The organism is Arthrobacter sp. zg-Y916 (genome assembly GCF_020907385.1).
GTDB lineage: Bacteria > Actinomycetota > Actinomycetes > Actinomycetales > Micrococcaceae > Arthrobacter_B > Arthrobacter_B caoxuetaonis.
Genome location: NZ_JAJJOD010000002.1, coordinates 113,089 through 170,759 on the forward strand (window position 1 = coordinate 113,089; position 57,671 = coordinate 170,759).

The following is a 57,671-nucleotide window of genomic DNA, read 5'->3' on the forward strand; positions in this document are numbered from 1 at the left end:
GGGGTTCATGGGACGGACGTCATCGAGTGCATAGGTACCCGCGGCGTGTACCTCCACCTCACCGCCGATCCGCACGCCCGCGACGAGCCCCGGGCACCATCCCGAAGAAACCCTGGCTTCCAGGCTGTCCCACAGTCCATCGGTTAATCCAGGCATGGATCCACACTGTCCCAGCCTCCGGGACGGGTCAAGGCTGACCCGAAACCATGTTTCCCCCGCCAGCCGGGCAATACAAAAGGGTCCGCACTCTGCCTCCCGGCAGTGCGCGGACCCTTCAGTGGACCATCGCCGCTTTAGCGGCGGGACGTCCTAGACGCCGTAGTAGAGCTCGAACTCGTAGGGGTTCGGGCGCAGGGACAGCGGGAAGATTTCCTTCTCGCGCTTGTACTCGATCCAGGCATCGATCATGTCCTGGGTGAACACGCCGCCGGCCTGCAGGAACTCGTTGTCGGCTTCCAGCGCTTCCAGGGCTTCCTCAAGGGAGCCCGGAGCCTTCTGGATGTGCTTGGCCTCTTCGGCGGGGAGCTCGTAGAGGTCCTTGTCGATCGGGTCAGCCGGCTCAATCCGGTTCTTGATTCCGTCCAGGCCTGCCATCAGCTGCGCAGCAAACGCCAGGTACGGGTTGGACGAGGGATCCGGAGCGCGGAACTCGATGCGCTTGGCCTTCGGGTTGGAGCCCGTGATCGGAATACGGATACCGGCCGAGCGGTTGCCCTGCGAGTAAACCATGTTGACCGGGGCTTCGAAGCCCTTGACCAGCCGGCGGTAGGAGTTGACCGTCGGGTTGGTGAAAGCGAGGACGGCGGAAGCGTGCTTCAGCAGGCCGCCAATGTACCAGCGTGCGACGTCGGACAGGCCGGCGTAGCCCTTCTCGTCATAGAAGAGCGGCTCGCCGCCGTTCCACAGCGACTGGTGGCAGTGCATGCCCGAGCCGTTGTCGTTGAAGATCGGCTTCGGCATGAACGTCGCGGACTTGCCCCAGGCATCGGCAACGTTCTTGACGATGTACTTGAATTTCATCAAGTCATCGGCAGCGTGCGTGAGCGTGGTGAACTTGTAGTTGATTTCGGCCTGGCCGGCGCCGCCGACTTCGTGGTGGGAGCGCTCGACCTCGAGGCCGACGTTGTCCAGTTCGACGCAGATGGCGTCGCGCAGGTCAGCCTGCTTGTCCACGGGAGCGACCGGGAAGTAACCGCCCTTGTAGGGAGTCTTGTTGCCCAGGTTGCCGCCTTCTTCTTCACGGCCGCTGTTCCAGGGAGCTTCAATCGAGTCGACCTTGTAGAAGCTGCCCTGCGGAGCGGATTCGTACTGGACGTTGTCGAAGATGAAGAACTCGGCTTCGGGGGCGAAGAACGCCGTGTCGGCGATGCCGGTGGAAGCCAGGTAGGCTTCGGCGCGCTCGGCTACGCCGCGGGGATCGCGGTGGTACGGCTCACCGGTGCGCGGGTTGACGATGGAGAAGTTCAGGGCGAGGGTCTTCTCGATGCGGAACGGATCCAGGAACGCGGTGGTCACGTCCGGGATCAGCTGCATGTCGGACTCGGCAATGCCCTGGAAACCGCGGATGGAGGATCCGTCGAAGAGCTGGCCGTTGACGAAGAAATCGGCATCGACGGACTTTGCCGGCACGTTGAAGTGCTGCTGCACGCCGGGCAGGTCGGTGAATCGAATGTCGACGAATTTAACTTCTTCGTCAGCGATGAACTTGAGGACCTCGTCCGCATTCTTGAACATCGTTTTTATGCTCCTTTTACAAGTTTGAGTGGAAGGGCCTCGGGCGGTGGACCTGTCCATGCACCGGCGCCGGTTCCGCGACGGCCGGTAACAGCAGTAAGTCTAGGAGCACCCCGTTACCCGCCCATGTCACCAATGTTTCGGAAACGTTTCGTGCACCGGGGCCCCTGGCTCCACCCTAGCCTGTGACCACTCCCCGGGGCATAATTGGGCGTCGTCACAGTGGGGCGGAGCGCGCAGCCCCACCCGGTAGTCTTAAACGGTGGTTGACAGACGAAGCATTGGTTCATGGCTCGAAGGGCCGCCGTCCGACGAAGAGAACTGGCCGGGACGGAGGCTTGGACGCCCGCGTTCGGGTCCCGGCTCGATTGCGCGGGTGGGCCCGCGCCTGGGTGCAATCATCATTGACTGGGCGCTGGCCTCGGTCATTGCCTACGCGTTCTTCGGAGGGACGGAAATTTCCATCCTCCTCGTGTTCGCCGCGGAACAGATCGTCCTGGTGGGGCTGCTGGGGTACAGCATCGGCCACCGGGTCTTCAGCCTTCAGGTTCAGAAACTCGATGGGAGCGCCGCCGGGCCACTGGCCGGCGTCGTCCGTGCCCTGCTGCTCTGCCTGGTGATTCCAGCCCTGATCTTTGATGCGGATCAGCGCGGCCTGCACGACCGGGCGATGAGCACCGTTCTGGTGAAGGTCAAACACGGCCGGTAGCACCCGCCAAGAGCACAAAAGGGCCCCGGATCACTCCGGGGCCCTTTTCGTACGCGGAAACGGCGTGGCTGCGGCGGTTAGCGCCCGCGTGCGGCCTTGCGGTCCGGGCGCGCACGGTAAGGATCGATGCCCTTGGGGATTGGCAGGCGCTGGCCGAGGGCGGAGAGCCGCTTGTTGACTGCCTGGACTTCCTGCTTCGTCAGTGACTTCTTGAGCTTCCGGACCTTCTTGGCTACCTGCTGCAGGGGCACCTGGCCCTCGCCGCGGCCGGTCTGGATAACGTGGACCGGCACGTTGGGCACAATGCGGTTCATCTTCTTGCGCTCACCGTCCACGAGGACACGGACGCGGTTGGCAGGGCCTTCAGTCACCAGGACGATGCCCGGGCGGCCGATGGCGCGGAAGACTGCGTCCTGGGTGCGCGGGCTGACGGCTACGGGCTGCTCTTCGAGGATCCAGCCCCGGCGGAGGACGCTCAGTGCCGCGCCGGAGGCGCCGGGCTGCCCTTCAATCTGCGAGAACGCGGCCCGTTCGGCACGGCGCGAAAGGATGAAGACGGCGGCGAGCAGGCCCAGCGGGATCGCGATGATGAGCATCGTGACCCAGTTGTTGATCAGGAAACCGATGATCAGGCCGACGGCGATGATGCCCAGGAAGGCCCCCACCATCCACCAAACCACCATGGGATCGTTGCGCCGCGTCATCTTGAAGACGTCGGCGATCTGTTTCATGCGGCCTGGCTGCTTGTTCTTCTTTTCAGCCTTCGGCTTACGTGAGAAGAGGCCGCGGCGGGCGCCCTTGGATGCGTCGGAATCAGTGCTGTTGGCCATAATGCGTCAATTCTACGTGATGAAGTCCCCGCATCTTCTCCGCGTGACACGGCTGGCCGGAGCACCCGCCGGGATCATTCGCGCAGCGGGTCCCGCACCGTGGAAAACGCTTAGCTAACGGCGCGCCAGGACCGCTGATGCTTCCTGTGCGGCTGTCCCGGAATCCCCGATGTGTGCAAGGTTTGCCGGAACTTCGCGTCCCTTCTTCCGCATCGCTCCCGCCCACAGCCTGCCGGCCCGGTAGGAGGACCGCACCAGGGGTCCGCTCATGACGCCCAGGAACCCCAGTTCCTCCGCCTCGGTGCTGAGTTCGACGAACTCTTCCGGCTTGACCCAGCGGTCCACCGGGAGATGGCGATCGCTGGGACGCAGGTACTGCGTAATGGTGAGCAGGTCGCACCCGGCATCGCGCAGGTCCCGCATGGCATCCGTTACCTCCGCCCGCGTTTCGCCCATGCCCAGGATCAGGTTGGACTTGGTGACCATGCCCAGAGCCTGCCCCTGGGAAATTACGTCGAGGGAACGCTCATACCGGAAGGCGGGCCGGATCCGTTTGAACAGCCGGGGCACCGTCTCGACGTTGTGTGCGAACACTTCCGGCGCCGCGTCGCAGATCGCCTGGATGTACTCGGGTTTGCCGGAGAAATCAGGGATCAGGATTTCGACGCCGGTGCCGGGGTTAACCGCATGGATTTGGCGGATTGTCTCTGCGTACAGCCAGGTTCCTTCATCCTCCAGGTCATCCCGGGCCACACCGGTAACCGTGGCGTAGCGCAGTCCCATGGACTGCACTGAGCGTGCCACCTTCAGTGGTTCCATCCTGTCCAGCGCGGAGGGCTTGCCCGTATCGATCTGGCAGAAGTCGCAGCGCCGGGTGCATTCGGAACCGCCAATGAGGAACGTCGCTTCCTTGTCTTCCCAGCACTCGAAGATGTTGGGGCACCCGGCTTCCTCGCAGACGGTGTGCAGACCCTCCTTCTTCACCTGCCCCTTCAGCTGCACGTACTCGGGTCCGATGTTGACCTTGGCTCTGATCCAGTCCGGCTTGCGTTCCACCGGAACGGCCACATTGCGCTGCTCGATCCGCAGGAGGCGGCGGCCTTCGGGGGCAAGTGTCACTTCAGGACTCCTTCGTTGTAAGTGCCGGACTCTGCCCGGCGTTCCGGATCCGAGTGGGCAGCTGAGGCATGCAATGTGCCAAGGCTCTGCCGCAGCCGCGCTTCCACCGGCCCGACGACGTCGGCAGGTGTCACGGTCCTGCCGGTCTCAGCGCTGATCGAGGTGGTCCCGGCGTCGGTGATGCCGCACGCAATGATCTGGCTGTAGGGCGCCAGGTCGTTGCTGCAGTTCAGGGAGAATCCGTGCATGGTGACACCGTGGTCTACCCGGATTCCGATCGCGGCGATTTTCCGGTCCCGGCTCCCGCCGGTACCGCGGATCCAGACACCGGAGCGTCCCTCGATCCGTGCTCCGGCCAGTCCGTGGTCGGAGAGTACGCCGATGATTGCTTCTTCGAGGGCGGAGACATAGTCGACGATGAGGACCGGATCGGGAAGGCGGAGTACCGGGTAGCCGACCAGCTGCCCGGGGCCGTGCCAGGTGAGTTTGCCGCCCCGGTCCACGTTGATCACCGGAGTACCGTCAAAAGGCCGCTCATGCGGTTCGGTGCGGCGGCCGGCTGTATAGACGGGAAGATGCTCCAGCAGGAAGACGGTGTTTGCCCTGCTGCCTGCCCGAACCTCGCTGTGGGCAGTGCGCTGGAGTGCCCACCCGTCGTCGTAGTCAAGGAAGTCCGGAGCGAGCCCTGCGCGCACAAAGTGCAGATCCATAGGGGACAGCCTAGTGGCTGTTCTCCAGACCCGCCGGTGTGAATCACATCACGTTACCCCCTGTCTGTGGATAACTCCTGCAGCAGCGTCGCGGACCCGCTAGAACTGTCCCCATGAACGCTACGGAGGACCCGCACAGCCCGGGGCTGGCCGGGTCGGCGCCGGACGGCGGCGGACAGGGGGAGCAGACCGTGCGCCGTCCGGTCGTGCCCGGTTCCGGATGGCGCATCGGGCGGCTGCTCGGGGAAGGCTGCCACAGCACCGTCTGGCTTGCGCAGCGGTTGGCCGACGGCGCCTGCTTCGCCCTCAAGGTTCCGCACCGGCGGCAGGACCCTGCGGAAGAGTTTGAACGCAGGCGCGAGGTCACCATCCTCACCCGGCTGCAGCACGAGAACCTCCTTGGCATCCATGGGCTGCTGAACACGGAGGAAGGGCCGGGCCTCTTGCTGGAATACGCTGCCGGGGGCAGCCTGGCCGGGCTGCTGGCGCTCCGGGGAACACTTTCAGAGGGTGAAGTGGTCACCGTGCTGACGGCAGCGGCACGTGCCCTGGCCTGCCTGCACGCCGATGGTGCCGTTCATGGTGCTGTCACGCCGGGGAACATACTGTTCACGGCCAACGGCAAGCCGCTGGTGGCGGACTTTGGCACCGGCCGGATGTTTCCCGGGCAGCAGGATGTCCCGATGGGAAGCGCGGGTTCTGCGCCGGAGTTGCCCACAGGTGCCGGCTCCTCCGCACCAGGGCCGGAGGCCGACGTTTACTCGCTAGGAGCGCTGGGCTGGTTGATGCTGACCGGGCGGCCGCTCAAGCCGGGTCTGCGTCCGCCGCTGATTGTCGCGCTGGGCGGAGGAAACCCGCGTCTCTGCAGCCTCTTGGAAGCAGCCCTGGACGAGGATGCCGGAAGGCGGCCAACTGCGGAGGAATTCTCGGTCGGAGTCTTCCGGGCTGTTGACGCTGAACCGCTGCAGTTGCCGGCAACTGTCCCTCCCGGCATCCAGCCGGACACGCAGACCCGGCGTGCTGCCCGGGACGCCGCCCACCCCGGGCGCCGGCGAAGGCGCCGCCCGCGGTTCGGCTTGCAGAAAGCCTGGCCACAGGAAACCGGGCACCCCGGGTCCGTAAGGGTGCGCCGGGCAGCCGGGCAGCGATTCAGGAAGCTGTGGCTCGGCGCAGCAACAGGAATCGTGGCGGTGACGGCTGTCTGCGGAGCCGTAGCGGTGCTGGCGCCGGAATTGCTCGGTCCCTCGAAGGAACTCCTGCTGCCGGCGGCAACGGATGTTCCGGCTGCCGGGGCGGCCGGAGAGGCACCCTCCGGCACCAACGTGCCCGAAGAGGAGGCTGATCACATCCCCTCTGCGGGTGCCTCCAGCGACCCGGGACAGGCAGATCAGGACGTTCCTTCTGACTATGAGCTTTCCGTGCTGCAGGGCCAGGACCCCCTGGCGGCAGTGCATGTCCTGTCCACGCTGCGTGCCCGGTCCTTTGAACGCGGCGATCCGGCGCTGCTCGGCTGGGTAAACCTGGCCGGTTCCCCGGCGGAGGAGGCGGATTCGGCCGAGGTAGGGCGGCTGAAGGAGAAGGGTGAACGTCTTTCCGGGCTCCGCCTGGACGTCCTGCGGGCCGTCTCCGCGGGGGAAGGGGGCTCCGGGACCGAACGGGAGCTGGTTGCTGTTTCCATGGAGAGCTCGGGTTTCCAGCGCGTCCGGGCCGACGGGTCCCCGGCTGGCCCGCCTGGTGCCGCCTCCGGCCGGGATGTGGTGCTGGACCTGGTGCGGACGGACAGCGGATGGCGGATCGCTGCCGTTCTGCCTGGCGGGGAAACCGGGGGCGGGGGAGCGCAAAGATAGGATCGTTCTATGAGCTCAACTCCCTACCTCCGCTATCCCGACCTTCACGGCGACCGGGTCACGTTCGTGGCCGAGGATGATGTCTGGGTTGCCCCGCTGGACGGTGGCCGGGCCTGGCGTGTTTCCTCGCTGCAGATGCCCGCCCGCAACCCCAGGTTCTCACCTGACGGGTCCCGGATCGCCTGGACCGTTGTCCAGGGAGGGGCCCCGGAAGTAGTCACTGCCGACACGGAGGGTGGCGACTTCCGCCAGCTCACTTTTTGGGGCAATCCCCACACGCGGGTCCGCGGCTTCAGCTCGGCCGGGAGGATCATTGCGACGACCCCCCACGAGTTTGAAGATTTCCGTCTCCGCTGGGCCTATGAGGTGCCGCTGGACGGTTCAGCTCCGGTGCGCCTGCCCTACGGGCCGCTGGACACTCTCGCTGAGGGCCCGGCACTGGGGGACGAGCGTCCCATGGTCCTCGGCTCCGTCCTCAGCCGTGAACCGGCCCGCTGGAAGCGCTACCGGGGCGGCACGGCGGGCAAACTCTGGATCGATGCGGACGGCAACGGGGAGTTTACCCGCCTGGTGCCCGAGCTTGACGGAAACCTTGCCTACCCGATGTGGATACAGGGCAGGATCGCGTTCTTCTCGGACCACGAGGGCCACGGAAATATCTATTCCGTCACGCCCTCGGGCACGGACCTGCGCCGGCACACCGATTTCGAGGACTTCTACGTCAGGCATCCTTCCAGCGACGGCGCCCGGATCGTCTTCGAATCGGCAGGGGCACTGTGGCTCCTGGCAGACCTCGAGGCTGAGCCTGTCCGCCTCGACATCACCCTGGGATCCGCGGGCACCGGACGGCGTCCCCGTCCGCTCAACGTGGCACGCCACCTCAGCGCTGCCGCCCCGGACGCCACCGGGAAGTCCAGCGTGGTGGAAAGCCACGGCACGCTGCACTGGCTCACGCACAAGGACGGCCCGTCACGGGTGATCGAAGCTACCGCCGGCGTCCGTGCACGCCTGGGCCGGCCGCTGAGCGGCGGGCGGGCCGTCTTCGTTGCGGACCCGGGAAACGAGGAAGCACTGTTCATCAAGGACGTCTTCGGCTCCCTCCCTGCGGGAACCGAAAAGCGGGAGGTTTCTTCGTCAGCTCCGGCAGCACCGGCCGCGGTGCAGGAGCAGCCTGAGCTGCCCAAACCGGTTTCGGCGTCGGGCGCGGCTCTGCCGGTTCATGCTCCAGGGGGCAGCGACGCGGGGACGCAGCCGCAGGATCCTTCAGCGGCTTCGGGTACAGGCGCCTCGGAAGCAGTGCTGGCCTCCCAGGACACCGCTGCGGAATCCGGGCTCACCAGAATTGCCTTTCCCGCTCCCACGCGGACCTCTGAGCTGCTTCCCAGTCCGGACGGGCGGCTTGTGGCAGTGGCAACGGAATTCGGGCAGGTTTACCTCCTTGATGTTGAGGAGGCCGAGCTTTCCCTGGTGGCGGACAACGGCCACGGGGCGGTGGACGACCTCGCTTTCAGCCCTGATTCCCGCTGGCTGGCATGGGCGGAGCCCGTAGCCGGCGAAGGTGCACGCACCAGGATCCGGCTCCGCAAGACAGCTGGAACCACAGAGCAGATCCAGGACGTGACGGACGGCAGGTTCCACGACCACAGCCCCTCCTTCACCAGGGACGGCCGGTTCCTCGCCTTCCTCTCGGAGCGCAGCTTCGACCCGGTCTACGACACCCACGGTTTCGACCTGGGATTCCCGACGTCCACCAAGCCCTTCATGGTGGCGCTTGCCGCGGCCACGCCGTCTCCGTTCGGTCCGGCCGCCCACGTGGTGGAGCCGGCCGAACCCGCGGCACCGGTGGAATCGGATGATCCCCACCACGGCCCGGGACAGGCAGCTGATACGGCCGTTGACCTTGACCGGCTCGCCGAGCGCATCATCGCGGTACCCGTCCCGCAGGGGCGCTACTCCAAACTCCGTGCTGCCGACGGTGCCCTGCTGTGGCTCGCCGAGGACGTCTACGGCGTCACCGGCGACGGGCGGGCCACCTCCGCGGACCGTAACCCGGGCAAGCGGCTTGAACGCTTCGACCTGGGCAAAAAGGACGTGTCAGTCCTGGTCCCTGCGCTCGACGATTATGAGCTCAGCGGCGACTGCAGCACTGTGGTGCTGCGTCATGAGCACCGGCTGCGGGCCGTGCCCGCTGCGTCCCGGACGGAAGAGGACTCTGCCGAGAACACCACTGTGGACCTGTCCCGGATCCGCGTGCTGCTGGAACCGGTCAAAGTGTGGGGCCAGGCCTTTGACGAAGCATGGCGGCTGCAGCGGGACTTCTTCTGGGCCCCGGACATGGGCGGGCTGGACTGGGAAGCCGTGCACGGGCGCTACCGTCCGCTGGTGGCGAACCTTGGCTCGCATGACGACCTCGTGGACCTGCTGTGGGAACTGCACGGTGAACTGGGCACGTCGCATGCCTACGTGACGCCTCCGGCCGTGACCGAAGCCGGTGCCGGAGCTCAGGGCTTCCTGGGCGCGGACCTGCGGCCGGGAGCTGGAGGATGGGAAGTCACCCGGATCCTGGACGCGGAGTCCTCTGACCCGCAGGCCATCTCCCCGCTGAGCGCTCCGGGAGCTGACGTTCGGCCCGGAGACGTGATCGCTGCCGTGGACGGACTTCCGGTACCGGCGGACAAGGGTCCCGCGGCGCTGCTTGTGGGCGCGGGCGGCCGTGCCGTTGAACTGACCATCGTCCGCGGCGGTGAGGACCCGGCACCGCAGCACCGCCGAATCGCCGTCGTCCCGCTGCGCAGCGAAGAGAGGCTGCGCTACCAGAACTGGGTGAACGGCAACCGGCGGGCTGTCCGCAGCGCCTCCGAAGGAAGCTTCGGCTACCTGCACATACCGGACATGGTCGCGAGCGGCTGGGCCCAGCTGCACCGGGACCTGGACAGCGAAGCGGCTAAAGATGCCCTGATCATCGACGTCCGGCATAACCGCGGCGGGCACACTTCGCAGCTGGTAGCGGAACTGATCGGCCGTAAGGTCACCGCCTGGAGCCTGCCGCGCGGGGAACAGGCCGGGACCTACCCGGCGCAGTCCCCGCGGGGCCCGGTGGTCATCCTCTCGGATGAGTTCGCCGGATCCGACGGCGACATCGTCACCCAGGTAGCCAAGCTGCGTGGGATTGGGCCCGTTATCGGCACCCGGACGTGGGGCGGCGTCGTGGGCATCGACGGCCGGTTCCAGCTGGCGGACGGTACATCGGTCACCCAGCCGCGCTATGCCTTCTGGTTCACCGGGGGAGTCGGCTTCGGGGTAGAGAACCGCGGCGTCGAACCCGACATTGAGGTCCCGTACCCGCCGCATGCGTATGCGGCAGGTGAGGACCCGCAGCTGGAGCACGGGGTGGCGATCCTGAAGGAGATGCTCTCCGAACTGCCCACAGACCAGCCGCCGGCCCGGGAAGGCTATCCCACGCTCCGGCCCGCACCGCTGCCGCCGAGGCCCCAGGCCGGTGCGCACGCTCCCGGGTCAGCGGACCAGTCGGCAAAGTAGGAAACCGGCCGCAGTGAAGGAATTCTCCTGCCGGGAGGGTTCCTTCACTGCGGCCCGTGGGCGGCGGCAGGAATCCTGCTCACCGAGCTTTAGGCCGGTGGGGCAGCGTAGATAGAGGAGCGACGCAGGAGTAATCTCAGACGATGGGCACTTCCCCGGATTCCCCCCAGAAGCACCCGGTCGTCGTCGGCGTTTCTCCAGGCCAGCCGCCGCATGTGGTTTTGCAGGCTGCCCGCTTCGCCGAACGGTTTGGAACCGAGCTGATTTGCGCGCACGTGAACCCTGGCCGCTTCGGCACCGGCGAATCTCCAGACGGCTCCATGGACAGCTCCCCGATAGATCCCGATTTCGCCGACGAGCGCGAGGTCGGCTTCGACTCCCGGCTGGCCTCCGACCTTGCCGGGATTCTCGCTGATTCGGACGTTTCCTGGCGCACGCTGGCCATCCCCGGAGACATCGCTGCGGCCCTCGGCCACCTCGCCGACACCGTCGACGCCGCCATGATCGTTGTGGGCACCCACGAACGCTCCCTGGGCGGCAGCATCCAGGAGTTGTTCAACCGGTCCGTTGCCGTGAACCTTGCCCGCCGCCAGCTGCGCCCGGTCCTCGTGATCCCCGCCCGTGCCCTCGGTGCCGACACCGCGCAGGATCGGACGGGGGAATGAGCCCCGGCCTCCGCCCGCCGCACCTGCGCTGGGCGCCCATCGCGCTTGTTGCCCTCGGCGGTGCGGCCGGTGCGGCCAGCCGCGAGGGCCTCTCCCTGGTCATCCCGAATCTCGGCGAGGTGCCGGTCGCAATCCCGATTATCAACGTGATCGGCGCCTTCCTGCTCGGCTATCTCTACGAGGCAGTCACCCGTCTGGACAGCTCACGGCCTACCGGCAAAAACCTCAAGCTGCTGCTTGGCACCGGATTCTGCGGCGGTTTCACCACGTACAGTTCGCTGGCTACCGACACGGCCGTGCTGTTCCGCGACGCCCTGCCCTGGGCAGCAGTGATCTACGCGCTCGGCACGGTGATCGTGGGCGCCGTCGCCACCTGGGCCGGTATCGCCGCTGCCAGCGCGGTTAACGCCCGGGCGTCCGGACGGCAACGCCAGACCGGACGGAGGGCCGGCTCATGACTTTCTGGGTATTCCTTCTGCTCGCATTGGCCGGCGGGGTGGGCGCGGCGGTCCGGTTCCTGGTGGACGGACTCATCCGCTCCCGCCTTAAGACGACGTTCCAGTGGGCGACGACGATCATCAACGTCTCCGGCTCCCTTGTCCTGGGCCTGCTCACCGGGCTCACCATGGAGCGTGTTGTACCGACGGACCTCAGCATTGTGATCGGCACCGGATTCCTGGGCGGCTACACCACCTTCAGCACGGCCAGCTATGAGACCGTGCAGCTGATCAAACAGGGGCGCTACGGTGCATCGTTCATCAGCGGTGTCGTGATGCTGGTGTTCTCCGTAGCCGCTGCGGTGCTCGGCCTCTGGATCGGCGCTTCCCTGTAGCCTAGGGCCGTTTGGCAGCGGGAATGTAGTGGGCGATCACCAGGAACACCCACGTGGTGAGGATATACGGCCAGGTGTAGGTGGGTCCGGAGAGCTCGTGCATCAGCAGGGTCACCACGGCTGTGACGGCCGTTCCCACGACGGCGAGTATCCAGGACAGTGTGCTGCTGCGCAGGAAGACCACGGCCAGTGCAATGGCGGTGAGCACGCCCGAGTAGCCTGCCAGGCCGTTCGCGGTTTCCGTGAGGGACTCACCGAGCGCCAGTGCGCACAGGCTGCCCACCACGCTGCCGAGCAGCCCGGCCAGGCCCACTTTCCAGCTGGCAACGAACAGTCCGAGCAGGATCAGGGCCCCGGACCAGACGTTGTTGACCAGCACAACCTCGGACACATTCGTCAGCAGTGAGCGCGCAAAGGCCAGGGGCTCCGAATCAATGGTGGACGACGGCGCCGCGCTCACGTGCAGGGCCTGGGTGCTGAGCAGTATCCCGGTTGCCACGATGCAGAACGGTGCCGTCGTGGAAGGCAGCGCATAGATTTTCAGCGGTGTCTTCGTGAACAGGGTGACCACCAGCCACGTCACGGGGGCGCAGAGCAAACCGCCGACAAGCGCGATCGGATATGCCTGCCACTGACCTCCGACAGCAGAGAAGGTTGCAGCACCGGCGAGTGCGCCGCAGAAGCCCTGCAGGCCCGACGTCACCGAGGAGGCCTCTGCCCCGAGCAGACGCCCTCCCACCGTGTTTCCCGCACAGCCGGTCAGTACCAGCAGGGCCATGCGCCAGTCGGCTACGGCGAAGGCGGCCAGGATCAGGAGCGCCGTGTAGATGTTGCTCTGGAAGAAGATCTGCGACAGTCCCTGGCCCCAGCCGCTCACCCAGCCGGAGCCTGAGATGGCGGGACGTGACGCTGCTGCACCGGCGCTGCTCATGTTCTCTCCTCCCCGTGCTCGTTCTCCCGGGGCCTGTCCGCCGCTGCTGCACCGGGGCTGCCCCGTCCGTTGGGCACGGCCCAGCGCTCCTCCACCCTGCCGAACTTCCAGTAGGCGGTGGAGATGAGCCAGACCAGAATGAGCGTGCCCACGATGATGTAGCCCAGGTTCTCCAGGTCAAGGCCGGCTACCCATCCGGTGAGCGGGTCGCGCAGCCCGAGTTTCTCATTCAGCAGCCCGACCAGCTCGATCCCGCCGATCATGACAGCAATCATCACCGAGAGTCCGGTGATGGTGAGGTTGTAATAGACCTTGCGTACCGCGTTGACGCTCGCCCAGCCGTAGGCACGCACCATGACCGCGGAGTCCAGCGTGTCGAACAGGCTCATGCCGGCGGCGAAAATGAGCGGCAGGCAGAGAATGGCATACCACGGCAGCCCCGTTGCCGCTCCCGTTCCGGCCAGCACCAGCAGCGCAATCTCGCTGGCGGTGTCGAAGCCCAGCCCGAACAGGAACCCGACAAAGTACATCTTTCCCGGCCGGTCGATGGTGCGCATGAGCGGCCGCAGGACACGGCTGATGATGCCGCGTCCCTGCAGATGGCGCTCCAGTTCGAGCTCATCGAGGTCCCCGTTGCGCGATGCCCGCCAGACCTTGAGGATCCCCATGAACGCGACGGCGTTGATGAGCCCGATCACCAGCAGGAAGACGCCGGAGACAACAGTTCCAAACACCCCGAGGCCGCTGCGTACGCCGTTGCCGTCATCGCTCAGTCCCACTGCCCAGCTCACGCCGAGCGCCAGCAGCGCAGCCATCAGGAAGACGATGGTGGAGTGCCCCAGGGAGAAGAACAGGCCGACGCCGGCGGCCGGGCGGCGCAGGTCCACCAGCTTGCGGGTGGTGTTGTCGATGGCCGCGATGTGGTCGGCGTCGAACGCATGCCGTACGCCCAGCACATATGCCACCACGGCGATGCCCACCCCGAAGACGGAGGAACCCAGCTGCAGGTGCAGCGGCTCCACCAGGAAGAAGAAGAGTCCGAAGCCCGCGATGTGCAGTGCGATGACCGGAATGAACGCGAGCGTCACCTGCGCCCGGTAGGAGCGCTGCGGCGGCGCTGCTTCCGCCAGCGCGTTCGAGTGTTTGCGCAAGGTCAGAACCTTCCTAGGTTTTCCGGATCACGGGTGCCCGTTTCCCGGTCAGCAGCTCATGTACGGCAGCGGCCGCGGCCGTGTTCGCTGCCGCCACAGCCACGGTGTCGTTGCCCACCAGCCGCATCCAGACGCCGGCGTCACCGGGCAGCGTACTGACCCCGAAAATCAGGTCGCCGCCGCTTTCGCTGACCGCCAGGTTCACGGTCTCGGCCAGCTGGGCAGCCGGAACCAGGGGAGTGAAGACGTAGAGCATCGCCAGCACATCGTGGCCGGCGAGTACGCCAAGCCCGTTCACGCCTCCCGCTTCCCCAACCCCGGTATCGTCCTTGGGGCAGAGCCGTACCCGGTCCAGGGCCACCAGCCTGCCGTCCGGCCGCCGCACCTCGAGATCGGAGGCGTACACGTCGTAGGCATGACGCTCACCGCGGGCGAGCCGGCCGGCGTACACGGTCTCACCCAGCAGCAGAGTCGCGGACTCGTCGAGCACTACCGACGTCTGCTGGTAGAAGCGCGAATCGGCAAAGGGCACAACGGGGTCGGGCAGATACTCCACGTAGGAACCCTCGCCGGCCTCGATGTTCATGACGGCAGTGGCATAGCCGTGGTCCATGCGGTACACGCGGGTATGCGCCTGGGTGGTCACGTGCGCGGATGTTCCCGGACCGAAGCGCATGTCGGTGCGCTGCCGGTCGCCCTGCAGGATGCCTCCGCCGGATGACATGAGGTAGGTGTAGGGCAGGTCGGGGCGCAGCAGGTTGAAGTACAGCGGCCTCATGATCTGCAGCGGTGACTTCTGGTAATGCTGCACCAGCTCGGTGCGGCCTCGGTTGCGGTCGAAGCCAAGCTGCAGGATGCCCACTTTTCCGGGACTGCCGACGGGCAGGCCGGTTGGAGCGCCGGTATGCTGCAGTACTTCCTCTGGAACCCGGAGCGGTTCGTAGTACGCCGGTTCAAGCCGGTAACCGCCGGTGCTCGGCGACCGCCCTCCGGTCCGGGGTTCTGGTAGCGGGGGAACGGAAGTCAGCGGTGACGGTGAAGCGCTTCGCGGATCCGCAGCGTTGACCGTCATCCGATGAGCTCAGTCTTGGCGCCGTTCCACTGCGTCATGATTTGCTGGTGGAGTTCGTCCACCCCATGCCCTGTGAGGGAGTTCGTCAGCACTACCGGCCTGCCATCACGCACCCGGTGGGCATCGCTCTCCATCACGTCGAGGTTGGTGCGCACGTACTGTGCAATATCGATTTTATTGATCACCAGGATGTCACTGTCGGTGATTCCCGGCCCCCGCTTGCGGGGCATCTTCTCACCCTCCGCAGTGTCCAGCACAAACACGAACACGTCCGCCAGGGCCGGTGAAAACGTGAGGGTCAGGTTGTCTCCGCCCGACTCGTAGATGAGGGTATCGATTTCGGGAAACCGGTCCAGCATCTCCGCACCGGCAGCCAGGTTCATGGTCGGGTCATCACGTACTGCTGTGTGCGGGCAGGAACCGGTCTCCACCCCGATCACCCGCTCGGGATCGAGTATGCCGTCCAGTTCCCGGCGGACGTGGTGGGCGTCCTCCTGCGTATAGATGTCGTTTGTGATGACGCCGGGGGTCCGTCCGGCCGCGATGAGCCGGGGAACGAGGGCCTCCGTCAGCGCAGTCTTGCCGCTGCCCACGGGTCCGCCGATTCCGATCCTCAACACGTTCTCGCTCATATCTTCCTCATTTCCAAAGTACGTTCCATCTCTGGGTGTCCGCGCATCCGCCCGGTGCGCGCCGGTTGTTGCCGCCCTAGCTGGCGAAGAGCCGTGCGTCGGCTTTTTCATGCCGGGCGGACATGACATCCGCCATTGGCGCACAGCCGCCGAGGTCAGCCAGGTCCCGTTCCAGGGCGGCGTCGGTCGCCTGCTCTATCACGGGGGCCGTTTCCAGCAGGACCGCCTGGGCATGCCGGTGGTCCGTCAGCCGCAGCCGGAGCGCGGCACCGACGAAGCTGGCCGAGAAGGCGAACAGATCTGATGCCACGGCCTGCCGGGTCTGGACCCCGCCGGCTGCATACACCGCTGCCGTCACGACCGGCTGGCAGCCGGGCGTGGCCCGGCTGCGCACCCGTTCGGCGTATCGGGCGAGGATCGGCTGCTCCATCAGCTCGGCACCCAGATCGATCAGCTGGTGCCCGCTGCGCACGGACGCCTTGCGCATTTCCGCGTTCAGTTTGGAAGCGAAGAGGAGCTGGTCGATTTCCTGCACCAGGTCGACGTCGCCGTCGGACGCCGCGCGGTGCGCTGCGGCGAGGGCTGTTGCGTCCCCCGGACCGACCGAGTGCAGCAGCAGCCCGGCCAGCAGCGGCTGCACGTCGCCGCGCTTGACAAGCCGCGCCTGGCTGTAGCCCTCAAGCCCGTGCGACATCGTGTAGAAACCGCTCGGGAAGGCAGAGTCTGCGAACTGCAGGCTCGTGAGCAGCTGCGATATATCCGACATGCGCCGCCCCTAGGCCAGGAAGAACAGCTGGGTCAGCGGGAGGGACTGTGCCGGGGGTATGGAGGCCAGCGTGCCGTTGTACCTGACGTCGTAGGTCTCCGGGTCCACGGTGATGTCAGGCGTGGCATTGTTGCGGACCATGTGTTCCTTGCCGATGCCGCGGCAGCGGTGCACCGGGAAGACCTGGCTTTCCAGCCCGAGTTGTTCCGGCACGCCCTTGTCGATGGCGGCCTGGGACATGAAGGTTGCCCGGGTGCTCTGAAGTGCCTTGCCCTGCGCGCCGAACATGGGCCGGTAGAACACCGGCTGCGGGGTGGGCAGGGAAGCGTTCGGGTCTCCCATCAGCGCCCAGTTGATCAGCCCGCCCTTGACGATCAGCCTGGGCTTGGCTGCAAAGGACTGGATCGGCCAGAGGACGATGTCCGCCATCTTCCCCGCTTCCAGCGAACCGATGTAGTCAGACACGCCCTGGGTGATGGCCGGGTTGATGGTGATCTTGGCCAGATAGCGCAGCACCCGGAAGTTGTCGTTGTCCGCACTGTCTTCCGGCAGCTTGCCGCGCTGGTCCTTGCAGTGGTGGGCGATCTGGAAGGTGCGCATGAAGGACTCGCCGATCCGCCCCATAGCCTGGGAATCGGAGGACACCATCGAGATGATGCCTTCGTCGTGGAAGACGGTTTCGGCCGAGATCGTCTCGGCCCGTACCCGGGAGTCTGCGAAGGCAACGTCTTCGGGGATGTCGTGGGAGAGGTGGTGGCAGACCATCACCATGTCGAGGAGCTCGTCCACCGAGTTGGCAGTGTAGGGCAGCGTCGGGTTCGTGGACGAGGGCAGCACGTTGGGGTGGCCGGCCACCTTGATGATGTCCGGTGCGTGCCCGCCGCCGGCGCCCTCGGTGTGGAAGGTGTGGATGGTGCGGCCGTCGATCGCGTCGAGCGTGTTTTCCACGTAACCGGCCTCGTTGAGGCTGTCGGTGTGCACCGAGATCTGGATGTCGTAGTCGTCAGCCACGGAAAGCGCCATGCTCAGCGCAGCGGGTGTCGCACCGAAGTCTTCGTGGACCTTCAGTCCCGCCGCACCGCCCTCGATCTGCTCGATCAGGGCATCCGGCAGCGATCCGTTCCCCTTGCCGAGCACGCCCATGTTGACGGGCATCCCCTCGATCGACTGGAGCATCCTGCCGAGGTTCCATACACCGGGAGTGGTCGTGACGCCGTTGGTGCCGTCGGTGGGCCCCGTGCCGCCTCCAAAGAGCGTGGTGATGCCGTTGGACAAGGCCGCAAGGGCCTGCTCGGGGGAGATGTAGTGCACGTGGGAGTCGATGCCGCCGGCGGTGGCAATGAAGTGTTCGCCGGCCAGCAGTTCGGTGCCTGGTCCAACTACAAGACGGGGATCGACTCCGCTCTGGGTATGCGGGTTCCCGGATTTGCCGACCCCGGCGATCTTGCCGTCACGAATGCCGATGTCGCCCTTAACGACTCCGAGAATCGGGTCCAGGATGATGGCGTTTGTGATGACCAGGTCCAGGACTCCTTCAGCGGAAGTTGCCTGGGGGTCGGCGGCCATGCCGTCGCGGGCGGTCTTGCCGCCGCCGTAGACAACTTCGTCGCCGTAATGGCCCTCGTTGAAGTCCTTCTCGATCTCGATCACCAGATTGGTGTCGGCCAGACGGACCCGGTCGCCGGTGGTCGGACCGAAGAGGTCCGTATACTGTTTACGCGAAATTTTCGCCATCAGTTCTTCCCCTCGTTTGCGGAGCCGGCCTTCGCCGCACCGCCCTGGTTGTTCGCGCTGGGTTTGGCGGTCGGCTTGCCGTCCTGGAACCCGAGTTCCCTCATCCGTGCCATGGCGCGGATCTTGGTGTCAGCGGCGTCGAGGCCTCCGTCGACGAGGTTGTTGAAGCCGATCACCCGCCGACCGCCGGCATAGGCGGTGAGGGTCACCTCCCGGGTGTCGCCGGCCTCAATACGCACTCCGGTACCTGCCGGCAGGTCCAGGTGCATGCCGTACGCGAGTTCGCGTTCGAACAGGAGAGCCTTGTTGGTTTCGAAGAAGTGGAAGTGGGATCCAACCTGCACGGCCCGGTCGCCGGTGTTGCTTACCAGCAGGGTGACGCTTGGCCGTCCGGCGTTGATCTCAATGTCCTCTTGCTTGTGGTCATAGGTGGGGCTGCCCATCATGATGTGTCCTTCCCTAGCGCGCAGGGCGCTGCATGTGGTTGTGCGGTGGGGACCCGGTCAATTCCTGCCGATCGGGGCGGGGATGGCTGTGCGGATGGCCGGCGGCCATCCCGGAGCTGTGCGGATGGGAGTGCCCGCCGGACTCCTCAAAGGCGTGCGAGTGGGCGTATCCGTGGCCGTGGTCGGCCTGCAGGCCGGCTTCCACGCCGGTCCGGCCGTGGCTGAGGGCGTGCAGCGTGTCGCGGACACGCTCACTGATTACCCGGAGCACTGCTTTTTCGCTCATCAGCGCGCCGTAGAACTCGACACCGGAGAACCCTTCTTCGCCGTACGGCACCACGTCCGAGTACACGGTTGCTGCCCGGCGGAAACCGGCCGGAACCACGAAGGCGTGCGTGCTGCCGAGCAGCCGGAGCCGCTGAACAGCCTCCAGAAGTGCTTCCACGCTGCTGACCGCCGCCGTCTCAACGGGGATGCCCGCTCCATGGGTGCGGACCAGGTGGGAGATGCGGTAGAGATCGGCGTCATCGAAGGGGTTGGCGGCATCCGCGGTGATCAGCACTGCGGATGCCGCCTCCCGCCGCCGCACTTCGGTGGCTGCGGTTCTCAGCCAGGCCGTGAGATGGTCCGGGGTTCCGAAGGGCTCGGACAGGGCCAGCTGTGGCCCGGCGTTTGTGGTGCCGCCTGCCGCTGAGAGCCAGTGAAGTGTCTTCGCCGTGTCGGCAATGAGGGTGGGGTTGCGGCCAAAGGTCATCGGAAGCACCACTACCGGCTGGGGGTCGGAACCGGAAACGTCACCGCCCCGGTCGAGCAGTTGTGTGAGCAGATTGTGGAGGGGCCGGCCGGCCGGACTGACGAAGACACCGGGCATCAGGTCCGGCACGAAGGAAAGATCCGCGCCGTTCCCGCTCTCGTGTCCTCCAACCAGCACCACCGCCGCGCCCGGCTCCGGGCGCCGCGTCAACTCACACTCCGATGGGATCGTGGCAGGAGACAAGCTTGCTGCCGTCGACGAAGGTCGCCTCGATCTGCAGCAGGGGCAGCCGCTCACGGACGCCGTCCATGCACTGGCTCTCAGAGACGATGGTTTTGCCGAGCTCCATCACCTCCGCCACGGTCCGGCCGTCCCTGGCCCCTTCCAGGATTGCTTCGCAGATCAGGGCAGTGGCCTCGCTGACGTTGAGTTTGGTTCCCCGATCGCGTCGTTTGCGGGCCAGATCGGCCACTTGATACACGTACAGTTTGTCGATTTCCTTGGGCGTGAGGTTCATGTCTTCACCTTCAGAACGCAGTTGCGGCTGTCTCGAAACCGCTCCCTTGGCTCGCTGCCAAGCTCGCTTATAAGCGAGCGTACGCGCAGCGACTGACCGGCAATACCCTAAAGGACCTCTCCCGGGCGGGAGAGGTCCTTTTCGCCTGGGTGGCACCGGGCGGCGCTGGCGGGACGTGCGGGACTAGGCTTCCAGCGAGGCCTCCATGGTGATGGTGATGCCCGCCAGGGCCTGCGAGACGGGGCAGCCGGTTTTGGCTGATTCTGCGATGTCCGTGAATTCCTCCGCTGTCAGGCCGGGGACGACGGCGGAAACCGTAAGGTGGCTGCCCGTGATCCCGGTTCCGGGAACAAAGGTGACCTCGGCGGAAGTGTGGATGCGTTCAGCGGTTTTGCCGGCCTCGGCCAGCGCGTTGCTGAAGGCCATGGAGAAGCAGGCGGAGTGGGCCGCGGCAATCAGTTCTTCCGGGCTGGTACGCCCGTCGGCTTCCTCAGCGCGTGCCTTCCAGGTGACATCGAACGTACCGAGATGAGAGGAGTCGAGCGTGACTTCACCCCTTCCATGGAAGAGGTCCCCGTTCCAGACGGTATGGGCTGAGCGGACAGTAGCCATGAGTGCTCCTTCGAGGGGGTGGGCCGGGGCCGGTGTCCCCGGCTGCGGCCCATCCTTGCAGGTCATGCCTATTCCAGCCAGACCCCCGCACCACCAGCTCCGTGGGACTTCGGCATACAAAAAGAATGCCTCCCGTCCAGGAAAGGAGGGGAGGCATTCGGTGACCCCCGGGCGGGGCCTAGTCAGTTGTTACCACATGGTGGCGAGTGCGACGTTCACAACAGTCAGGATGCCGACGCCGTTAGCCAGTGCGCCGGGGACGGGCTGGTCCTTCTTGTACTTGCGCTGGCCGATGAACGCCATGACGGCAATGGCCAGGGCAATTGCAAGCTTGATTCCGACCTTCAGGTGGTTGACGTCGCCGTCGCCCATCTCATTCATGCCGACCAGCAGGATGCCGGTGACCAGCTGCAGCAGCGCCGCGTGGAACTGGCCGGGCATGACGGTCGGGTTCTTGATCCTGGCGACCCAGATGCCGACGATCAGTCCTGCGCCAAGGATGTGGAGGAAAACGAGGAAGCTATGAAGGAAGTCCATGCCTTCGATGTTACCGACACTATGTCAGCGGATAACAATTAAACGGTAACTATTCTACAACGAGTAGAAAATTGCAGGCCAGATGCCTTAAACGACGGTGGGCACCCCCAAGGGGGCGCCCACCGCGAATCTGGTGCTAGAGACCCAGATCGGCCTCGAAGTTGCCTTCTTCCAGCCGTGCCCGCAGCGTCTGCAGGAATCGGCCGGCGTCGGCGCCGTCCACCAGTCGGTGATCGTAGGTGAGGGAGAGGTACATCATCGAACGGATGGCAATGGTGTCATTGCCGTCCTCATCGGTGCGCACCACCGCGCGCTTGACGATTGCGCCCGTGCCCAGGATTCCGACCTGGGGCTGGTTGATGATCGGCGTGTCGAAGAGGGCTCCGACGCTGCCGATGTTGGTGATCGTGAAGGTACCGCCGGACAGCTCGTCCGGGCCGATCTTCCCGCTGCGGGTCCGCGCACCGACGTCGGCAATGCGCTTGGCCAGGCCGGCGATGTTCAGGTCGCCGGCGTCATTGATGACGGGAACCAGCAGACCCTTTTCGGTGTCCACCGCGATGGCCAGGTGCTCGGCGTCGTGGTAGGTGATTTCCTGGCTCTCGGAGTCGTAGGACGCGTTGAGCTTCGGGTGCTGCTTCAGCGCCTCGACGACAGCCTTGGCGATGAACGGCAGGAACGTGAGGTTCGCACCGTTCTGCTCCTTGAAGCCTGCCTTGGCCTGCTGGCGGAGGGCAGCGATGCGCGTCATGTCGACTTCGTGGACCTGGGTCAGCTGGGCCGACGAGTCCAGGGACTCCACCATGCGGCGCGCGATCGTCTGGCGGATCCGCGGTGCCTTGACCGTGGTGCCGCGCAGCTTGGCGCTTTCCTCGCTGATCTTGGCCGGTGCGGCCTTCTCGGACGAAGCAGCTGCAGCCGGGGCTGCAGGAGTCTCGGCCTTCTTGGACTCGGCAGCGGCGAGCACATCCTGCTTGCGGATGCGGCCTGCCACACCGGTGCCCTTCACCGTGGAGAGGTCAACGCCGTGTTCGTTGGCCAGCTTACGGACCAGCGGGGTGACGTAGGTTCCCTCGGAAGAGGGCTCCTCTGCCTTGGGAGCTTCCTGCTTGGGAGCCTCCTGCTTGGGAGCCTCCTGCTTGGGAGCTTCCTGCTTGGGAGCTTCCTGCTTGGGGGCTTCTTCCTTCTTCGGCTCGGCGACAGGCTCGTCGCGCTCAGTCGACGGAGCAGCTGCAACCGGTTCCGCTTCCTTGGGCTCGGCCTTGGCCGGAGCAGCGGAACCCGAACCGATGACGGCCAGGACGGAGCCGACCTCGGCCGTCTCGTCCTCGTTGACCTTGATTTCGAGCAGCTTGCCTGCAACCGGGGACGGAATCTCGGTGTCGACCTTGTCGGTGGAGACCTCCAGCAGGGGTTCGTCCACGGCAACCTCGTCGCCTACGGACTTCAGCCAGCGGGTGACGGTGCCTTCGGTGACGCTTTCGCCCAGTGCGGGAAGGGTCACGTCGGTGCTGTCACCCGAGCCGGAATCATCAGAGCCGGAGTCCTGTGCAGGTGCAGCTTCTTCAGCCGGGGCTTCCTGTGCAGGTTCCTCTTCCTGTGCCGGGGCTTCTTCCTCGGCAGCCGGTGCGTCGGAAGAGCCGGAGGATGCGCCGGAGCCGTCACCGATGCGGACGAGGGCTTCCCCGACCTCCGCGGTCTCGTCTTCGGCGACGAGGATTTCCTCGATCACGCCGGCCACGGGAGACGGGATTTCAGTGTCGACCTTGTCGGTGGAAACCTCGAGCAGGGGTTCGTCGACGGCGACGGTATCGCCCACCTGCTTCAGCCAGCGGGTAACGGTGCCTTCGGTGACGCTCTCACCAAGGGCCGGTAAGTTCACGGTTTCAGACATATTGTCCCCGTTTCTCCTTGTTAGTTCTTTGACCAGCCGTACCGCTGGTGCTGGTTGGTTTGAAGCCTAGTGCACCCGGCGGCCAGGCTGCCGGGTGCACCAGGAAAATTCGTTGTGGTGAGCCTTAGCCGTGCAGCGGCTTGCCGGCTAGGGCCATGGCGGCCTCACCGATGGCTTCGTTCTGGGTGGGGTGTGCGTGGAGCAGGCCGGCGAGGTCCTCTGGGTAGGCTTCCCAGTTCACGATCAGCTGTGCTTCGCCGATCTGCTCGCCGATGCGGCCGCCGATCATGTGGACGCCGATGATGGGGCCGTCCTTCTCGCGCACCATCTTGATCAGGCCGGAGCTGCCCAGGATGGAGGTCTTGCCGTTGCCGGCCAGGTTGTATTCCTGGACCTGGACGTTCTCGGCGCCGAGCTTTTCCTTGGCCTTGGCCTCGGTCAGGCCCACGGAGGCAATCTCGGGTTCGCAGTAGGTGACCTTGGGGATGTTGACGTCTTCGACGACGACAGGCTTCAGGCCGGCAATTTCCTCGGCCACGAAGATGCCCTGCTGGAAGCCGCGGTGGGCCAGCTGCAGGCCGGGAACAATGTCTCCGACGGCGTAGACGTTGCCGACGCCGGTGTGCAGCCGCTCATTGGTGATGACGAAGCCGCGGTCCATGGTCAGGCCGGCTTCTTCGTAGCCCAGGTTGGCGGTGACGGGCCCGCGGCCAACGGCGACGAGGAGCAGCTCGGCTTCGAAGGTCTTGCCGTCAGCGAGCGTGACGATGACGCCGTCATCGTTCTGCTCCACCTTCTCGAAGAAGATGCCGGTGCTGAACTTGATCCCGCGCTTCTTGTAGGCACGCTCCAGGTTCTTGATGATGGCCGCATCTTCGTTGGGGACCAGCGAGGGCAGGCCCTCAACGATCGTGACGTCGACGCCGAAGGAGTTCCAGACCGAAGCGAACTCGACGCCGATCACGCCGCCGCCGAGGATGACGGCGCTCTTGGGAACGTAGTCCAGGGTCAGTGCCTGGTCCGAGGTGATGACGCGTCCGCCGATTTCCAGTCCCGGAAGCGAGCGGGAGTAGGAACCGGTAGCAAGGATGATGTTGGAACCGGTGTAGGTCTCGCCGTTGACCTCGATGGTCTTCTCGCTGGTGAGGCGGCCTTCACCCTCGATCACGGTGATGCCTTTGGACTTGATCAGGCCCTGCAGGCCGCGGAACTTGCCCGCAATGATGTTGTCCTTGTAGGAGTTGACGGCGTCCATGTCGACAGAGTCGAACGTGGCGTTGATGCCGTACTTCGCAGCCGTCTTGGCGTTTTCGGCGATTTCAGCCGAATGCAGGAGTGCTTTGGTGGGGATGCAGCCGTTGTGCAGGCAGGTCCCGCCCAGCTTCGCCTTCTCAATCAGGCCAACGGAAAAACCCAGTTCCACGGAACGAAGGGCGGCGGCGTACCCGCCGCTGCCTCCGCCGAGGATCAGGATGTCGAACTCTTGCGCAGTTGCCGTATCGGCCACGTGGACGCTCCCTCGCGTAATCGGTGTGTGACGCGCAGGACGCGTCGGTTGAGTGATTTGGGCGGTAGTGATTAGGTCTCACACTATCGTCAGCGTTTGCCTGCATCCACTCGGTGCGGGACGGCGCCAGACGAATGTAACGAGAAACACGTGCAAAAACTGCCCTTGAAGTTGCACGCAGAATGCGGGGCAGTGTTATGCCGTGCGGGCCAGCACGTCCTCGGCGTAGGAAACAAGGGTGCGTACTGCCACGCCCGTTCCTTCCTTCGGCGTGTAACCGTACGGCTTGCCTTCGTTGAACGCGGGCCCGGCAATGTCCAGGTGCGCCCACGGAATCTTGACGCCGTCAACTTCCCCGACGAATTCGCGAAGGAAGACTGCCGCCGTCATCATGCCGCCGAAGCGTTCGCCGATGTTCGCGATGTCGGCGGTCGCCGAATCCAAGCTGGCCCGCAGTTCTTCGGGCAGCGGCATCGGCCAGAAAAGTTCGCCGGCGCGGTCTGCGGCAGCCTTGACGGCATCGCGGACGCCGTCCTCTCCCATCACCGCGGAAACCCGGTTGCCCAGGGCGATCATCTGCGCGCCGGTCAGCGTGGCGACGTCGATGAGAACGTCCGGGGACTCCTCGCTGGCCACGGCCAGGCCGTCAGCCATGACGAGACGGCCTTCGGCGTCGGTGTTCAGGACTTCGACCGTGCGGCCGCCGTAGGTAGTCATCACGTCGGACGGACGCTGGGCAGTACCCGAAGGCATGTTTTCGGCGAGGCACAGCCATGAAGTCACCTTCACGGGAAGGCCCAGTTCGGCAATGGCAAGAAGGGCGTTCAGTACGACGGCGGCGCCGCCCATGTCCGATTTCATGGCCTGCATGCCTGCAGCAGGCTTCAGCGACAGTCCGCCGGAATCAAAGGTGATGCCCTTGCCTACCAGAGCCAGTTTGGCCTTGGCCCGGGCGGGGGAGTATTCGAGCTTGACCAGGCGCGGCGGACGGGAGGAACCCTTTCCGACGCCGAGGATGCCGCCAAAGCCTTCACGTTCAAGCTTCTTTTCGTCCCACACCGTGACCTTGACCGGAAGGCCGCGCGCGGCCTCGCGGGCTGCGGCGGCAAAGGTTTCCGGGTACAGGTGGCTGGGCGGCTGGTTGACCAGCGAACGGGTGCTGTTGACGGCGCGGCCGAGGACACGGGCGCGTTCCAGGGCCGGCTTCAGCGCGGGCTCACCCGCGGCGGCTGTCACGACGGTAATCGAGGAGACCGGCGCGGGCATCTTTGAGGCGTGGGAGCTGCGGTGTTCCGTAAAGCTGTAGGCGCCCAGCAGGGCGCCTTCGGCAACGGCTGCTGCATCGGCCACGCTGGCCGCGGGCAGTGCCAGGGCAACAGTCTCCGTGCCGGCGAGCTGGCGCACGGCCGAACCGGCCGTCCGCCGCAGCGCCTCCGTGCTCAGCGGTTCGCCGGCGGAAACCGGTCCCAGCCCGGCCAGGACCAGCATCTCGGCGTCGAGTTCAGGCAGGCCGGGCAGCCGCACCACCTGGTCCACGGCGCCGGTCACACCCAGCAGTCCGAAGGAGCCGGCAACGGCCGAGGAGGTCTTTGGCGAGAGCGGGCTGTCAACGAGCACAGGGCCGTCCGGAGTCTGCCCGACTCCCACGACCAGGGCTTGTGCCGCAACCTTGCGCACATCCCGGGAAAGTACCTGCAGGTCCGGCTCACTGGCTTTGCTCACGAAGCTTCATCCTCTTCTGTGGTGTGTTTGCTGCTGCGTTGCTTTACCGATCGTAGTCTCTTAGCTGCTCTGCGCGCCGCCCGCCTTCCGTGTCTGCGGAATGAAATGGGTTCGTGCCGGCGTTTACGCTTGAGTAAGGATTGACAACACAGCGCTGTCCCGGCAGTGCAGCCCGCAGACCAACGGGACGAGTTGCAGGAAGGTAAGAACATGCTTGATCCGCTGACCCTGTTTAACCTGAACCCGGAATTGGCCGCCTCCGCTGAGGTGCGCGGGCTGAAGATGATTGCCGGGTTCACCGGCTTCGGGGAGGCCGGGCACGTCGTCTCCCAGGTGCGCGACGAACTGTTTGAACGCCTGGACCATGACCTCGTGGCGACGTTCGACGCTGACCAGCTCATTGATTACCGGTCGCGCCGCCCGGCGCTGACGTTCGTGGAAGACCACTTCAGCGGCTACGAGGCACCCCGGATTGAACTGCACCGTTTCCATGACGGACTGGGCGAGCCGTTCCTCTTCCTGACCGGCTTTGAGCCGGATTTCCAGTGGGAGCGCTTCACAGCGGCCGTGCTCTCCCTCGTGAAGTCCCTCGACGTGACCCTTGTGGCCTGGATGCACTCCATTCCCATGCCCGTTCCGCACACCCGTCCGGTTGGCGTCACGGCCCATGGAAACCGGCCGGACCTCATTGAGGGAATCAGCTCCTGGAAGCCTACCGCGCAGATCCAGGCTGCCGTGGGGCACCTTCTGGAACTGCGGCTGACGGAGGCCGGAGTCGACGTCGTAGGCCACGTAGTGCACGTTCCCCACTATCTTTCCGACGCGGAGTTCCCGCCCGCCGCCGTGGCGGCACTGGAATACCTCGGTGCGGCGGCTAATCTTGTGCTGCCCACCGACCGGCTGCGCGAGGCCGGCCGCGAAGTGGAGAAGCAGATCGCCGAACAGATCGAGGCCTCGGCCGAGGTCCGGGGTGTTGTGGCCACACTGGAGAGCCGCTACGACGAGTACACCGGCAGCACATCACGCCGGTCGCTGCTGGTGAAGGACAACGATGAGCTGCCCGACGCCGAGGAGCTGGGGGCAGCAGTGGAGGCCTACCTCGCCAGCCCGCGGGCCGAAGATGAGACGGAGGCCCTGCTTGAAGGACTCGGCAGCCAGGATGCCGCCGGGACGGAAAAACCGCAGCCAGAGGACGAGGACACTGTTGAACCGAATGGCCCCACACCGCTTCCCGGCACCGGTGACGAGTCCGGGCCGGATGCCGGAAGGCGCGGCCCCGCCGCGCAGTAGCGGGACCGGCACCCGGGATCGGTGCCGGTCATGAAGCACCGCGGGGCATGGCTTGTCTGGGGTGCCGGTGTCTTCGCCTACATGGTGGCAGTCACCCAGCGGACTGCGTTCGGCGTCGCCGGCGTAGAAGCGACTGACCGTTTCGACGCAACGGCTTCGGTTCTCTCCGTCTTTACCGTCGTCCAGCTGCTGGTTTACGCCGGGCTGCAGATCCCGGTGGGAATGCTGGTGGACCGCTTCGGGCCGCGGCTGCTGATTGCCGGCGGTGCAGCCCTGATGTGCGCCGGCCAGTTCCAGCTGGCGGTAGCCGACTCAGTAGGGGCGGGAATTGCCGGACGCTCCCTGGTGGGGGCGGGGGACGCCCTGACGTTTATCTCTGTACTCCGGCTGCTTCCCGCCTGGTTCCCCCCGGCACGGGTCCCCGTGCTGACCCAGTGGACGGGCATTATTGGACAGCTGGGCCAGATTGCCAGCGCCATCCCGTTCGCTTTCCTGCTCCGAAGCCTCGGCTGGAGTACCGCTTTTACCGGCGCAGCGGCACTTTCCGTCCTGGCGCTGATTCTGTCTTTGGTCCTGATCCGCAACAAGCCCAGCGGCCCCCGGCCGGCCGCCGCAGCAGCGGGTGGCCCGGAGTCCAGCCTGGCTGCGGCGTGGCGGCAGCCGGGCACGCGCCTGGGACTGTGGACCCACTTCACCATCCAGTTCCCCGGCACCGTTTTTGTGCTGATGTGGGGCTACCCCTACCTCGTCAGCGGTGAACAGGTCTCTGCGCCCATGGCGTCCTTCCTCATGACGTTCTTTGTCACGGTGGCGATCCTGTGCGGGCCATGGCTGGGCGCGTGGGTCGGCAGGCATCCGCTGCGCCGGTCCACTATGGTGCTGCTGATCGCCGGAGCCATGGCAGCGGCCTGGCTGGCAGTGATGCTCTGGCCCGGTCCCGCGCCGGTATGGCTGCTGCTGCTCCTGGTTTCGGTGCTGGCAATCGGCGGGCCGGGATCCATGATCGGGTTCGACTTCGCCCGGACCTTCAATCCGGCCAGCAGGCTGGGAACGGCCACGGGGATCGTTAACATCGGCGGGTTCGCTGCCTCCCTGATCTCGATGTACCTGATTGGGCTGGTCCTGGACATGCTCTACGCCGGGGGATTCTCCAACGGCAACCTTTACGACCTGACGTCCTTCCGCATCGCGCTGGCCGTCCAGTTCGCCGTCATGCTGGTCGGGATTGCCGGAATCTTCCGGACCCGCCGGATCATCCGGGCCCGCATGGCCAGTGAGGGACTGGATCTTCCGCCGTTGCGGGAAGCACTGGCGCGTGAACGGCAGCGCCGCCGCAGCCAGCGCCGGAGCAGCGGACAGGAAGGCACGACGGGAGAGTTGGAAGACTAGAGGATCTGCCCTCCACAGGGGCCGCCGGAGCTGTGGCAGGCACAGGCCCGTCCCCACTCCCGGGGCTGCGCGGGAGCTCCCCTCCGCGTGCAGCAAGAGTACTTCCATGAACGAATTCGCCGAACACCGGCCGTCCCCGAACGGAACCTCGGCCGAGGCCGAAAACGCCGCGCTGAGAGTTGGGTCCCCGGCAGACGTACTTGCGTTTGTGCCGCACTGCCTGGGCTTTGTTCCGCAGGAATCGCTGGTCCTCCTTGCGCTCAGGGGCCGGAGGCTGGGAGCCACGCTGAGGCTCGACCTGCCCAGCACCGGATCAACGGCCGGCATGGAGGTGTCCGCCGGGGCTGCAGGGCATGCATTTGCTGCCGGCTACAGCGCGCGCATCTGCTCGCTTCTTTCCGGGGACGCAGAGGCAGACGGCGTCCTTGTTCTCGTCTACACCGATGCTCCGTGGGAACCGGAGGAAGAAGCGCCGTACGCTGCGCTGATTGCCCGGGTGGGTAAGGAACTCGCCGCCGCCGGGTTGGCTGTGCGTGACGGCTGGCTGGCCGGCAACGGGCACTGGCGCGACTATTTCTGCACCTCGGCCCAGTGCTGTCCGTGGCCGGGCTATCCCCTGGACCAGATCCACGGCAGCACACTGAACGCGGAACTCGTATACCGGGGGAGCGCCTACTCGCCGTCCCTGGAAGCTGCGGTAGGGCTTGCCGGCGCACGTGTGAGGAACCCCGAAACCGTCCGCAGCGAAGAGGCCAGCCGGCTGCGGTTCGCCGGGATATGGACCCGGGCCGCCACCTTCCGCGCAACACTTGCCCAGTGGGAAGACCGGCTCAACGGAACGGGCAGTCCCGCCCGGGACGGACTGCTGCTCGCAAGCCTCGAATCAAAGCCGGTCCGGGACGCCGTCCTGGTCCTGGCTGCCCTGGGACTCCATACGGCGGTTGACGGAGCCCGCCACTGGCTGGCACCGGCCGGACCAGGCCCGGACGGTCCGGCAGATCCGGACGGGCTGAGCTGTCCCCCTGACTGCCCTCCCGCCGGATTCCGGGGCAGTCCGGAAGCGGGGCACGTCTTCCGGTCCGTGCTCATCGGGCGCAGCCGGGCAACTCCTGACTGGGAGCGGCTTGACCGCGCCTACCTGCTGTTCCATTCCCTGCTGGCTGATGCGGCCGGGGAACCTGCTGCGGCCCTGCTGACCCTATTGGGGTGGCTCGAATGGGCGCGGGGAAGGAGCTCACGCGCAGACGTCTGCCTTTCCGCTGCCCTCAGGACTCACCCGGGGTACCGCCTGGCGCAGTTGCTTCAGGCCCTGCTGGTCCGCGGCGACCTGCCGGTATGGACGCAGTCCCCGAAGACAGCCTGGCGCGGGCCGTCCTCCGGATAGCCGGAAGCGGCACCGGGATCAGCGCGGCCCGCCGGGCCAAAGCCAGCCGGCCCGAGCACGCCGGGCCAAAGCCGGCAGGCCGCTGGTCCTGCGCGTCCGGTGCTGGCCGCGGCGTGAAAACATGCGACAATGGGAACCGAGACCCGGTTGGGTTCGTGTATCAAGTGTCGTTCCGCACTTTCCGTTGACAGCGGAGGGAATAGGAACCGTATGCGGCTTGTTTCGATAAGAAGCACGCCGCGTGCCGACCATTTGGTTTAGCACGGACTTGACAGGGTCATAGTGGTGTTGCCCCGATGGTGGCGCCGCAGCCCGCCGTATTGAAAGGTTTTCTGTGTCCGCGAGAAAGACAACTGCTGTCAAAGAGACTGACACCGTGACTGCCGCCCCCGAAGTTACTGAAGCGGCCGCGGCCGCAGCGACCAAGACGGCCGCTAAACCCGCCCGCAAGCCGGCCACGCGCAAGGCCCCGGCTAAGGCGAAGGCCAAGAAGGCAGCTCCGGCAGAAGAAGCTGAAGTAACCAGCGAAGACTCGGACGCAGAGCCCACTGACGTTGACGTCGAAGTTGTCGAAGCCGATGCTCCGGATGCCGCGCCCACCGGATCCGGATTCGTCTACTCGGACGCCGATGATGATGACGCCCCCGCCCAGCAGGTCGTATCGGCAGGTGCCACCGCCGACCCCGTCAAGGATTACCTGAAGCAGATTGGCAAGGTTGCCCTGCTGAACGCCGAGCAGGAAGTGGATCTGGCCCTGCGCATCGAAGCAGGGCTCTACGCCGAAGAGAAGATCGCGGCCGATCCTGACATGGATCCCAGGCTCAAGCGCGACCTGCAGCAGATCATCCACGACGGCAAGCGGGCCAAAAACCACCTGCTGGAGGCCAACCTCCGCCTGGTGGTGTCCCTGGCCAAGCGCTACACGGGTCGCGGCATGCTCTTCCTGGACCTGATCCAGGAAGGCAACCTGGGCCTGATCCGCGCTGTGGAGAAGTTCGACTACACCAAGGGCTTCAAGTTCTCCACCTACGCGACCTGGTGGATCCGCCAGGCCATCACCCGTGCCATGGCGGACCAGGCACGCACCATCCGTATTCCGGTGCACATGGTCGAAGTCATCAATAAGCTGGCCCGCGTCCAGCGCCAGATGCTTCAGGACCTGGGCCGCGAACCGGCTCCGGAGGAACTGGCACTGGAACTGGATATGACGCCGGAGAAGGTCGTCGAGGTCCAGAAGTACGGCCGCGAACCCATTTCGCTGCACACCCCGCTGGGTGAGGACGGCGACTCGGAGTTCGGCGACCTGATCGAAGACTCCGAAGCCGTGGTCCCCGCCGACGCAGTGAGCTTCACGCTGTTGCAGGAGCAGCTGCACTCGGTTCTGGACACCCTCTCCGAGCGCGAAGCCGGCGTCGTCGCTATGCGGTTCGGCCTCACCGACGGACAGCCCAAGACCCTGGACGAAATCGGCAAGGTCTACGGCGTGACCCGCGAGCGGATCCGCCAGATCGAGTCAAAGACCATGTCCAAGCTGCGCCACCCGTCGCGGTCGCAGGTCCTGCGGGATTACCTGGACTAAGACCCGAGAATCACAGTCTGCAAAAGAAGGAGTGCCCCGCAATGCGGGGCACTCCTTCTTTATGTCCGTCAACCATCCCCATATTTAGCCGCTCGGCGCTGGAATCACCCGTACGCCGGAACAGGGCGGCCGAACGGGCGAAGCCGGCCGGACACAGAACGAGGGCCCTTCCCGGCGGAAAGGGCCCTCGCATAGCGTCTTATGGACAGCTGGTCCGAAAGATTAGTCCTCGGGAGAACCGGCCTTCTGGTGCAGACGTGCACTCTCGTCATGCCACTCAGAGGTCAGGGGGCGGAGATTGGCCTCCACTGCCCGGGCGTGATGAGCGCAGAAAAGCAATTCCCCACCGGAGGTTTCGAGTACGGCGCGGACGTACGCCTGGGCACCGCAGCGGTCACAGCGGTCCAGTGTGTTGAGATGACGGGTAGCAACTGCTGCTGTCATGAGTGCCTCCTAAGGGGTGTTGATATCCCATATAACCACCTTTGTGCTGCGGACCTTTCCAACTGGGCGTGTCTTTCGCTCTGCGCGTACCAATGAGGTGGGACTCCCCGGAACACCGTGGAGCTGATGGAGGAGGAACGGTACGGCTGAGTCGCTGCCCGGTCCGCGGGTGTGCGGGCATTAACCTATTAAGAGGCCGGTTTCTCGCCGGCTGCCCGGCCGTAAGGCCGGCCAACGCAAAACAGGCCTTTCCCCGGCCCTAGGAGTTCAGCAAACGTGGTCCCCCTGGATACTGAGTACAACGCCCGCCATCTCTCCGTGCTGGAGGGACTCGAGGCGGTCCGCAAGCGTCCCGGCATGTACATCGGCTCCACCGACTCCCGTGGCTTGATGCACTGCCTGTGGGAGATCATCGACAACTCAGTCGACGAAGCTCTCGCCGGATACGGCCAGAGCATCCGGATCATCCTGCACGCAGACAACTCCGTGGAGATCCATGACGACGGGCGCGGCATTCCGGTCGACATCGAACCCAAGACCGGGCTCTCCGGCGTGGAAGTTGTCTTCACCAAGCTGCATGCAGGCGGAAAGTTCGGCGGCGGTTCCTATGCAGCCTCGGGCGGACTGCACGGCGTTGGCGCCTCTGTCGTCAACGCCCTTTCTTCACGCCTGGACGTCCAGGTGGACCGCGCTGGCAAGACCTACCAAATGACCTTCCGGCGCGGTGAACCTGGAACCTTCGCCGACACGGGTTCCAAGCCCTCGCCCGACGCGAAGTTCACTCCGTTCCTGGAAAGCTCAAAGCTTGAGGTGGTGGGCAAGGCCAAGCGCGGTGTGACAGGAACCAGGATCCGCTACTGGGCCGACCGGCAGATCTTCACGCCGGACGCCAAGTTCTCTTACACCGAGCTGGAGGCCCGCGCCCGGCAGACGTCTTTCCTGGTGCCCGGGCTGAGGATCACCCTGCGGGATGAACGCCGCCTTCCCGGAACGCCCGGCGAGGACGGCCCGGTTGAAGAGGTTTTCCACCACGACGGCGGCATCTCCGAGTTCGTGGAGTTCCTCGCTGCTGATGCTCCGGTCACTGACATCTGGCGGCTGCACGGTTCCGGGAAGTTCAAGGAGTCGGTCCCGGTCCTGGACGAACGCGGACACAGCCAGATTGCCGAGGTGGAGCGCGAGTGCGAAGTGGACATCGCCCTGCGCTGGGGAATCGGCTACGAGACCACCACCCGCAGCTTCGTGAACATCATCGCTACGCCCAAGGGCGGAACGCACCAGGCCGGCTTCGAGCAGGCGCTGCTGAAGACTTTCCGCAAGGTCATCGAGGCCAACGCCCGCAAGCTCAAGGCCGGCAACGACAAAATCGAGAAGGACGACGTTTTCGCCGGCCTGACCGCCGTGCTCACGGTGCGCCTGGCCGAGCCCCAGTTCGAGGGCCAGACCAAGGAAATCCTCGGCACGTCCGCTGTGCGCGCCATCGTTGCCAAGGTCGTCGAGAAGGAAATCTCTGCCCGGCTGAATTCCACCGCCCGCGGTGACAAGGCGCAGACCGCGCTGCTGCTGGAAAAGGTCGTCTCCGAGATGAAGTCGCGTATCTCCGCGCGGGTGCACAAGGAGACCCAGCGCCGGAAGAACGCACTCGAGACATCTTCGATGCCCGTGAAGCTGGCCGACTGCCGCATCGACGATGCCGAGCGTTCCGAACTGTTTATTGTGGAGGGCGATTCCGCCCTTGGCACGGCCAAGATGGCCAGGTCCTCGGATTACCAGGCGCTGCTGCCCATCCGCGGCAAGATCCTGAACGTGCAGAAGGCCTCAGTGTCGGACATGCTCTCCAACGCCGAGTGCGCTGCCCTGATCCAGGTGGTCGGAGCAGGGTCAGGACGCAGCTTCCAGCTGGAGGCCGCCCGCTACGGCAAGGTCATTTTCATGACTGATGCCGACGTCGACGGCGCCCACATCCGAACCCTGCTGCTCACCTTGTTTTTCCGCTACATGCGTCCCCTGGTGGAAGCCGGGCGCGTTTATGCGGCTGTTCCCCCGCTGCATCGTGTTGAGGTCATCAACCATGGCTCCAAAGCCAACGAGATGGTCTACACATACAGCGAGAAGGAGCTGCACCAGCTGCTGGCCCGGCTGGAGAAGGAAGGCAAGCGCTACAAGGAGCCCATCCAGCGCTACAAGGGCTTGGGCGAGATGGATGCCGACCAGCTGGCGGAGACCACCATGGATCCCCGGCACCGCACGCTGCGCCGGATCCGGCTCAGTGAGGCTGCGGAAGCAGACCGCACCATGGACCACGTCGACGAAGCCACGTTCGAGCTGCTGATGGGCAGTGACGTAGCGCCCCGGAAGGACTTCATCATTGCCGGTGCCGCGATGCTGGACCGGGACCGGATCGACGCCTAGCCCCGGGGCCTGCCCCGCAGCTGCCGCCTAGCGGATCAGGCCGGGCGCGAAGAGGAGCACTGTGGGCACTGCCAGCAGCAGCACTGCGCTGGCCTGGATCACTGCCCGGATCCAGCGGGGGAGCGGCGGCTGCGGAGTCAGCAGCCGGGAAAGCCTTCCGGCAATGACGTCCTCCTGGCCGTCCACCCCGCCGGTCACTGCCGCGGTACCGGTGGGGCCGGGCAGGCTGGCAGCAGTTTCCGCCCCTGCCCCCGAGCCGACGATCGCGACGGCGCGGACCAGGGTCTGGCGGTCCACCTTCTTCAGCGCCTCGTCGTCGGCCAGCATTTCGATTAGTTCGTTCACCGACTGCTGGGCGAGCTGTGACGTGGGAAGCCAGGGGAGAGCCGCACGCCAGGCAGCGAAGGCCCACAGGAGCAGATGGTGGTGCTGGCTGAGGTGGGCCTTCTCATGCGTCATCACTGCGGTGAGTTCAGCTTCGGACAGGATGTCCATCAGGCCGTCAGAAAGCACGGTAACGGACTGGCCTCCGCCCGGGAGGCAGTAGGCGACCGGTGAAGGATAGGGGATTACGAGGGTGGCCGGAGCGTCGAGCGACGGCGAACTGAGCAGGTTCAGCATGTCCCGGTGCCGGCGGCGGCCGCTGAGGATCCGGTAATAGGTCAGCAGCAGGGTGAAGACCAGGTGGACGGTGAGCAGGATGGCCGCGCTGATCGCGAAGACGTGGACCAGGCCGAGGGTTTCTGCAGGGCGTCTCTGGATGAGGATGTCCCAGAGCGACCGAAGCCCCTGGGCCAGGTTTTCCCCGATGGGCTCAAGGCCCCAGGCCAGCATCGCGCCGATCATGGAAAGCCCGCCGGCGAGTGCGATGGCCTGCCACAGCACCATCGCTGAAAACGGCGACCGTGAAGGCCATTTGGCACGGGAAAGGATCACGGGCACGGGCCAGGCCAGGATGATGGCCAGCGCAGCCAGGAAATAGGACGCCCAGAACATGTGGAGCGCCGGTCCGCGGACTAGGCGCCTTCCAGCAGCCTGCGCAGGGTCTGTGCCTCCGTCGCGGAGACGGAGCCGACGAATCGTGCCAGGACGGCTTCGCGGTCATTGGCTGAACCGAGGACCTCGTGCATCAGTTCGGCCGTGTGTTCGGCGCGGGTAGTTACCGCCCGGTAGCGATGCGGGCGGATGTCACGCTCTCGGGCGACCAGCGCCTTCTTCTCCAGGCGCGAGAGGACGGTCAGCACGGTGGTTACCGCGAGCCCCTTAGCCTGGGCGCGTCCTGCGTCGTTCTGGGCCAACCGCTCGCGCAGTTCATTGGCGGTCAGGGCTTCGCTGGATTCCCAGAGGAGATCCATCATCGCCCGCTCAAGTTCTCCGAGAGTCGCCATGTCAGTCTTCTTTCGTTCTTCGGTCCAGGGCCGGGGGATCACTCCGGGCAGGTCGTCCTGCGGGGCCAAACCAAGGATGGCCACGCGACGGAGCTTAACAGTACCGGTTTTTCGGCTCTGTCTCTACGACTTGTAGAAAAAAGATTCTACGAGCTGTAGAAAAGTTCTCCCGCGTTGTTCTACGATCAGTAGAAGAAGGGGGTTCTACGTTCTGTAGAACATGTCGCAACTGAAGGATTGTTTTCGTGGAAGCATTGGACATTGCCCGCTGGCAATTCGGGATTACAACGGTTTACCACTTCCTGATGGTTCCACTCACGATCGGCCTGGGGCTCGTAGTTGCTGCCCTGCAGACCGCCTGGGTGCGTACCGGAAAGGAAGAGTATCTTCGGCTCACCAAGTTCTGGGGCAAGCTGTTCCTGATCAACTTCATCATGGGTGTAGCCACAGGCTTGGTCCAGGAGTTCCAGTTCGGTATGGCGTGGAGCGAATACAGCCGCTTCGTCGGGGACGTGTTCGGTGCTCCGCTGGCGCTGGAGTCCCTGCTGGCCTTCTTCACCGAGTCCGTTTTCCTGGGACTCTGGATCTTCGGCTGGAAACGGCTTCCGCAGAAGCTGCACCTTGCCACCATCTGGCTGGCCACCGGTGCTTCTGCCCTGTCTGCCTACTTCATCCTGGCCGCTAATTCCTGGATGCAGCACCCCGTCGGCGTTGAGATGGTCGACGGACGTGCCGTCATGACGGATATCTGGGCCATCCTGACCAACAACACCCTGCTGGTTGCCTTCCCGCACACCATTACCGGTGCGTTCGCAGTCGCCGGCGGCTTCCTGCTGGGTATCTCCTGGTACCAGCTGTGGAAGCGGCGCCGCGACGGAATCGACACCGTGGATGCGGACGGCCGTGTGGTGGTGGGGGAGAATGCGGCCATTGGCCGTGACAAGACCGACCATGCGGTCTGGATCAAGGCACTGCGCATCGGCGCCGCCGTCGCCGTCGTCGCTTTTGCCGGCACAGCTATCACCGGCGACCTGCAGGGCAAGCTGATGTTCGAACAGCAGCCGATGAAGATGGCGGCTGCCGAGGCTGCCTGCCACAACGGCACCGCGTTCTCCGTGCTCTCCGTAGGTGACGTGGGTGCCAAGGACTGCGAAGACGTCCAGACCCTGATCGAGGTCCCCGGCGTGCTGTCCTTCCTGGCCAACGGCGACTTCAACACTCCTGTCGAAGGCGTGAACACGCTGATCCCGGAATACCAGGAGAAGTACGGCACGCACCTGCCCGACGACCCGATGTACGGCGAACAGGCCGGACAGGAAATCGACTACCTCCCCGTGATGTCAGTGACCTACTGGGGCTTCCGGATCATGATCGGTTTCGGCGGCGTCGCTGCCATTGCGGCCGCAGTTGCACTGTGGGTCACCCGCAAGGGCACCGTCCCGGAGTCCAAGTGGCTCATGCGGCTTGCGGTCTTCGGGATCCTCGCTCCGTTCGGCGCCAACAGCGCCGGCTGGATCTTCACGGAAATGGGCCGCCAGCCCTTCGTCGTCGTGCCTAACCCGAGCTTCACCGGCATAGACAACGTGTTCATGTTTACCGCGGCGGCCGTGTCGCCGGGGGTCAGCATGGCGGAACTGCTGTTCTCCGTCATCTCGTTCACGGTGATCTACCTGGCCCTGCTCGTGGTTGAAGTGCGGCTGCTGTTCAAGTACGTACGCGGCGGCGTTCCGTCTGCGATGCCCGAACTGCTCCACGCGTCGGATTCAGACGACGGTGACGGCGACGGCACTCCGGGCACACCCGGCACGCCCGGTGGACGGAAGTCCGACGACGTCCTCGATTTCGCCTACTAGCGCCGGAGACCCAAAATGACGCTTGCAACTTTCTGGTTCATCGTTATCGCCTTCCTGTGGGTCGGATACCTCTTCCTGGAGGGATTCGACCTCGGCGTGGGCATGCTCATGAAGCTCTTTGCCCGCAGTGAACGCGACCGCCGCGTGCTGCTCAATACCATCGGACCGGTGTGGGACGGCAATGAGGTCTGGCTGATCACTGCCGGCGCCATGACCTTCGCAGCATTCCCCATGTGGTACGCCTCGCTGTTCTCGGCGCTCTATATCCCGCTGACGCTGGTCCTCCTGGGTCTGATCTTCCGGGCAGTGTCCATCGAGTACAGGGGCAAGCACGACTCCGATTCCTGGCGGAACCGCTGGGACTGGGCCATGGCCCTGGGCTCCTTCGTGAGCGCCTTCGGTGTGGGGGCCGCCCTGGCCCTGACTTCCACCGGCCTGCCGCTGAATGAGAACGGCGACCGTGTGGGCGGTGCCTTTGCCTGGTTGACGCCATGGGCAGTGCTGGGCGGCCTCGCTGTGGTCGGCTTCGCCCTGGTGCATGCATGCGCCTTCCTGACGCTGAAGACCGACGGCGAGATCCGGGCCCGTGCCCGTCGTGCCCTGGTCCGCTGGCTGCCCGTGGGGATCCTGCCGCTGGCAGCCTGGGCTGTCGGCGTACAGTTCCTCAGCGGGGACCTGATGTCCCTGATCCCGCTCGCCGTGGCGGTAGTCGCCGTTGCCGTTGCCTGGCTGATGGCGTCCCGCGGCAAGGAAGCCCTGGCCTTCGGCTCCCTGGCAGTGTTCCTGCTTTTCGGCGCGGTATCCATATTCGCAGCCATGTACCCCGTGGTGCTCCCGTCCACGCTGGACGCAGCTTGGAACCTGACGGTGGAGAACGCCTCCTCCGGGCCGTACACCCTGAAGGTGATCACCTGGGTTTCCGTCTTTGGCCTTCCCATCGTCCTCCTCTATCAGGGCTGGACCTACTGGGTGTTCCGCAAGCGCATTAGCGCAGACTCCATCCCTCCGGTTCATAGGATCACGGCCCAGTGAAACCGGTTCTTCCTGTCAGCGCCACCAGCCGCCGGGCCCTGTACCTGCTCGGCCTGCTGGCGGCGCTGAAGGCCGTCGGTCTGGTGCTGCTGGCCACCGGCATCGCCGCGGGCATTGCCGGACTGGCCGCGGGCGGCCCGGACTGGGGTTACGTCGCGGCCACCGGTCTTGCCGGTGCGCTGCTGCGGTCCCTGGCGATGTGGGCGCAGGAAACCGTCGCCCAGCGGGCCGCCGCCGGGGTCAAGGATGAGCTGCGCGCCCAGCTGGCCGACCGGGTGCTCGAGGAGGGCGGGAGTGTTCCCGGCATGGGATCGGGCGCGCTCAGCGTGCTTTTGACCCGCGGGCTGGACGGACTGGACAACTACTATGCCAAGTACCTGCCGGCCCTGGTGACCTGTGCCGTGCTGCCCCTGCTCGTTGGCATCCGGATCCTCGCTGCTGACTGGGTCAGTGCAGTCGTCATCGTCCTGACGGTGCCGCTGGTTCCGGTGTTCATGATCCTGATCGGCCTGCATACCGGGGACAAGACAGCCAAGGCCATCGACGCACTCAACCGGCTCTCGGACAACATGCTGGAGCTGGCCAAGGGCCTGCCCGTGCTCGTGGGTCTGGGCCGGGCCAGGGCCCAGACCCGCGCCCTGCGCGACGTTGCCGACCGCTACCGGACCACCACGCTGGAAACCCTGCGCGTGGCCTTCCTTTCCTCCCTGGCGCTGGAACTGATCGCGACGATCTCCGTGGCCGTAGTGGCCGTGTTCATCGGTGTCCGCCTGGTCCACGGCGACATGAGCCTGGAAATGGGACTGCTGGCCCTGCTCCTGGCGCCCGAGTGCTACCAGCCCCTGCGCGACCTTGGTACGGCCCACCACTCCAGCGAGGACGGACTCGAGGCGCTGAAGCGGACGAACGCGGTCCTTGACGCACCCGTTTCCACGCCGCTTGTCCCGGCCGCCGGCGCCGCCGGCGCCGTGGCAGTCCACGGGCTCACCGTCCGCTACCCGGGACGTCCCGGTGCCGTCATCGATGGGCTCAGCTTCACTGTCCCCGTGGGCACCATCGCCGCGCTCACCGGCCCCAGCGGATCCGGCAAGACCAGTGTCCTGGAAATCCTTGCCGGGCTGCGCCGCGACGGGGCCGGAGCAACCATCACAGGGACGGTCCAGGGTGTGGACCGTGCTTCGGTGGCCTGGATTCCGCAGCACCCGGTTCTCATGGAAGAGACCGTGCGGGAGGAAATCGGGCTGTACTCCGGACTCAGCGACGGGAGCGGGCAGCGGCGTGCCGCAGCGCGGGCATTGGCAGAGGTCGATGCCGCCCATCTGCTGGAGAAAACGACGGCGGAACTGAGCCCGGGCGAACAGCGCCGCGTCGCGGTCGCCCGTGCGATCGCCCGGGTCCAGAACGTACCCGGCGTCCGTGTCCTGCTGGCGGATGAGCCGACCGCGCACCTCGATAACCACAGTGCCGCAGCCGTCCGTGCCGCCCTCTCCAGGCTCCGGCTTCAGTGCACCGTCCTGCTGGTGGCCCATGACCCCGAAACGGCAGCCATTGCCGACGTCGTCATCCCGGTATCCGGCGCGGCACCGTCGGAAGGACTGCAGCCCCTTGGCTCGTTGGCAGACGCTGTGGACACCCCCTTGGACGAACCCCTGGAAAGTACAGCGAACGCCGAAGAACGGCACGGTCCGGCCGTCCGGCAGCCGCTGTGGAGAAACCTGCTGGTGCTGAGGCCGTGGAGCCCGCAGTTCCTGAAGGCCCTGGCCTACGGCACCGGAGCCACCATCTTCGCCGTGGCGCTCAGCGCGCTCTCGGGCTGGCTGATCGTCCGTGCCTCCGAGCAGCCGCCGATCCTTTACCTGCTGATGGCAATCGTCGGTGTGCGGTTCTTCGGCATCGGACGTGCCGTCCTGCGCTACCGCGACCGGCTCCACCTTCATGACGCGGTTTTCCGCGCCACGAATTCCATCCGGATCCGTCTCTGGAACGGGCTGCTGAACCGGCCCGAAGGCTGGCGGAGGCTGGCACGCGGCGGCGGAGCGCTCGAACGGCTGGTGGGCGACGTCGACGAATTGCGGGACATCGCTCCCCGGGTCGTCTTCGCCCCGGTGACGGCTTTCATGACCGCCGTGGCAGCATGCGTTGCCACCTGGCTCCTGATTCCGGAAGCGATCCTGGTGCAGATCGGACTCTGCGTCGTCGGGCTCGTCGGCGCCCCGCTGCTCGCGCTGTGGGCTGATTCCACCGCCCGGGGACGGACTGTTGCCCTGCAGTCGCGGGCTATGGCCGCGATGGCCAAACTGCTGACGGCAGCCAGGGACCTGGAAGCGAACAGCAGCTCCGGCCCGGTCCTCTCCCGGCAGCGTGCACTGGATTCCGCCGCGGCCCAAGCTGCCCGGCGCAGCGCCTGGGCACAGGGACTGGCCAACGCCGTGACGGCACTGGCCTGCGCCGGGTCCGCGCTGTGGATCCTGAGCCTGGCACAGGGCGTCCCGGTAACGGCAGCGTCGTTGATCGTGCTCATGCAGCTCGCCCTGCTGGAGTGCTTCGCAGCCGTGAACGGCTCGATCCAGCAGTTCCAGGCCTGGCGCATCCTGGGCGACAAGGTGCTCCCCGACCTTGGTTCCAACTCCGTTGCTCCGGCGGATGATCACGGGTCCAGCGCCCTGCAGAGGCCGGCCTCCGCAGGAACTGTTCCTGTCCCCGGCCATGCGGGTCCAGGCGCGATCGACCTCATCGGGATCCGTTACCGCTATCCGGGAGCCTCTGCCGATGTGCTGGACGGTGTTGACCTGCACCTTGAGACGGGCCGCTGGCTGGCCGTCACCGGACCGTCCGGAAGCGGAAAGTCCACGCTGCTGGGTGTGCTCCTGGGCTTCCTCAGGCCTCAGGACGGCATCTTCCTGAAGGACGGGCAGCCCGCCGAAAACATGGACAGGGAAGAGCGGGGCATGGCCTGGTGCCCGCAGGAAGCGCATCTCTTCAACTCCACCGTCCGGGGCAACCTGCTCCTGGCACGCGACCGCGAACATGCTCCGTCCACGGACGAAATGCTCGACGTCCTCACGGCTGTCGGCCTTGAAGACCTGATTGCAGAACTTCAGGACGGCATTGACACCAGGATCGGCAATGGCGGCCATTTCCTCTCGGGCGGCCAGCGGCAGCGGCTCGCCGTGGCCCGCGCCCTGCTCACCGAGGCGGACATTGTGCTCCTGGACGAACCTACTGCCCACTTGGATCCGCCAGCAGGACGCCGCCTCATGGCGGACCTCAGGAAGGGCCTGGCCGGTAAGTCGGTGGTGGTGGTGACCCATAATCCGGCGGACGCGGCCTGGTGCGACGATGAACTGGTGCTGGGTGCGGAGGATCGGAGTCTTGCCCTACGCTAGGGGCCATGACTTTTCCCGACGGCCTGCAGCTGCCCGGAAACGAGACGGGGTTGTCCTGGCGGTCTATCACGCCGGCCGACCTTGATGACTGGTATGCACTGACCCGGCGGATCGTGGCAGAAGACAAACCGGGCTGGGCCGAAGAGCGTGCCGACCTGGAACATGTCCTGTCCCGGTCCAGTGACGATCCGGCGCGGGACACCATCGTGGGCCTGGACCCGGACGGCGTGCCCAGGGCCTTCGGCGGCGTAAGCGTCAACCCGGATTCCGTCCGGGTGTCGGGGTTCGGCGGCGTGGACCCGCAGTGGCGGCGGCGCGGAATCGGCACCGCCGTCTTCCGGTGGCAGGAGGCACGGGCGAAGCAGCGCGTCCAGGACCGCCGGGGCAGCCAGCCCGTGCTTCGAAGCTACGCAGAAGCAAACAACCCCTCCGCCGTCGCCCTTCTGGAATCAGCGGGAGCTCGAATCGTGCGGTATTTCACGGAGATGACCCGCCCGCTGGCCGGTGAGCTTCCCGAGGTGCCGCTGCCGGAAGGACTCTCCTTCGTGACCTTCTCCGAGGAGCTGTCAGAACGCTTCCGGCTGGCCCACAATGAAGCTTTCCAGGACCACTGGGGCAGCGAGCCGAGGGACCAGGAGAGCTGGACGTTCACGGTCAGCCATCCGCAGTTCCGGGCCGACTGGAGCTTCGCCGTGGTGGAGGAGTCTTCCGGCGGCATAGCCGCCTACCAGCTCGCGAGCTTCGATCCCGAATCCAAGGAGATCCTCGGCTATACCGAGGGGTACACGGAGCTGCTGGGCGTGCTGCGCGGCTGGCGCGGCATGCGGATCGCCCCGGCGATGCTGTCTGAGGCCATGCGCCGGTTCCGGGACTCAGGCATGGAGAACGCCGGACTTGGGGTGGATACGGAAAACCCCTCCGGAGCCCTGAAGATCTATGAACAGCTCGGCTACAGGCCGGTGAGCCGCCAGGTTGTGTTCGACAAGCCGCTGGCTGCCGGTTCCGCTGCCTAGGCCGGAACCACCCAGATGGCTTCAGCAGCGGGCAGTCCGAGCTCCACCCGGCCGCCGCTGCGCTCAAGCGTCAGGGTGCCCGCATAGGTTTGCCGTTCGACGATGCTCAGTTCGGCGTCGAGGCCCAGCCCCATGCCGCTCAGGTAGCGCAGTAGGTCCGGGCTGGTGTCCGACACCCTGGCAATACGCAGGGGCCTGCCGGGCTCGCTCTGGCTGAGCCGCGCAGCGTCCAGCGGCGGCAGGCTGCCGTCACGGTCGGGAATCGGATCACCGTGGGGGTCGCGGACCGGGTGGCCGAGGCGGACCGCCAGCGCCTCCACCATCTTGTCCGAGACAGCGTGCTCCAGGTTCTCTGCTTCGTCGTGGACCTCATCCCAGCCGTAGCCGAGGTATTCGACAAGGAAGGTCTCGATCAGCCGGTGACGGCGGACCATGGTTACCGCAGCCTGCTCACCCTCCGGCGTCAAGGCCACTGAGCCGTAACGTGCGTGCGTCAGGAAACCCTGGGCAGCCAGCTTCTTCACTGCCTCTGACACTGAGGAAGGAGAGAACCCAAGATGGGCGGAGAGGGCAGAGACCGTTACCGGTTTGTCCGTCCATTCCTGGGCTGTCCAGATGACTTTCAGATAGTCCTCTGCAGCGCTGGTCAGTGCTTTGTTTTCCACGCGTACCACCTTACGCCAGGGGTGGCTTGAGCCATTCAGGCCGGAGCCCCGTCCTTGCCGCCTGGTCCAAGGAGTTTTCGCGTGCACCGGGAATATACCGGAGGGGGGTATATGTTGTGGACGTAGAAGGGGTCGAAAGGAAGGCGGAGGCCATGGAGGCAGCAGTGGAGCACGCTCCTTGTCCCCCGCGGGTACGCGGGGGACAAGGAAGCCTATCTGCGGCGGCTGAAGCGGATCGAAGGCCAGGTGCGGGGGATTGCCCGCATGGTGGACGAGGACCAGTACTGCATCGATGTCCTGACCCAGGTATCGGCGGTCACCAAGGCACTGCACGCCGTCAGCCTCGGCCTCGTTCAGGACCACATATCGCACTGCGTTGTCTCGGCTGCACGGGAAGCCGATGCAGCGGGGGATCCGCGCATTGTGGACGCAAAAGTGCAGGAAGCAACCGACGCCATTGGGCGCCTCATCCGCTAAAGGCTGCGGCGGACCTAACAGGCAACAGATATGGGCAACGTCCCGGAAGGACCACCATGAACACGGAACTGAACATCTCGGGGATGACCTGCGGGCACTGCGTAGCATCCGTTACTGAAGAACTCACCGCGATCGGCGGGGTGGAGGACGTCAAAGTCGACCTGCAGCCGGAAGGGATTTCCACCGCAGTCATCACCTCCACCGAACCCATCGCCCCCGAGATCCTGAGCGAAGCAGTGGCTGAAGCCGGCTACACAGTCGTCGGCTAGGCAGAGAGGACACCCATGGCAACCCGAGAACGGCAGCACGTCGGCGCAGAACGCGAGGTGTCGCTGGATATCCAGGGGATGACGTGCGCTTCCTGCGTCAACCGCGTGGAGCGCAAGCTGGGGAAGATCGACGGCGTCACCGCCAGCGTTAACCTCCCGCTGCACTCGGCCCACGTGCGGGTGCCTGCCGGGGTGAGCGATAAGGACCTCCTGGACACCGTCGCGGCCGCCGGCTATTCCGCAACCGTGGCCGTGCCCGAAGGCGCGGACCATGAAGACCATATGGCGCACGGCGGAACTGCTGCGCAGCTGCGTCCGCGGCTCATAACTGCCGCTGCACTCACCGTTCCGGTGCTCCTGGTCTCCATGGTCCCGGCGTTCCAGTTCCCCAACTGGGGCTGGGTCGTTGCCGCCCTGGCCTTGCCGGTCGTTCTGTGGTCGGCGTGGCCGTTCCACCGTGCCGCCGCCGTCAACGCGCGCCATCTGGCCTCCACGATGGATACGCTGGTTTCCCTTGGCGTCAGCGCTGCGTACCTGTTCTCGCTCGGCGAGCTCATCGCAGACCCTGCGCTGACGGCCGATCCGGGGATGGCGGAGGGCGGGAACCTCTACTTCGAAGTCGCCGCCGTCGTCACCACGTTCCTGCTGCTGGGCCGGTTCCTGGAAGCGCGCGCCAAGAGCAGTGCCGCTGACGCCCTGACCTCCCTGCTGAGCCTCGGAGCCAAGGATGCCGTGGTGCTGCGCGGCGGACGCGAGGAACGTATTGCCGCCGGCGAGCTCGTTCCGGGAGACGTTTTCGTGGTCCGGCCGGGTGAAAAAGTAGCCACGGACGGAATCATCGTGGACGGTGAATCCGCGATCGATGCGGCCCTGATCACCGGCGAATCCCTCCCGGTGGAAGTGCATCCGGGAGACCCCGTCACCGGAGCGACCGTCAACACGTCGGGACGGCTCCTGGTTCGGGCCACCCGGGTCGGCAGCGAAACCACCCTGGCCCAGATGGGCCGGCTGGTCAGTGCCGCTCAATCCGGCAAGGCACCCATTGCGCGGCTGGCCGACAGGATCAGCTCGGTCTTCGTGCCGGTGGTGCTTGGCATCGCCGTCGTAACGTTCCTGCTGTGGCTGGTGCTAACCGGGGACCTCCAAAGCGCATTCGTCTCGGCCGTGGCCGTCCTGGTCATCGCCTGCCCGTGTGCCCTGGGACTGGCGACCCCTGTCGGGCTCCTGACGGGTACCGGCAGGGGAGCGCAGCTGGGCATCCTGATCAAGGGCCCGCAGGTCCTTGAAGACACTCGAACCGTGGATACGATCCTGCTGGACAAGACCGGAACGGTGACCACCGGGAAACTCTCGGTGGCACGGACTGTGCCGCTGTCCGGCGCCGGTGCCCCCGGCAACTCCGACGCGCTGCTCCGCCTGGCCGGCTCGGTGGAAAACGCCGGAGAACATCCGATTGCCCGCGCTATTGCCGCGGCCGCGGAAGCGGGCCCCAGGCTTGCCCCGGTGACCGGCTTCGTCTCCTCGCCCGGAGGCGGCGTCCGCGGAACGGTCGACGGACACCTCGTGATCGCCGGACGCCCCGGCTGGCTGGAGGAGAACGGCGTGCCGGTTGAGGCCGCGGCGCTGGAACTGCTGGAGACCGAACAGATTTCCGGGGCCACTGCGGTGCTGGTGGCGGTTGACGGCACTGCCGCCGGAGTGATCAGCCTGCAGGACACTATCAAGGAAGGTTCCGCTGCCGCCGTCGCGCGCCTGGCTGCACTGGGGCTGCGCCCCGTGCTGCTGACCGGGGATAACGCCGTCGTCGCGGCGACCGTGGCACGGGAGGTGGGAATCCGCCCCGAAGACGTGCTCGCGGACGTCCGTCCGGAGGGCAAGGTGGAAGCGGTCCGCCGCTTCCAGTCACAGGGCGCCACCGTAGCCATGGCCGGTGACGGCGTGAACGACGCCGCGGCGCTGGCCCAGGCCGACCTCGGCATCGCCATGGGATCGGGCACCGATGCAGCGATGGCGGCCGCCGACCTGACAGTGATGGGCAGTTCCCTCGGCCAGGTAGCCACCGCGATCGAACTCTCGCGCCGGACCCTGCGCACCATCAAGGTCAATCTGTTCTGGGCGTTCTTCTACAACGCCGTCGGGATCCCGGTGGCGGCCTTCGGGCTGCTGAACCCCATGATTGCCGGTGCGGCCATGGCCGCCAGCTCGGTCCTGGTAGTCGCGAACTCCCTGCGGCTGCGCAGCTTCGCCGGATAGCAGCAGCCACAGACGAACGGCCGGGCCTGGAGATTCCAGGTCCGGCCGTTCGCGTCGCGGCTGCTTAGCTGAAGCTGGGTCCGATATGCTCCACCGGGCTGGCCAGCGGTACGCCGGAACCGTCGCGCCGTCCGTGTTCGGTGGGCAGGGCCCGGGCGGTGCCGTTGGCTGCTGCCGCCTTGGCAGGACCATGCCCGGCCCAGGCCACCACCAGGGCGTCTTCGCCCTTGAGGAAACGGTGCGCGCGGACGCCTGCAGTTGCACGGCCCTTCGCGGGATACTCGGCGAAATCGGTCACCTTCACGGAGCCGCCGGGGGTGCCCGGCAGGGTCTCGGTGCCGGAGGCCACGGTCACCACGACGGCGGCGGGATCCCCGGCGGAGACGACGCCGAAGAAGATGGCTTCATCCCCGTCGCTGATCTTCATCCCGGCAACACCGCCGGCGGTCCGTCCCTGCGGACGCACGGCCGAAGCGCTGAAGCGCAGCAGCTGGGCGCCCTTGGTGGCAAAGACCAGTTCGTCGTCGTCGTTCGCTGCGACGGCGGCGCCGATAACCTCGTCTCCGGGCTTGAGCGTGATGGCTTCCCAGTCATCGCGGTTCAGCGGGTAGTCGGGGTTGAGGCGTTTGGCGGTTCCCTTCCGGGTACCGAGTGCCAGCACCGCGTTGAGGGGCACCAGCCCAATAAGCTTCTCGCCCTTGGCCAGAGTCATGAACTCCTTGGCCGGAACACCGCCGGCCATATTCGGCAGGCCGGCGGTAGGCGGCAGGGCCGGCATATCCATCACCTGGACGCGGATCATCCGGCCGGAGGATGTCACCGCTCCGATTTCGCCGCGGGCCGTGGTGGCCACGACGGAACGGAAGACGTCGTGGCGGGACCGCTGCCCGCCTTCGGCCAGGGGTTCCTGGTTGGACGTGCGGGCCAGCTGGCCGGAGGCCGAAAGGATGACCCAGCAGGGTTCGTCCGCGATCTGCAGCGGCAGGACGGCCTTGGCGCCCTTGCCGGACTTCGCCGCCAGGGCATCAGATGCCACCGGGCCAACGGCCTCGGACTCCAGCAGGACCGTCCGCCGGGGCGTAGCGTACTTGGCGGCCACTTCGCCGAGCTCGTCCGAGACCAGTTCACGCAGGCGTTCCTCGGAATCCAGGATGGCCTGGAGTTCCTCGATCGCCGCGCGCAGCTCCTCCTGCTCCTTCTCCAGCTCCAGGCGGGAGTATTTGGTCAGCTGGCGCAGGCGCAGCTCGAGGATGTGGTTGGCTTGGATCTCGGTCAAATCGTAGATGGACATGAGGCGGGTGCGCGCCTCTGCCGTCTCCTCGGAGGACCGGATGACCTGGATGACCTCGTCAATGTCGACGATCGCGATCAGCAGGCCTTCGACCAGGTGCAGGCGGTCCTTCTTGCGGCCCAGCCGGTAGGCGGTGCGGCGGCGGACGACGCCGAGCCGGTGGGACACGTAGACCTGGAGCAGTTCCACCAGGCCAAGGGTGCGGGGCTGCCCGTCCACGAGCGAAACGTTGTTGATGCCGAAGGAATCCTCCATCGGCGTGTAGCGGTAGAGCTGGGCCAGCACGGCCTTGGGGTTGAAGCCGTTCTTCAGCTCGATGACCAGGCGCAGGCCGTGCATGCGGTCCGTGAGGTCCACGACGTCGGAGATGCCCTGGAGCTTCTTGGAGGTGACCGCGTCCTTGATTTTCTCGATGACCTTTTCGGCACCAACCATGTACGGCAGTTCCGTGACCACCAGCCCGGTACGGCGGGCAGTGAGCTGTTCGATTTCCACCTTGGCGCGGGTCTTGAAGGAGCCGCGTCCGGTCGCGTATGCGTCGCGGATGCCGTCCAGGCCCACGATCCGTCCGCCGGACGGCAAATCCGGTCCCGGCACGAAGCGCATGATGTCCTCGAGGGTTGCCTCGGGGTGCCGGATCAGGTGCTGGGCGGCTGCGATGACCTCGCCCAGGTTGTGCGGAGCCATGTTGGTGGCCATGCCCACGGCGATGCCGCTGGCGCCGTTGACCAGCAGGTTCGGGAACGCGGCGGGAAGGACCTCCGGCTGGGTGAGCTGGTTGTCATAGTTCGGGACGAAGTCCACGACGTCTTCGTCGAGGTGGTCCGTCAGGGTCAGGGCAGCTGCCGCGAGGCGGGCCTCGGTGTAGCGCGAGGCGGCAGGACCGTCATCGAGGGAGCCGAAGTTTCCGTGTCCGTCGATCAGCGGCAGGCGCAGGGCCCAGTCCTGCGCCATGCGCACCATGGCGTCGTAGATCGCAGAGTCACCGTGCGGGTGCAGCTTGCCCATGACCTCGCCGACCACGCGGGCGCTCTTCACATGCCCCCGGTCCGGGCGCAGCCCCATCTCAGCCATCATGTAGAGAATCCGCCGCTGGACCGGCTTCAGCCCGTCGCGGGCGTCGGGCAGGGCACGGGAATAGATCACCGAGTACGCGTACTCGAGGAACGATCCCTCCATCTCGGTGGTGACATCAATGTCGATGATGTTCTCGGCGATGGGTTCACCGGGACTGGGTACGGAGGCGGTGCGCCGGGCCATGGGGTTCTTGCGTCCTTGCGGTTGTCGGAGTCTGTCGGGCGTTTGTCAGGAGTAATCAGGAACCAGCCGGAAGCCAGGTTGTGATTCGAACCAGTGTCGGTGGCGGGTTTCCGGAGATTCCCACTAGGGTGAGTCTATGGCGGAGCAGGGACAATACCCCGAATATTGGGAAGCAGATGTCGTGTTGCGGGACGGCGGTACAGGACACCTCCGTCCGGTTTCGCCGGCCGATACCGAGGCGTTGCAGGCCTTCCACATGCGTCAGTCCCAAAGCTCCATCTATCTTCGCTTCTTCACCTACAAGGCTAAACTGAGCAGCCGCGAGCTTAAGCGCTTTACCAACGTCGATTACCGGGACCGGGTTGCGTTTGTGATCACACTCGGCTCCGAAATCGTGGGAATCGGCCGCTACGACAGGCTCGATGACCCCACCGAGGCCGAAGTAGCGTTCAACATTTCGGATGACCACCAGGGCCGCGGGATCGGATCGATCCTGCTCGAACACCTCGCCGCCGCAGCCCGCGAGAACGGGATCCGCCGCTTCAGCGCCGAGGTGCTGCCCGAAAACCGCAAGATGCTCAGTGTCTTCGCTGATGCCGGCTACGAGGTCCGCCGTGCCTTTGACGACGGCGTCATCGCCCTGGATTTCGATATCGATCCCACGGACAAGTCACGCGCCGTGATGGAATCACGGGAGCACCGCGCCGAGGCGCGCAGCGTTGCCGACCTGCTGGCGCCGTCGTCGATTGCCGTCATTGGCGCGAGCCGCGAATGGGGTTCGATCGGCTACCAGCTGATGGAGCACATTGTGGAGGGCGGGTTCACGGGGTCCGTGTACGCGGTGAATCCCGAAGCATTCGAACTTGCCGGGATGGTCTCCTACGGCAGGATTTCCGAGGTTCCGAAGCCCGTTTCCCTGGCCGTGATCGCCGTGCCCTATGAACAGGTGCTCGAGGTAGCGGATGAATGTGCCGCTGCGGGAGTGAAGCACCTGCTGGTGGTCAGCGCAGGGTTTGCCGACGGCGAGGCGGGCCTGGCCCGCCAGCGCACCCTGGTGCGCCAAGCCCGCGCCAACGGCATGCGCGTGCTGGGCCCCGCGTCCCTGGGCCTGATCAACACGCGCCCGGATATTTCCCTGAATGCCTCCATGGCTCCGGTGATGCCGCGGCGCGGCGGCCTGGGCCTGTTCAGCCAGTCAGCCGCCATCGGGGTGCTGCTCTATGCGGCAGCCCAGCGCCGGCAGCTGGGGCTGTCCTCCACGATTTCGGCTGGAAACAGGGCGGATGTGTCCGGCAACGACGCCATGCAGTACTGGGAGGACGACGCCGACACCCGGGTTGTGGGCCTGTACCTGGAGTCCGTGGGCAATCCCCGTAAGTTCTCCCGGATTGCCCGGCGCCTCGCGAGCATCAAACCGGTGATCGTCGCCAAGTCCGATGTCACGGGACTCCAGTTGCCGCCGGGCCACTCCGTGCGGATCACCCAGGCTCCGCAGGGCGCCCTCGATGCCATGCTGCGCCAGTCCGGGGTTATCCGGGTGGACACCAACGAACAGCTCATGGACGTTGCGCAGATAGCCTGCAGCCAGCCCCTTCCCCGGGGCAAGGGCCTGGCCATCCTCAGCAATTCCGCGGCCCTGGGACGGGTCCTGGCCGATGCTGCGGGAACCCTGGACCTTGAAATCGTCCACCTGCGGACCGACCTCACCCTGGACAGCGGCATGAGCGTGGCCCTGCCGGTGCTGCGGGAAGCGGTCGCCAAGGCACTGGCTGATGAAGCAGTGCACTCCGCCGTCGTCACGCTGCTGCCCTCGCCGGGCTTGACCAATGACCACATAGCCCAGACCCTGCTTGAGTCTGCCGATGAGGCCGGCAAACCGGTCGTCGCGGTCTTCACCGGGATCATGGACCCGGCGCAGCAGGCCGAGGGGGTCCTGGCGGTCCGCACGCCGAATGCCTCGGAAGCGCAGCAGGCACAGATGCCGGAGGCCGAGGGGGAGCCCGCAGCGGAGCGGCCGTCCGGACTGCCGTGCTTTTCGAGTCCGGGAGCTGCCGTGAGCGCGCTGGCCTCGGTGGTGCGCTACACCGAGTGGGCGGGCCGGGAGCACGGCCATTTCACGATGCCCGCCGGGGTGGACACGGACGCCGCGCATGCCTTCGTCAGCGCCCAGATGGCCCGGGTGGCCAACACGGAACTGCTGCGCCTTGGGCCCGGCGAAACTGCTGAGCTGCTGGGCTATTACGGCATCAAGCTGCTCCCGTCCCTTCCCTTCCGGACCGAAGACGAGGCCGTTGAAGCCGCTGACCAGCTGGGCTGGCCGGTGGTGGTAAAGACCATGGATGAGACCCTGCGCCACCGGCTTGACCTGGGCGGGGTGCGGTTGAACATCGCCTCGGAGCAGTCGCTGCGCAGCAATATTTCCGAGATGCGTTCGGCCCTTGAGCCCTACGGCCGGTTCGAGCTCGAGGTGCAGTCCATGGCTCCCTCCGGCCAGGGCTGCGTCCTGCGGGCCATCGAAGACCCGCTGCTGGGCCCCGTCCTGTCCTTCGGCATCGCCGGAGACGCCGTGAACCTGCTCGATGACTGGGCGCACGGCATTCCGCCGCTCACCGACGTCGACATTGCCGACCTGGTCCGGGCGCCCCGCGCCTCCCGCCGGCTGTTTGGCTACCAGGGACTGCCCCGGGTCGACGTCGCAGCCCTGGAGGACGTCGTCGCCAGGCTGGCCCTGCTCAAAGACGAACACCCCGAGATTGCGCTGGTGGACATTAACCCGGTGCTGGTCTCCGTGCAGGGCGTTACGGTCCTCAGCGCGGACATCCGGCTGGGCAACCCGCAGCAGCGCACGGACAGTGCCCGCCGGGCGCTCCGGGACTAACCGCCGCACCACTTGCCCGGGTTGGTTCCGCGCGCCTTTTTAGGTGCTCGGGGCCGGTCTGGGGGAAACTGGAACCATGTCGCCGCTACTTTCAGCAGAACGCCGCAGCCTTGACGCCTCAATCGAACGTGCCGGCTTCTACCCCACACTCCTCGCCGATGTGGTGCACGATGCCCTCGACGGCCGCGAACCCCTGTCACACCTGATCCATCTTGAAACCCACTTCGACCGCACCGAGGTCCACCGGCACATCACCGTGCTGGTGCTCACCGACGACATGCTGGTGATCACCCATGTGGACGACCAGCAGCTGGACGAAGAGGGCGAGCAGATGATGGCCCAGGTCTCCACGGAGTCCGTACCCGTGACGCAGATCCGCTCTGTCGTGCTGGGGTACATGTACTCCCAGCCGCAGAACTACAAGCCGTCCGACCAGGCCCGGGAACTGACCCTGGCCATCGCGTGGTCCGGCGGCCAGCGGCTGGACATGGGTCCGGCCGGCTGTGCGGATCCCCAGTGCGAGGCTGACCACGGTTACACCGGCACCATCGCCCAGGAAGACATCGTCCTGCGGGTCAGCGCCGAAGCCGACGGAATCCAGGCAGTACAGAATGCCAAGGCCTTTGCCCGCGCGCTGCGCAAGGTCAACACCGACACCATCAACATGCGCACGCTGGACACGGCCGTCGACCGGCAGCGCATGCCCGGCATCGGCAGCCGGTTCAACCGCGGACATCACCAGCGGTAAGGGGCATGGAGTCCGCATCCGCTCCCGCTGAACCGCTGCCCAAAGCCCCCGGCTACGGGCAAAGTTCCGTTGCTGAGGTCCTCACCAGCGCCGCGGCCGCCCTGCAGGTTCCCGGGTTCGCCAATACGTTGGAGCTTCCCCCGGCCCGCCGCGTCTGCGTGGTCATGGTGGACGGTCTCGGCCGCAGCCTGCTCAAACAGCGGGCCGGCCATGCGCCGTATCTGCGCTCCCTGTTGGACTCCGGCCGGACCCTGACGGCGGCCTTTCCGACCACGACGGCGGCCTCCCTGGCATCCTTCGGTACCGGACTGGCCCCGGGCCAGCACGGCATGGTGGGCTACGACGTCTTCGATCCGGGCCAGGACAAAGTAGTGAACATGCTCGGCAACTGGGATGCCGGCGTAGACCCAGTACAGTGGCAGCCCTTTCCCACAGTGCTGGAGCGAGCGGCCGAACACCTCCCGGTGACCACTGTCAGCCTGCCGCGCTTCGCTGATTCGGCCATGACGAAAGCGGCCCTGCGCGGCGGGTCCTACGTCTCCGGAACGGGGATCCACGCACGGGTCCAGGCAGCGGCAGAAAAGCTCGGCTCCGAGAAGCGCATGCTGATGTACTTCTACTTCAATGAGCTGGACAAGACCGGCCACCGCTACGGGGCCCAGTCCTCCGAGTGGGGCGGCACGCTGGAAGAAATCGATTCTGCCCTCAAACGCTTCACGTCCAAGCTGCCTGCGGACACGCTGGTGCTGCTGACCGCCGACCACGGCATGGTGGACGCCGCGCCGCAGGACCGGATCGACTTCGCAGCCGACCCCGCACTCGTGGACGGCGTGCGCCATACGGCGGGCGATCCCCGGATGGTGCAGCTGCACGTGGAGCCGGATGCCCCGGCCGGGACGGTGGACCGGCTCGCTGCCGCCTGGCAGAAGTCCTTTGGGAGCCGCGCCTGGATCCTGACCCGGGCCCAGGCCGTGGAAGCCGGACTGTTCGGTCCCGTGCGCCCAGAGGTCCTGCCGCGGATCGGCGACCTGCTGATAGCCGCACGCGAACCGATTGCCCTGTACGACACCCGGCGGGCCAGCCCGTCAGCCCTGCAAATGGTGGGCCAGCACGGCTCCCTGACACGTGCCGAGCGCGAAGTCCCGCTCCTGACGCTGGCCCGGCCGGCTAAGGGCGGGCGGAAATAGGTTATGGCTGAGCTCGTCTTCTTTTCCGGAACCATGGACTGCGGCAAGTCCACGCTGGCCCTCCAGATGGACTACAACCACAGTGCCCGCGGCCGCGGAGGAATCCTTTTCAGCCGCAACGACCGTGCCGGCAACTCCATGATCTCCAGCCGGCTGGGCCTGAAGACCCGCGCCGTCGAGGTGCGGGACAGCACCGACTTCTGGGACGAAGTCAGCGGCCGCCTCGGCACGGGGGAGCGGGTTGACTACCTGATCTGCGATGAAGCCCAGTTCTACAGCGAAGAGCAGGTAGAGCAGCTGGCCCGGATCGTCGACGAAATGGGGATTGACGTCTTCGCGTTCGGCATCGCCACCGATTTCCGTACGCGGCTCTTCCCCGGGTCGCGGCGGCTGATCGAACTTGCCGACCGGATTGAGGTGCTGCAGGTACGTGCGCTCTGCTGGTGCGGCAGGCGCGCCACGCACAATGCCCGGACGGTAGACGGTGTGATGGTCGTGACCGGGGACCAGGTCGTTGTGGGCGATGTGGACAAGCGCTCAGCGGAGCCGGGCCCCGAGGCCTTGTTCGCTCCGGAGGAAGCAGGAGCGCTGCCCGTTGTAGGGTACGAGACACTCTGCCGCCGCCACTACATGCGCAGGATGGGTGCCCAGCAGGCCGCACGCACCGCCGGTATGGGCGAGGATCCCGACATTTGCGCCGTGGACGTTCCCCGCAGCTAGCGTGCCCGGGTGCTAGTCGCCCTTGGTGCCGAAGACGATTTCGTCCCAGCTGGGCACCGAGGACCGCTTGGGCTTGATTCGGCGTTCGGTAATGGGTTCCTTGGGCTCGGGTGCTGCTTCCGGGTCTTTCTCCGAAGGGGCCTCGCGGGGCGGATCCGTCTTTTGCGGCGTGTCACGGCGTGAGCCGCGCAGCGGCCGGGCCAGGATGCTGATCTCACGGGTGGAAGAACTGATGCCCTCATCCAGATGCAGGGGATCCGCGGCTCCCGCGGGGGTTTCGTCAGCGGAATCGTCGTCTTCCCCGGCATCTTCGACTGCTGCCGGAGCCAGGGTCAGGCGCCCGGTGCGCGGACGCGAGGGTGCCTCGTCTTCGAGTTCTGCCTGTCCGTCCCGCGGATGGGCAGCGGGAATGCTGCCCTTGGCCAGCAGTGCTGCCAGGGCGTCGTCTCCGTCTTCGTCCGTGCCGAGCCGCTGCCCGCGGCGTGAGCGCAGCACGTTCAACAGCTCATCGGTTTCTTCCTCGGAGACGTTTTCCGGTTCCTCGGGCGCCGTGTCGATCTCGAAGTCGAAGACACGGTCCGCGACGGCGGAGAGCCGGCGTGCGGGGACAGGGGAGTCGACCGGAGCAAGTTCGCTGAGCAGCTGGGCCCACCGGTTGGCGTTCGTGACCTGGCGGCGCAGGGGGTTATAGGACCAGCGCGCGGGCGGTTCCTCCCCGACCGAGACGCGGGACTGCTCACCAAGGCTGAACCGGGCCACTACATCCCAGGAACCTTCGGGGCGGCGCCAGGAGTCCCACTCGACGGTGTCAGGATCCACGCCGAAGGCACGGAGGCGGTGGATGACCATGTCTCCGAGGTTTACGGGGGAGTCGCCAAAAGCGGAGCGGTGGCTGTCCTGGGCTGCCGACATGGGGGCGGCAACTTCCACGGCCTGGGCCTGGCGGGCAATGTACTCGCGTTCGGCCAGCACCGGGCCTTCATAGCGGCGGATGTGCGCAAGGTCGTGTCCGGAGAGCTCTGCGACTTCTTCTGCGCTTGCTCCGGCACGGATGCGGGCCTGGATGTCGCGCGGAGTCATGGTCGGACCCGCTTCGGGTTCGCCGGGCTGTCCTGCCCGCCGTGCGGGCTTGGAAGCGGCAACACGCAGGGCTTCGTCAATGCGAAGACGGAAGGTTTCTCCGCCCCGTCCGCTCAGCAGCAGATGTTCGCCGCCCTCATGGATACCCACGAGCCGTAGATCCTGCATGAAAAAATCCTCGCTATCGATAGCAACTCCTTGTTGAAACAATGCCATCCTGGCCCGTGAAATCCTACCGTTTGGCCCGGTGTGGCGCGGATCCGGGACCCGTGACGGCATGATTCTCGAACCTGCCGGGAGCGCTGCGGAACCGCGGCTGTGGCTAATTCACCGAAAGTGGACAAAAATCTTTCTTCGGCGGGCACAAACCGGGCGTCCGCGGCGTTGATTACTCCGAGCCGCACTCCTGCTGCCCGGACCATGAATCCGCACAGCCCGGCGGCGGCCGGCATTGCCCGTGCAGTACCAACACCGATGGTGAGAGATAAAGATTATGGCGACAGATTACGACGCGCCGCGCAAGGCCGACGAGGAAGCCAGCGAAGAATCGATCGATGAGCTGAAGACCCGCCGGACCAACACCCAGTCCGCCGTCGTGGATGAGGATGAGGCGGAAGCGGCGGACAGCTTCGAACTGCCCGGAGCGGACCTCTCCGGCGAAGAACTGATGGTGCGGGTGCTCCCCGCGCAGTCAGATGAATTCACCTGTGCGTCCTGCTTCCTGGTCCGCCACAGGTCGCAGATCGCCAAGGAAAAGGACGGCCTCTACTACTGCGTGGACTGCGAGGGCTGACCCCCGGGTCAGCGGGAGGTCTGCTGCAGTGCCTCGACCAGCTTCTCGGGGTGGCGTGTGGAGGTGAGCCAGTACGGCGTGCGGTCTGCCGGATCGGTGATCTCGATCTTCACGACCGGGCTGATCCAGCCGCGGATGCACAGGTACGCCGTCGCGTTCATCGCCGGTCCGCGCTGCTGTGTGGCGTCCTCCCCGCGGAAGCCGGCCACCTCGCCGATCCAGCGGCGTTCAATCTCCGCGCGCCCCACCTGCAGGGTCTCGGGCGTGACGCGGATTCGCGGCGTGGACATCAGCAGCAGGGCAGCCAGCACCAGTGCCGCCACGATGGCCACCACAATCCCGACGGTCAGGCTGATGGGGATGAAGGCCAGGACAAACGTTCCGGAGATGCCTGCAACCACCAGCCAGATCCACAGTGCCGGAAGCAGCCGCTCCGAATACAGGACAGTTTGGGACGGGGTCTGGGAAACGGGGCTCGACATACCTTCAGCTTCCCATCTTTGGGGTGCGTTTTCATCTTGGCATCCCGGCTGCCGGAGCCCGTGCGTGCCGGGACAACACACAACCGGCCACGCGCTAAAGTGGGGTTGGCACCGTATCAGGTGCTGTCTTTTTGCCA

Annotated in this window: 47 protein-coding genes and 2 pseudogenes (1 of these 49 running past the window's edge); 23 read left to right on the forward strand and 26 right to left on the reverse strand. The window is 65.9% G+C overall.

Going from position 1 to position 57,671, the window contains the following annotated elements:
- Together LOC59_RS05795 and glnA are read right to left on the reverse strand one after the other, a co-directional pair.
- Positions 1 to 156, reverse strand: the start of a protein-coding gene (locus LOC59_RS05795; RefSeq protein ID WP_229970985.1) for a serine hydrolase domain-containing protein. 978 nt of this gene lie to the left of the window's left edge; the window shows 156 of its 1,134 coding nt (coding positions 1-156); it begins with the start codon at positions 154 to 156; the stop codon falls past the left edge of the window.
- Positions 157 to 309: 153 nt separating this feature from the next.
- Positions 310 to 1,734, reverse strand: coding sequence for a type I glutamate--ammonia ligase (gene glnA, locus LOC59_RS05800; RefSeq protein ID WP_227897111.1), 1,425 nt, complete (start codon positions 1,732 to 1,734; stop codon positions 310 to 312).
- A gap of 262 nt (positions 1,735 to 1,996) precedes the next feature.
- Between glnA and LOC59_RS05805 the strand changes: the two genes are divergently transcribed.
- Positions 1,997 to 2,443 (forward strand): RDD family protein, encoded by a 447-nt coding sequence (locus LOC59_RS05805; protein WP_227917212.1) that lies wholly within the window; start codon positions 1,997 to 1,999, stop codon positions 2,441 to 2,443.
- A gap of 77 nt (positions 2,444 to 2,520) precedes the next feature.
- Here LOC59_RS05805 and LOC59_RS05810 read toward each other — a convergent pair whose 3' ends face one another.
- The 3 genes from LOC59_RS05810 to lipB all read right to left on the reverse strand — a co-directional run bounded on the left by LOC59_RS05810 (position 2,521) and on the right by lipB (position 5,111).
- A complete protein-coding gene (locus LOC59_RS05810; protein WP_227897109.1) occupies positions 2,521 to 3,273 on the reverse strand; it encodes a DUF4191 domain-containing protein in 753 nt (250 codons plus the stop codon).
- A 114-nt stretch (positions 3,274 to 3,387) separates the two neighbouring features.
- The gene (lipA, locus tag LOC59_RS05815) at positions 3,388 to 4,392 is read right to left on the reverse strand and encodes a lipoyl synthase (protein WP_229970987.1); all 1,005 of its coding nucleotides are present in this window, start codon (positions 4,390 to 4,392) and stop codon (positions 3,388 to 3,390) included.
- Positions 4,389 to 5,111, reverse strand: coding sequence for a lipoyl(octanoyl) transferase LipB (lipB, locus tag LOC59_RS05820; protein WP_227897190.1), 723 nt, complete (start codon positions 5,109 to 5,111; stop codon positions 4,389 to 4,391). The genes lipA and lipB overlap by 4 nt, the downstream gene beginning before the upstream one ends.
- Before the next feature lie 104 nt (positions 5,112 to 5,215).
- Here lipB and LOC59_RS16660 point away from each other — a divergent pair, with 104 nt between their 5' ends.
- The 5 genes from LOC59_RS16660 (at position 5,216) to crcB (ending at position 11,986) form a co-directional block, all read left to right on the forward strand.
- Positions 5,216 to 6,949, forward strand: a complete 1,734-nt coding sequence (locus LOC59_RS16660; protein ID WP_269440052.1) for a serine/threonine-protein kinase — start codon at positions 5,216 to 5,218, stop codon at positions 6,947 to 6,949.
- 9 nt (positions 6,950 to 6,958) lie between these two features.
- Entirely contained in the window at positions 6,959 to 10,489 is a 3,531-nt protein-coding gene (locus tag LOC59_RS05830; RefSeq protein ID WP_229970991.1) for a S41 family peptidase, read from the forward strand.
- Between the two features lie 143 nt (positions 10,490 to 10,632).
- The gene (locus LOC59_RS05835; protein WP_227897105.1) at positions 10,633 to 11,154 is read left to right on the forward strand and encodes a universal stress protein; all 522 of its coding nucleotides are present in this window, start codon (positions 10,633 to 10,635) and stop codon (positions 11,152 to 11,154) included.
- A complete protein-coding gene (locus tag LOC59_RS05840; protein WP_227917216.1) occupies positions 11,151 to 11,612 on the forward strand; it encodes a fluoride efflux transporter FluC in 462 nt (153 codons plus the stop codon). The genes LOC59_RS05835 and LOC59_RS05840 overlap by 4 nt, the downstream gene beginning before the upstream one ends.
- Complete coding sequence (gene crcB, locus LOC59_RS05845; RefSeq protein ID WP_227897103.1) at positions 11,609 to 11,986, forward strand: fluoride efflux transporter CrcB; 378 nt, start codon at positions 11,609 to 11,611, stop codon at positions 11,984 to 11,986. The genes LOC59_RS05840 and crcB overlap by 4 nt, the downstream gene beginning before the upstream one ends.
- Before the next feature lies 1 nt (position 11,987).
- On the opposite strand, the gene LOC59_RS05850 is transcribed toward crcB, so the two are convergent.
- From LOC59_RS05850 to LOC59_RS05915, 14 genes are all read right to left on the reverse strand, one after another.
- A complete protein-coding gene (locus tag LOC59_RS05850; RefSeq protein ID WP_229970993.1) occupies positions 11,988 to 12,917 on the reverse strand; it encodes an urea transporter in 930 nt (309 codons plus the stop codon).
- Positions 12,914 to 14,068 (reverse strand): HoxN/HupN/NixA family nickel/cobalt transporter, encoded by a 1,155-nt coding sequence (locus LOC59_RS05855; RefSeq protein WP_229970995.1) that lies wholly within the window; start codon positions 14,066 to 14,068, stop codon positions 12,914 to 12,916. The genes LOC59_RS05850 and LOC59_RS05855 overlap by 4 nt, the downstream gene beginning before the upstream one ends.
- 13 nt (positions 14,069 to 14,081) lie before the next feature.
- Positions 14,082 to 15,140: an urease accessory protein UreD gene (locus LOC59_RS05860; protein WP_227917223.1), complete on the reverse strand. Its 1,059-nt coding sequence runs from the start codon at positions 15,138 to 15,140 to the stop codon at positions 14,082 to 14,084.
- On the reverse strand, positions 15,137 to 15,772 hold the full coding sequence (gene ureG, locus LOC59_RS05865; RefSeq protein WP_227897099.1) for an urease accessory protein UreG: 636 nt from the start codon (positions 15,770 to 15,772) through the stop codon (positions 15,137 to 15,139). The genes LOC59_RS05860 and ureG overlap by 4 nt, the downstream gene beginning before the upstream one ends.
- A 76-nt stretch (positions 15,773 to 15,848) precedes the next feature.
- Positions 15,849 to 16,538 (reverse strand): urease accessory protein UreF, encoded by a 690-nt coding sequence (locus LOC59_RS05870; protein WP_229970997.1) that lies wholly within the window; start codon positions 16,536 to 16,538, stop codon positions 15,849 to 15,851.
- Positions 16,539 to 16,547: 9 nt separating this feature from the next.
- A complete protein-coding gene (ureC, locus tag LOC59_RS05875; protein WP_423723959.1) occupies positions 16,548 to 18,272 on the reverse strand; it encodes an urease subunit alpha in 1,725 nt (574 codons plus the stop codon).
- Complete coding sequence (locus tag LOC59_RS05880) at positions 18,272 to 18,718, reverse strand: urease subunit beta (protein WP_227917224.1); 447 nt, start codon at positions 18,716 to 18,718, stop codon at positions 18,272 to 18,274. The genes ureC and LOC59_RS05880 overlap by 1 nt, the downstream gene beginning before the upstream one ends.
- A 13-nt stretch (positions 18,719 to 18,731) precedes the next feature.
- Complete coding sequence (locus tag LOC59_RS05885) at positions 18,732 to 19,682, reverse strand: hypothetical protein (RefSeq protein ID WP_229970999.1); 951 nt, start codon at positions 19,680 to 19,682, stop codon at positions 18,732 to 18,734.
- A 1-nt stretch (position 19,683) separates the two neighbouring features.
- A complete protein-coding gene (locus tag LOC59_RS05890) occupies positions 19,684 to 19,989 on the reverse strand; it encodes an urease subunit gamma (protein ID WP_227897094.1) in 306 nt (101 codons plus the stop codon).
- A 183-nt stretch (positions 19,990 to 20,172) separates the two neighbouring features.
- Complete coding sequence (locus LOC59_RS05895; RefSeq protein WP_227897092.1) at positions 20,173 to 20,601, reverse strand: OsmC family protein; 429 nt, start codon at positions 20,599 to 20,601, stop codon at positions 20,173 to 20,175.
- 189 nt (positions 20,602 to 20,790) lie between these two features.
- Positions 20,791 to 21,138: a hypothetical protein gene (locus LOC59_RS05900; RefSeq protein ID WP_227897091.1), complete on the reverse strand. Its 348-nt coding sequence runs from the start codon at positions 21,136 to 21,138 to the stop codon at positions 20,791 to 20,793.
- Positions 21,139 to 21,274: 136 nt separating this feature from the next.
- The gene (sucB, locus tag LOC59_RS05905) at positions 21,275 to 23,032 is read right to left on the reverse strand and encodes a 2-oxoglutarate dehydrogenase, E2 component, dihydrolipoamide succinyltransferase (RefSeq protein ID WP_229971001.1); all 1,758 of its coding nucleotides are present in this window, start codon (positions 23,030 to 23,032) and stop codon (positions 21,275 to 21,277) included.
- Positions 23,033 to 23,156: 124 nt separating this feature from the next.
- Positions 23,157 to 24,539 carry a dihydrolipoyl dehydrogenase gene (lpdA, locus tag LOC59_RS05910; protein WP_227917227.1) on the reverse strand — a complete coding sequence of 461 codons (1,383 nt, stop codon included), beginning with the start codon at positions 24,537 to 24,539 and terminating at the stop codon, positions 23,157 to 23,159.
- A 195-nt stretch (positions 24,540 to 24,734) separates the two neighbouring features.
- A complete protein-coding gene (locus tag LOC59_RS05915) occupies positions 24,735 to 26,261 on the reverse strand; it encodes a leucyl aminopeptidase (protein WP_227897085.1) in 1,527 nt (508 codons plus the stop codon).
- Between the two features lie 210 nt (positions 26,262 to 26,471).
- On the opposite strand from LOC59_RS05915, the pseudogene LOC59_RS05920 reads away from it, so the two are divergent.
- The 4 genes and pseudogenes from LOC59_RS05920 to LOC59_RS05935 form a co-directional block, all read left to right on the forward strand.
- Positions 26,472 to 27,365 (forward strand): annotated as a pseudogene (locus tag LOC59_RS05920) (proteasome assembly chaperone family protein); the annotation flags it as partial.
- Positions 27,366 to 27,581: 216 nt separating this feature from the next.
- Complete coding sequence (locus LOC59_RS05925) at positions 27,582 to 28,940, forward strand: MFS transporter (protein WP_227897084.1); 1,359 nt, start codon at positions 27,582 to 27,584, stop codon at positions 28,938 to 28,940.
- Between the two features lie 106 nt (positions 28,941 to 29,046).
- Positions 29,047 to 30,324, forward strand: a complete 1,278-nt coding sequence (locus LOC59_RS05930; RefSeq protein ID WP_229971003.1) for a DUF4192 domain-containing protein — start codon at positions 29,047 to 29,049, stop codon at positions 30,322 to 30,324.
- A 334-nt stretch (positions 30,325 to 30,658) separates the two neighbouring features.
- Positions 30,659 to 31,903: an RNA polymerase sigma factor gene (locus tag LOC59_RS05935; protein WP_227897082.1), complete on the forward strand. Its 1,245-nt coding sequence runs from the start codon at positions 30,659 to 30,661 to the stop codon at positions 31,901 to 31,903.
- Positions 31,904 to 32,125: 222 nt separating this feature from the next.
- On the opposite strand, the gene LOC59_RS05940 is transcribed toward LOC59_RS05935, so the two are convergent.
- The gene (locus LOC59_RS05940; RefSeq protein ID WP_227897081.1) at positions 32,126 to 32,347 is read right to left on the reverse strand and encodes a DUF7455 domain-containing protein; all 222 of its coding nucleotides are present in this window, start codon (positions 32,345 to 32,347) and stop codon (positions 32,126 to 32,128) included.
- 276 nt (positions 32,348 to 32,623) lie between these two features.
- Here LOC59_RS05940 and LOC59_RS05945 point away from each other — a divergent pair, with 276 nt between their 5' ends.
- Positions 32,624 to 34,759 (forward strand): DNA gyrase/topoisomerase IV subunit B, encoded by a 2,136-nt coding sequence (locus tag LOC59_RS05945; RefSeq protein ID WP_227897078.1) that lies wholly within the window; start codon positions 32,624 to 32,626, stop codon positions 34,757 to 34,759.
- 27 nt (positions 34,760 to 34,786) lie between these two features.
- Here the strand turns inward: LOC59_RS05945 and LOC59_RS05950 are convergent, their stop codons facing one another.
- Together LOC59_RS05950 and LOC59_RS05955 are read right to left on the reverse strand one after the other, a co-directional pair.
- On the reverse strand, positions 34,787 to 35,755 hold the full coding sequence (locus LOC59_RS05950) for a M56 family metallopeptidase (RefSeq protein ID WP_227897076.1): 969 nt from the start codon (positions 35,753 to 35,755) through the stop codon (positions 34,787 to 34,789).
- A gap of 20 nt (positions 35,756 to 35,775) precedes the next feature.
- Positions 35,776 to 36,147: a BlaI/MecI/CopY family transcriptional regulator gene (locus LOC59_RS05955; RefSeq protein ID WP_227897188.1), complete on the reverse strand. Its 372-nt coding sequence runs from the start codon at positions 36,145 to 36,147 to the stop codon at positions 35,776 to 35,778.
- Between the two features lie 245 nt (positions 36,148 to 36,392).
- On the opposite strand from LOC59_RS05955, the gene LOC59_RS05960 reads away from it, so the two are divergent.
- The 4 genes from LOC59_RS05960 to LOC59_RS05975 are packed head-to-tail and all read left to right on the forward strand — an operon-like array spanning position 36,393 to position 43,431.
- Complete coding sequence (locus LOC59_RS05960; RefSeq protein WP_229971007.1) at positions 36,393 to 38,000, forward strand: cytochrome ubiquinol oxidase subunit I; 1,608 nt, start codon at positions 36,393 to 36,395, stop codon at positions 37,998 to 38,000.
- 15 nt (positions 38,001 to 38,015) lie between these two features.
- A complete protein-coding gene (gene cydB, locus LOC59_RS05965) occupies positions 38,016 to 39,032 on the forward strand; it encodes a cytochrome d ubiquinol oxidase subunit II (RefSeq protein ID WP_227897073.1) in 1,017 nt (338 codons plus the stop codon).
- The gene (gene cydD / locus LOC59_RS05970; RefSeq protein ID WP_229971009.1) at positions 39,029 to 42,418 is read left to right on the forward strand and encodes a thiol reductant ABC exporter subunit CydD; all 3,390 of its coding nucleotides are present in this window, start codon (positions 39,029 to 39,031) and stop codon (positions 42,416 to 42,418) included. Before cydB ends, cydD begins: the two co-directional genes overlap by 4 nt.
- Positions 42,419 to 42,423: 5 nt before the next feature.
- A complete protein-coding gene (locus LOC59_RS05975) occupies positions 42,424 to 43,431 on the forward strand; it encodes a GNAT family N-acetyltransferase (protein WP_229971011.1) in 1,008 nt (335 codons plus the stop codon).
- On the opposite strand, the gene LOC59_RS05980 is transcribed toward LOC59_RS05975, so the two are convergent.
- Positions 43,428 to 44,096: a metal-dependent transcriptional regulator gene (locus tag LOC59_RS05980; protein ID WP_227897069.1), complete on the reverse strand. Its 669-nt coding sequence runs from the start codon at positions 44,094 to 44,096 to the stop codon at positions 43,428 to 43,430. The two genes, LOC59_RS05975 and LOC59_RS05980, sit on opposite strands and share 4 nt — an antisense overlap.
- Positions 44,097 to 44,279: 183 nt before the next feature.
- Here LOC59_RS05980 and LOC59_RS05985 point away from each other — a divergent pair.
- The 3 genes and pseudogenes from LOC59_RS05985 to LOC59_RS05995 all read left to right on the forward strand — a co-directional run.
- Positions 44,280 to 44,573: pseudogene (locus LOC59_RS05985) on the forward strand (metal-sensitive transcriptional regulator); the annotation flags it as partial.
- A 56-nt stretch (positions 44,574 to 44,629) separates the two neighbouring features.
- A complete protein-coding gene (locus LOC59_RS05990; RefSeq protein WP_227897066.1) occupies positions 44,630 to 44,842 on the forward strand; it encodes a heavy-metal-associated domain-containing protein in 213 nt (70 codons plus the stop codon).
- A 15-nt stretch (positions 44,843 to 44,857) separates the two neighbouring features.
- A complete protein-coding gene (locus tag LOC59_RS05995) occupies positions 44,858 to 47,095 on the forward strand; it encodes a heavy metal translocating P-type ATPase (RefSeq protein WP_227897065.1) in 2,238 nt (745 codons plus the stop codon).
- 64 nt (positions 47,096 to 47,159) lie between these two features.
- On the opposite strand, the gene LOC59_RS06000 is transcribed toward LOC59_RS05995, so the two are convergent.
- A complete protein-coding gene (locus LOC59_RS06000; RefSeq protein ID WP_227897063.1) occupies positions 47,160 to 49,646 on the reverse strand; it encodes a DNA gyrase/topoisomerase IV subunit A in 2,487 nt (828 codons plus the stop codon).
- A 136-nt stretch (positions 49,647 to 49,782) separates the two neighbouring features.
- Between LOC59_RS06000 and LOC59_RS06005 the strand changes: the two genes are divergently transcribed.
- From LOC59_RS06005 to LOC59_RS06020, 4 genes are all read left to right on the forward strand, one after another.
- Positions 49,783 to 52,524, forward strand: a complete 2,742-nt coding sequence (locus tag LOC59_RS06005; protein WP_227917244.1) for a bifunctional acetate--CoA ligase family protein/GNAT family N-acetyltransferase — start codon at positions 49,783 to 49,785, stop codon at positions 52,522 to 52,524.
- Positions 52,525 to 52,600: 76 nt separating this feature from the next.
- The gene (locus LOC59_RS06010) at positions 52,601 to 53,272 is read left to right on the forward strand and encodes a DUF5998 family protein (protein WP_227897059.1); all 672 of its coding nucleotides are present in this window, start codon (positions 52,601 to 52,603) and stop codon (positions 53,270 to 53,272) included.
- Between the two features lie 5 nt (positions 53,273 to 53,277).
- Positions 53,278 to 54,459 (forward strand): alkaline phosphatase family protein, encoded by a 1,182-nt coding sequence (locus tag LOC59_RS06015; protein ID WP_227897058.1) that lies wholly within the window; start codon positions 53,278 to 53,280, stop codon positions 54,457 to 54,459.
- Positions 54,460 to 54,462: 3 nt separating this feature from the next.
- On the forward strand, positions 54,463 to 55,179 hold the full coding sequence (locus LOC59_RS06020; protein WP_227917246.1) for a thymidine kinase: 717 nt from the start codon (positions 54,463 to 54,465) through the stop codon (positions 55,177 to 55,179).
- A gap of 12 nt (positions 55,180 to 55,191) precedes the next feature.
- Here the strand turns inward: LOC59_RS06020 and sepH are convergent, their stop codons facing one another.
- Positions 55,192 to 56,427 carry a septation protein SepH gene (sepH, locus tag LOC59_RS06025; protein ID WP_229971013.1) on the reverse strand — a complete coding sequence of 412 codons (1,236 nt, stop codon included), beginning with the start codon at positions 56,425 to 56,427 and terminating at the stop codon, positions 55,192 to 55,194.
- A 325-nt stretch (positions 56,428 to 56,752) separates the two neighbouring features.
- Between sepH and LOC59_RS06030 the strand changes: the two genes are divergently transcribed.
- Entirely contained in the window at positions 56,753 to 57,052 is a 300-nt protein-coding gene (locus LOC59_RS06030; protein ID WP_227897050.1) for a DUF4193 domain-containing protein, read from the forward strand.
- A gap of 8 nt (positions 57,053 to 57,060) precedes the next feature.
- Here the strand turns inward: LOC59_RS06030 and LOC59_RS06035 are convergent, their stop codons facing one another.
- Positions 57,061 to 57,534, reverse strand: a complete 474-nt coding sequence (locus LOC59_RS06035) for a DUF3093 domain-containing protein (protein WP_227897049.1) — start codon at positions 57,532 to 57,534, stop codon at positions 57,061 to 57,063.
- Positions 57,535 to 57,671 lie beyond the last annotated feature (137 nt).

Excerpts from the sequence above, each read along its gene's own strand:
- LOC59_RS06000 (WP_227897063.1), bottom strand. The coding sequence starts at position 49,646 with ATGGCCCGGCGCACCGCCTCCGTACCCAGTCCCGGTGAACCCATCGCC.
- LOC59_RS05995 (WP_227897065.1), top strand. The coding sequence starts at position 44,858 with ATGGCAACCCGAGAACGGCAGCACGTCGGCGCAGAACGCGAGGTGTCG.
- LOC59_RS06020 (WP_227917246.1), top strand. The coding sequence starts at position 54,463 with ATGGCTGAGCTCGTCTTCTTTTCCGGAACCATGGACTGCGGCAAGTCC.
- LOC59_RS05850 (WP_229970993.1), bottom strand. The coding sequence starts at position 12,917 with ATGAGCAGCGCCGGTGCAGCAGCGTCACGTCCCGCCATCTCAGGCTCC.
- LOC59_RS06005 (WP_227917244.1), top strand. The coding sequence starts at position 49,783 with ATGGCGGAGCAGGGACAATACCCCGAATATTGGGAAGCAGATGTCGTG.
- ureC (WP_423723959.1), bottom strand. The coding sequence starts at position 18,272 with ATGGCGAAAATTTCGCGTAAACAGTATACGGACCTCTTCGGTCCGACC.
- LOC59_RS05870 (WP_229970997.1), bottom strand. The coding sequence starts at position 16,538 with ATGTCGGATATATCGCAGCTGCTCACGAGCCTGCAGTTCGCAGACTCT.
- LOC59_RS05955 (WP_227897188.1), bottom strand. The coding sequence starts at position 36,147 with ATGGCGACTCTCGGAGAACTTGAGCGGGCGATGATGGATCTCCTCTGG.
- LOC59_RS05990 (WP_227897066.1), top strand. The coding sequence starts at position 44,630 with ATGAACACGGAACTGAACATCTCGGGGATGACCTGCGGGCACTGCGTA.
- LOC59_RS05830 (WP_229970991.1), top strand. The coding sequence starts at position 6,959 with ATGAGCTCAACTCCCTACCTCCGCTATCCCGACCTTCACGGCGACCGG.
- LOC59_RS05925 (WP_227897084.1), top strand. The coding sequence starts at position 27,582 with ATGAAGCACCGCGGGGCATGGCTTGTCTGGGGTGCCGGTGTCTTCGCC.
- LOC59_RS05930 (WP_229971003.1), top strand. The coding sequence starts at position 29,047 with ATGAACGAATTCGCCGAACACCGGCCGTCCCCGAACGGAACCTCGGCC.
- LOC59_RS05895 (WP_227897092.1), bottom strand. The coding sequence starts at position 20,601 with ATGGCTACTGTCCGCTCAGCCCATACCGTCTGGAACGGGGACCTCTTC.
- LOC59_RS05890 (WP_227897094.1), bottom strand. The coding sequence starts at position 19,989 with ATGAACCTCACGCCCAAGGAAATCGACAAACTGTACGTGTATCAAGTG.
- sepH (WP_229971013.1), bottom strand. The coding sequence starts at position 56,427 with ATGCAGGATCTACGGCTCGTGGGTATCCATGAGGGCGGCGAACATCTG.
- ureG (WP_227897099.1), bottom strand. The coding sequence starts at position 15,772 with ATGAGCGAGAACGTGTTGAGGATCGGAATCGGCGGACCCGTGGGCAGC.
- LOC59_RS05860 (WP_227917223.1), bottom strand. The coding sequence starts at position 15,140 with ATGACGGTCAACGCTGCGGATCCGCGAAGCGCTTCACCGTCACCGCTG.
- LOC59_RS05940 (WP_227897081.1), bottom strand. The coding sequence starts at position 32,347 with ATGACAGCAGCAGTTGCTACCCGTCATCTCAACACACTGGACCGCTGT.
- LOC59_RS05810 (WP_227897109.1), bottom strand. The coding sequence starts at position 3,273 with ATGGCCAACAGCACTGATTCCGACGCATCCAAGGGCGCCCGCCGCGGC.
- sucB (WP_229971001.1), bottom strand. The coding sequence starts at position 23,032 with ATGTCTGAAACCGTGAACTTACCGGCCCTTGGTGAGAGCGTCACCGAA.
- LOC59_RS05880 (WP_227917224.1), bottom strand. The coding sequence starts at position 18,718 with ATGATGGGCAGCCCCACCTATGACCACAAGCAAGAGGACATTGAGATC.
- cydB (WP_227897073.1), top strand. The coding sequence starts at position 38,016 with ATGACGCTTGCAACTTTCTGGTTCATCGTTATCGCCTTCCTGTGGGTC.
- LOC59_RS05840 (WP_227917216.1), top strand. The coding sequence starts at position 11,151 with ATGAGCCCCGGCCTCCGCCCGCCGCACCTGCGCTGGGCGCCCATCGCG.
- LOC59_RS06015 (WP_227897058.1), top strand. The coding sequence starts at position 53,278 with ATGGAGTCCGCATCCGCTCCCGCTGAACCGCTGCCCAAAGCCCCCGGC.
- LOC59_RS06030 (WP_227897050.1), top strand. The coding sequence starts at position 56,753 with ATGGCGACAGATTACGACGCGCCGCGCAAGGCCGACGAGGAAGCCAGC.
- LOC59_RS16660 (WP_269440052.1), top strand. The coding sequence starts at position 5,216 with ATGAACGCTACGGAGGACCCGCACAGCCCGGGGCTGGCCGGGTCGGCG.
- crcB (WP_227897103.1), top strand. The coding sequence starts at position 11,609 with ATGACTTTCTGGGTATTCCTTCTGCTCGCATTGGCCGGCGGGGTGGGC.
- LOC59_RS05900 (WP_227897091.1), bottom strand. The coding sequence starts at position 21,138 with ATGGACTTCCTTCATAGCTTCCTCGTTTTCCTCCACATCCTTGGCGCA.
- LOC59_RS05835 (WP_227897105.1), top strand. The coding sequence starts at position 10,633 with ATGGGCACTTCCCCGGATTCCCCCCAGAAGCACCCGGTCGTCGTCGGC.
- LOC59_RS05950 (WP_227897076.1), bottom strand. The coding sequence starts at position 35,755 with ATGTTCTGGGCGTCCTATTTCCTGGCTGCGCTGGCCATCATCCTGGCC.
- LOC59_RS06035 (WP_227897049.1), bottom strand. The coding sequence starts at position 57,534 with ATGTCGAGCCCCGTTTCCCAGACCCCGTCCCAAACTGTCCTGTATTCG.
- glnA (WP_227897111.1), bottom strand. The coding sequence starts at position 1,734 with ATGTTCAAGAATGCGGACGAGGTCCTCAAGTTCATCGCTGACGAAGAA.
- LOC59_RS05975 (WP_229971011.1), top strand. The coding sequence starts at position 42,424 with ATGACTTTTCCCGACGGCCTGCAGCTGCCCGGAAACGAGACGGGGTTG.
- LOC59_RS06010 (WP_227897059.1), top strand. The coding sequence starts at position 52,601 with ATGTCGCCGCTACTTTCAGCAGAACGCCGCAGCCTTGACGCCTCAATC.